The organism is Streptomyces sp. NPDC001770, from assembly GCF_053596135.1.
In genome coordinates, this window is record NZ_JBSFFN010000003.1 from 288,358 (window position 1) to 330,043 (window position 41,686).

Consider the following 41,686-nt stretch of genomic DNA (forward strand, 5'->3'; position numbering starts at 1 on the left):
GCTCACGAGGCCGGTTGCCTCTCCCACGATCAGTGCTGCCGCACCGACGACGGCCATCTTCGATGCGTAGAAGAGGCCACGGCGCGGCACCGCCGCCAGGGATACCCGCAGGGCTCCACCGGCGAACTCGGAGGAGAGCGCGACCGCACCGAAGCCAATGGCAGCAATCTGACCGAAGTTCAGCGCGTAGAAGGCGTTGAACAGCGGTTGGGCATCGAGATCATTCGCCTCGCTCTGTCCGACGGTGGCGGTGAAGAGCACGGAGATGGCCACCGTGACCGCGAACACCGCCGTCAGAGAGCCGTGGACGGCGCGTACGGATCTGGTCTTGATCCATTCCGAGTGAAGAACCGCGACCGCTGTCTGCGGCATGATCATGCCTCCTTGCTTGAGTCGGGGGGTACAGCGGCGAACGCGGCGGCGCCCGAGGTGAGATCGAGGTAGGCCTCTTCCAGAGTGGCGCGCTCTTCCACGAGCTCCAGGAGGGGGATGTGCTGGGCCGCCGCCAGCGCCCCGGCTTCACTGGCACGGGCCCCCTCGATCCAGAACGCCCCGTCACCGGCATCCCTGGCGTCGTATCCCCTGCGGACCAGGAGGTCGCGGAGTCGTCCTCCCTCGGCCTCGCGCAGCCGTACCCTGGGGCGGCTGCGCGACGCGAGGAAACCGTCCGTCGGCATGTCGGCGAGGAGCCTGCCACCGCCGAGAATGATGAGATGGTCGGCGAAGGCGGCGGTCTCGCTCATCAAGTGGCTGGACACCAGGACCGTGCGGCCTTCCCGGGCAAGCCGTCTCATCAGTTCGCGTATCCAGATGATCCCCTCGGGGTCGAGCCCGTTGGACGGCTCGTCCAGCAGCACCACGGCGGGGTCCCCGAGCAGTGCGGCGGCTATGCCCAGCCGTTGGCGCATACCGAGTGAGAACGTCCTGATCCGTCGCGCGGCGACCGTGGCGAGGCCCGCTTCCTCCAGGACGGCGTCGGCTCTTCGCCGCGGGATGCCGTTGCTCACCGCGAGGGCGAGCACATGGTCGCGTGCGGTGCGCGATCCGTGCGCGGCTCCGGTTTCGAGCAGTGAACCGACCACGCGCAGCGGGTTGTCGAGCGTGGCGTAGGCCCTTCCGCCCACGGTCGCCGTGCCACCTGACGGGCGGTCGAGGCCGAGGATCAGCCGCATCGTGGTGGACTTCCCGGCGCCGTTGGGTCCGAGGAAGCCGGTGACGCGGCCGGCCTCCGCACTGAAGGTGAGCCGGTCCACCGCGCGGGTGGCTCCGTACTCCTTCGTGAGCTGATGTACATCGATGCTGGTCATGCACTCAGCCTGGCTGGGGCGACGCGACGGCGTCCTCCCCCGACCGTGGGAATCCTCTCCCCCGTACGGGGGAGGTACGGTCGGACGGGCGCTGCCACCATGGCCCACATGCGCCGTTTCCTTGCCCCGCTGGCCGAGCCGGTGACCTACAGCCGTTGGATCCACCTCGTCGTCCCCATGGCTGTCATAAGCGTGTGGCTGTTCGTCGAGCCGGGCGTCCCGTGGCAGCTCGCCCTGCTCGCGGTGCCCGTGGGGCTCCTCCCGGTGATGCGTGTGGGCGAAGGGGCCCAGGCGCAGCTCCTGCTCACCCCCGGCGAGCGTGGTCGGACCGACGCGACCATTTCCCTCGCGCCCGCCACGACCTGGGGTGAGAAATGGCGGACCGTGCTCTGGCTCGAACTACGCCTCCTGTTCTCCATCGTGGTGGGCTCGGCCACGGTCTGGCTGCCCTTCACGGCGATCGACCTGGTCCGTGCCGCGGCTGGCGGCGACATCGGCAACGGCATATTCCAACTGGTCGAACCCCACCCCTGGTACGCGGTGCTCGCGCCTCTTCCTCTTCTCCTTCTGCTGGCCCTCGTGGTTCTCTGCGGACGCCTCACCACGGCAGCTGCCCGCCGTCTGCTGGGACCGTCGAGGACCGAACGCATGGCAGCACTGGAGGAACTCACGGAGCAGCTCCTGGAGCGCAACCGCATCGCACGCGAACTCCACGACTCCATCGGCCACGCACTCACGGTTTCCGTGGTGCAGGCGGGTGCCGCACGCACGGCTGACGACCCGGAGTTCACCCGGCGCGCGCTCGTGGCGATCGAGGAAACGGGGCGCGCGGCGCTCGACGATCTGGAACGGGTGCTCCGGGTGCTGCGCGAGCCCGGAGCCTCTGCCGACCGACGGCCGACGCTGCTCGCTGTCGAGCAACTGCTCGCCTCCGCACGAGGATCCGGGGTGGCCGTGGACGCAGAGGTGGTCGGGCGTATCGACCGCCTGCCCGACTCCCTGTCCAGGGAGGGGTACCGCATTCTTCAGGAGTCGCTCACCAACGCGTTGCGTCACGCCGGCCGGGTCCCCGTCCGTGTGCGTATCGGCGTCGAGAAGGACTGCCTGGAACTCGATGTGCGGAATCCTCTGGCGGGGCCCGTCCGCCGCTCGGCCGCGGGCCATGGACTGCAAGGGATGCGAGAACGGGCGAAGCTGCTGGGCGGAGTTGCGAAAGCCGGACCGCGCGAAGGCGAGTGGAGGGTCCACGTCGCCCTCCCACTCAGGCACATAGGGTGATCCCATGGCGGTGAAGGTCCTCCTCGTCGACGACGAGCCACTCGTACGCACGGGCCTGCGGGCGGTGCTGGAATCACAGCCGGACATCGTGGTGGCCGGGGAGGCGGCGGACGGTGCGTCCGTGCTTCCTCTGGTGCGGCAGCTGCGTCCGGACGTGGTCGCCATGGACGTTCGGATGCCCTTGATGGACGGCATAGAGGCGACCCGGCTGCTGCTCCGCTCCCTGCCAGAACCTCCGAAGATCCTGGTGGTCACCACGTTCGAGAATGACGAGTACGTGTACGAGGCGCTGCGCGCCGGTGCGGACGGCTTCCTCCTCAAGCGTGCCCGGCCGATGGAGATCGTGAATGCCGTCCGGCTGGTGGCGGAAGGAGAGTCGCTGCTGTTTCCCGCGGCCGTGCGCCGGCTGGCCTCCGAGTACGGGACCAACAAGGCCCGCGCGGTGGTGGAGCGGGCGTCCCTCACCGATCGGGAGGAAGGAGTGCTCCGGTTGATGTGCCGGGGTCTGTCGAACGCGGAGATCGCGGTCAAGCTGATGGTGGGCACCGAAACGGTCAAAACCCATGTCAGTGCGTTGCTGACCAAGCTCGGGGCCAGGGACCGGACTCAGGCCGTGATCACGGCGTACGAGTCGGGCTTCGTGGTACCCGGTTGAGGAAGGAAGCACGGGTCCGCTCGCGGGGCGGCGCCCCGGTGCGTGGGGCCGCCCCGCGTCCCGCTCGCCGGGCGTCACGGGGCACCGCCCGTGGTCGAGGCGAGCGACGAGATCCGGCCGCGTGGGGGCCGTCCACGCGGGACACCGGGTGACCGGGGGTTATCAGAAACGGCTCGGCCCCCGGTGGCGTTCGCGGAGCCTCATCCCACCGAGTAGCATCCGGCAGACACAGGGGGCGTGAGGAGGACACACGTGGGGCGGCTGACCGGTGGAGACCCGTCGTTGTTGCGGCGGATCAATTCCGCGGTGGTACTGCACGCCCTGCGTGGAGCCGAGCTCCCGACGCTCTCGGACCTGACCCGGATAACCGGCCTTTCCCGGCCAACGGTCGAAGGCGTGGTCGAGGGGCTGTTCGAAGCGGGCCTTGTCGTGGAGGCGCTGCCCGACGACGGGGAAGCACGGCGCCAGGGCCGCCCCGCGCGGCGGTTCCGCTTTCGCGCCGAGGCGGGTCATCTGCTGGGCATCGAGATCGGTCCGCACCGGGTCTCCGCCCTGATGTCGGGGCTCGACGGAAGGATCATCGGGGCGGGGCAGCGGCAGGTCTCCGAGACTGCCGCCGCGGACGACCGGCTCGATCAGGTCAGAGCCATGATCGCCGACCTGCTCCGCCGTACGGGCGTGGCCAGGAGCAGCCTGCGGGCCGTGGGGGTGGGCAGCCCGGGGATCGTGGAGGCCGACGGTACGGTCCGGCTGGGCACGGCGCTTCCCGGCTGGACCGGGCTCCCCCTCGGGGAGCGGCTCCGGCGCTCGTTCCGCTGCCCGGTCCTGGTGGAGAACGATGCCAATACGGCCGCCGTGGCGGAGCACTGGAAGGGCGCTGCGACGGAGTCGGACGACGTCGTCTTCGTCCTGGCCGGGTTGAGCCCCGGAGCGGGTTCGCTGATAGGGGGACGGCTGCATCGGGGTTACGGCGGAGCCGCCGGCGAGATCGGCGCGCTCCATCTGCTCGGCAGGGAAGTCACGCCGGAGCATCTGCTGTCCACGACCGACACCCCGCTCGACCCGCTGGACGAGCCTGCGGTGGCGGCGGTGTTCACGAAGGCACGGCAGGGTGACGGCCGCGCCCAGGAGGCGGTCGAACGGTTCATCCAGCGACTGGTGCACGACGTCGCGGCGCTCGTGCTGGCGCTCGACCCGGAGATCGTGGTGGTCGGCGGCTGGGCCGCCGGGCTCGACGGGGTGCTGGACCCGTTGCGTAGCGAGCTCGCGCGCTACTGCCTGCGGCCGCCCCGCGTCACCCTGTCCCTCCTCGGGGAGGCCGCCGTCGCGACCGGGGCCCTGCGGCTGGCGCTCGACCACGTGGAGGAGCAACTGTTCGCGGTGGAGGGAACGGTGACGGCCCGCCGCTGACAGCGGCGGGCCGTAGGGTCCGCAGATCGCCCCGGTGCTGCGGGGCGAGGGTGGTCAGGAAGCCTCTCGCTCCTGGTGGTGGCTGATCTCCAGGGCTCCGGAGTCCCCGAAGGTGAGCCGGCAGGTGTCGGCACGGTAGGTGGCGACGGAGACCGCGGCGGTGCCGCCCGCGGCGAAGTAGCGTGTGGTGACCACCAGGACGGGGGCGCCGGGCAGCCGGTCGAGTTCCTTGGAGTCGTCCGCGCTGGCCGAGCCGAGTTCGACCGACCGGTCCTGTCCCTCGAGGCCGAGGCGGTGCAGTTCCCGCAGCACACCACGGGCGCGGGCCGGGCCCGTGGCCGCCTCGATCGCGGACAGGTCGGGGACCGACGCGGACGGTACGTACAGCAGTTCCGCCGCCACCGGCTGACCGTGGGTGACCCTGATCCGGCGGATCACGTGCACCGCCTCGTCGGCCGCAACGTCCAGCGCCTCGGCGACGGATGCGGGGGCGGAGCCCCGGGTGCACTCGACGGGCTGCCAGGCCTCGTCGGCCACCGCGCCCGTCCACTCCTGCTGGGCCGTGGAGACCGCGACGCCCACCCTGGGCGGGGCGACGGTGGTGCCCACACCCCGCCGCCGCTGAAGTCTGCCTTCGAGTTCGAGCTGCTCCAGAGCCTGCCGGAGCGTGGCTCGTGCGACTCCGAACCGGGCGGCGAGATCCCGCTCGTTCGGCAGGATTTCACCCACCGCGAAGTCCGAGTCGAGTGCCTCACTGAGCACGGTCCTCAGGTGCCAGTACTTCGGCTCCTGCACCGTTTCCAGCTGCGTGGTCCCCACCCTGTCCTCCGCAATCGCCCAGCGGCCTTTTCCGCGACAACATTTATTAAAGGTTCTTTTCTTAACGTAAGGACCATAGGGCGGCGCACCGACTTGGTCAAGACCAATCCTTGCCCCGGAGTGCTGTGAATCGGGTGTGCGGCACAGAGCGTTCACAGGACGTTCGTGGGACGAGGGAAGGCGAACGTGCGGAGGACGGCGCCGGGCCATCTCGGGGTTGCGTACTGCTCCGCCACTGGCGGCGGGCCGCCCCCGCCTCCCGACCGGGAGACGCACCCCCCTTGAACTGGAAGCTACTGAGCGGTAGTTGTTGGTCCTGAAGGGTGTTCGCCCACTCCTTCATCCACTTCAGGGAGCAGCCATGACCGGCACGGCATCGTTCAGTTTCGACACCTCCGCGGGCTCGCGGACCCTCTCACTGGCGTACGAACGGACCGGTGCGGGACAGCCGCTGCTGTTGCTCCACGGCATAGGCCATCACCGGCAGGCGTGGGATCCGGTGGTGCGGATCCTGTCGGGCGAGCGCGATGTGATCAGCGTGGACCTGCCGGGTTTCGGTGAGTCGGCGGCACTTCCGGAGGATCTCGCGTACGACGTGCGGACGGTGGCCGGAGCGTTGACGGCCTTCTGCTCCGAACTCGGCATTCCACGCCCCCACGTGGCGGGCAACTCGCTCGGTGGTCTGCTCGCGCTGGAACTCGGACGCACCGGCCGTGCCCGATCCGTCACGGCCCTCTCCCCCGCCGGTTTCTGGAGCGCGCCGGAGCGCCGGTACGCTTTCGGAACGCTCCGGGCGATGCGCCGGGGAGCACGGGCGCTGCCGGTTCCGCTGATCGAACGCCTCTCGCGGAGCGCGGCCGGGCGTGCCGCTCTCACCAGCACCATCTGCGCCCGGCCGGGGCGCCGTTCACCGGAGGCGGTCGTCGCGGAGACACTCGCGCTCCGGAGCGCGACCGGATTCGAAGGGACGCTGGCCGCCGGCCGGAACGCCTCCTTCACCTCCGACGTGCCGGGCATCCCCGTCACCGTCGCCTGGGGCAGCCGTGATGTGCTGCTGCCCCGTCGGCAGGGCGTCCGGGCCAAGCACGCCATACCTGGTGCCCGGCTGGTGCGGCTGCCCGGATGCGGTCATGTGCCGATGAACGACGACCCCGCACTCGTGTCCCGGGTCATCCTCGACACAAGCCGCTGAGGGGGCCGGCCGGGGGAAGACGGTCGCGCCACGGCACCGCTGTTCACCTCGGGTTGGGGTGGATGCCTCTGCCGCGCGTTAGGCATGGTCCTGCGCGCGCCGGTGCTGACCGGACGCCACGTCGCACACCCCGCACCCTTTTCGGAGGCGCATCGATGACGAACCGTCCGCACATCCTCTCCCCCGGCCGCCGTACCGTACTGCGCGGTTCGCTCCTCGCGTCGGCCGCCGTCGGGCTGCCGTCGCTCACCGGTGTGCCCGCCTTCGCCCGGTCGGGCCGCCCGTCCGCCGAGTGGGGTGTCCAGGTCGGTGACGTCACGGCTTCCACCGCACTGGTCTGGGTGCGCTCGGACCGCGCGGCGCGGATGCTCGTCGAGACGTCAGCGACGGAGTCGTTCCACGGGTCCCGCCTCTGGCACGGTCCGCTGATCGGCGCCGGGACGGACTTCACCGGGACGACTGCGCTGCACGGGCTGCCGGCCGGCGAGCAGATCCACTACCGGGTGACTCTCGCCGACCCGGACGATCCGCGCCGCGCGAGCCGCCCGGTGTACGGGACCTTCCGTACCGCTCCGGCGAAGCGGCGGGACGGTGCGCGGTTCCTCTGGTCCGGCGACATCGCCGGGCAGGGGTGGGGCATCAACCCCGACATCGGGGGCTGGACCGTCTACGAGGAGATGCGGAATCTCAACCCCGACTTCTTCCTCTGCAGCGGCGACAACATCTACGCGGACGGGGTCATCGAGCCCAGCGTGCCCCTGCGCGACGGCCGGATCTGGCGCAACGTCACGACCGAGGAGAAGGCGAAGGTGGCCGAGACCCTCGACGAGTACCGGGGCAACTTCCGCTACAACCTGCTGGACGCGAACGTACGCACGTTCAACTCCCAGGTGCCGTCGATCGTCCAGTGGGACGACCACGAGGTGCGCAACAACTGGTACCCCGGGCAGATTCTCGACGATGTGCGCTACACGGAGAAGAACGTGGACGTGCTGGCGGCGCGCTCGGTGCGGGCCTTCCGCGAGTACCTCCCCGTCTCCACCCTGCGCGCCGCGCCGGGTGGAGGCCGCATGCAGCGGGTGGTCCGCCACGGCCCCCTGCTCGACGTGTTCGTGCTCGACATGCGCTCGTTCCGCAACGCCAACTCGCCCGACCGGCAGGCCGACGACACCACGGGCATCCTCGGCGCCGAGCAGCTCCAGTGGCTCAAGGGCGAGCTCTCCCGCTCCCGCGCCGTGTGGAAGGTGATCGCGGCCGACATGCCGCTCGGGCTGGTCGTGCCCGACGGTGCCACGGACTTCGAAGCGGTGTCCCAGGGCGACCCGGGCGCTCCGCTCGGGCGGGAACTCCAGATCGCCGAGCTGCTGCGGTACATCAAGCACCAGCGGATCACGGGGACCGTCTGGCTGACGACGGACGTGCACCACACCTCCGCGCAGCACTACGTCCCCGAGCGCGCCGCCTTCAAGGACTTCGCGCCCTTCTGGGAGTTCGTCTCCGGCCCGCTGGCCGCGGGCGCCTTCCCGGCGAGCGCGCTGGACGGCACGTTCGGCCCGGACCGGGTGTTCGTCAAGGCCCCCGTCCAGTCCAACCAGTCCCCCATGGAGATGCCTCCCCTCTACGGAGAGGTCGACATCGACGGAGGGAGCGCGGAGATGACGGTGCGTCTGAGGCAGCAGGGCGGCAAGGTCCTCTTCACCAAGGTGCTGCAGCCCGGCCTCACGGGCCAGTGAGCGCACACGGTCCGTTGCGGGCGTGATGGGCCCGGGAGCGGACACGGCGCCGTGTCCGCTCCCGGGCCCGATAACAAGAGCGGCGAGTCCGGGCGGCTCCTGGGGAGGACTGAGGACCCGTCGGATGCACTGATCGCACGTCGGGGACGCCCGGGACGGTGACCGCGGTGGCCGGGCAGCGCGACATCTCCCCGACGGCGGCTCGTCGCGGCAGCCGGAAGTTCTCTCCTCCCCGGGTTCGACCGGCGGCGGTCTGCCGGGCGGCGTATTCGCGGGTGCGGGCGGTGGAGGTCGGCTTCGCCTGCCCGCCGGAACCCGGGGGCCAGCAGCAATGTCAGTGGTGGCATCTACCGTTTTCCCATGACCCGTTCCGTACAGGCCCTGTCCTACCGACGTCCGTCTGCGCTGCGTTCTTCACCGGCCGGCGCTCTGCTCGGGCTGGAGACCGCCGGTGGTCTCACCCCGCGCGGCGCCGAGCCGCATCCGCGGTTCTTCTCCGGGTTCCTGGCATCGCCGGGGATTGCGGCGCGCGGTCTGCTGGCTGTCGCCGACGTGGCCTCGGCCCGCTACTACCAGCGGCAGTCGGGATCATCCCTCGATCCCGTCGTCACCGGCAACGGCGACCGGCTGCGGTTCGAGTCGTTCTCCGGCTGCTGTGGTGTGTACGCACGACTCGACGTGCTGGAGGAAGGGCTCGGCGGCATACGGACAGGCCGGGGCACCACCAACGTGGACGTCAATCATCCGCTGCGGGAATCGCTCTCCCGGATGACTTCGCAGGATCCGCTGCATCTGTGCGTGGGTTCCGAGGAGTTGGCGGTCACTACGTCCGAGGGCCGCGTCGTGGAGAAGAGGGTGCCGTTACCCGACCGGTGGCTGCGCGGCTTCGCCGAGGCCCAAGTGGCCTCGTCCGGATTCGATCTGAGGGCTGAGCTCCCCGCCGCGCGGGCGGTCCGGTTCTTGCGGTCGCTGCCACGGTCCGGGACTGCGTCACGCGGTGCGCGATGGCTGGTCCCGACCCCGGACGGCGGCCTGCGGCCCACCTCGCGTCCGGTGGCGGGAGCCGTCTGCCTGGCGGGGCCCGAGCGACTGGTCACCCTTCAGCGATTGTTGCGCGACGCGACGGCGCTGCGGGTGTACGCACCCGTGTGCGACGGAGAGGCTGCGGCAAGCGCCTGGGAGGTAGTCCTGCCGGGGATGAGGCTCACCCTGACTCTCTCCCCGGACTCCGCGCGTGGCTTCTCTGGCGAGGGCGGTGTGCTGGAGGCGCTCGCGACCGAGGACGCCGCGGAGGACGCCGAGTCGGTCTCGGTGCTGCTCGCGTGGGAGCCCCGGATCGACGTGGCGGACCTGGCCGATCGGTCGGGCCTCACCACGGATCGGGTGCGGGCGGCGCTGACACGTCTGGGCACGGCGGGCCGGGTGGGGTACGACCTCGCCGACGCGGCCCACTTCCACCGCGAGTTGCCGTACGACGCGGATCGCGCGGAGCGGCACAACCCCCGACTGGTGGCGGCCCGGAAGCTGGTCGGTGCCGGTGCGGTGGTCCTGGACGAGGGTGCGGCCACCGTTCTTTCGGAGACGCGGCGCCACCGAGTGGGCCAGGACGGCGGGAGATTGAGCTGCACCTGCCAGTGGTGGGCCGACTACCGGGGCCGGCGCGGGCCGTGCAAGCATGCGCTCGCCGTACTCCTGGTCCGCGGAGGCACGACCGTCGCCGGAGGTGCGCGATGAGTGAACTGATCGCCGCGGTGCGGGAAGCCCGCACGCAGGAGGTGCCCGCTCTGGTCCGCCGGCTCGACAAGGCCGGGCGCAGGGCAGCCCTGGCAGAGCTCAAAAACCTGCGCCAGGAGGCGAAGGACTGGGACTGGCGCAAGCGGGAGAAGATCCGCAAGGCGCTGCTGGTCGCGGGTGCGGGGTGCCAGCCCGGTGCGGCCGGCTGCGCCTCCTGGCTCAACGCCCGTTCCCTGAGCGGCTGGCACCGGCATCCCTATCCCCTGCTGCTGGAAGCGCTCGCCGACCGTGATCCGGCGTGGCTCGCCGATCTCGCCACCCGGCTCGCCGGACGGCCCGCCCTCTCGGACGCCGAGTACTCCTTCGTCCGCGAGCTGGCCGAGCGCTCCGGCTGCCCGATGCCGGCGACCGACGGGCTCGTCCTCGGCTGGGCCGAGCGGATCGGGGCGGGCCGATGGAGCACGTCCGGGGCGTCCCTGCACCAGGTCCTCGCGGAGGACCCCCACACCGGGGTGCTCGCACCGCGCCTCTTCGGTCTCACCGAGTTGCCCTCCCACATCACCTGGCACCACCACGACGACCCCGCTTCGCTCCGGGACTGGCCGGGAGCCCTGGCCGCGCTGGCAGAGGAAGGGATACTGGACCGCCCGGTGTGGGTGGACCGGTGCGTGAAACGGCTCCTGCGCGGTGGAAAGACCGGCGACCAGCGCTTCTTCCTCTCACTCCTGCGGCTGCTGGCCCTCACCGATCAGGAGGAGGACCATCGGACCTCCGAGTGGATCGCCCTGGCGGCGGACGGCCTCCCGATCGTGGCCGGCCACGCCCAGGGGGTACTCGCTCGGCTCCAGGCCCGGGGCACGCTGACCCTGCGGGAGCTCTCGGAGGTCTCCGGTTCCGTTCTCCTGCGCAGCGAGAAGAGGCTGGTCCGCGCACAACTCGTGCTGCTGGGGAAGGCGTTGCGCCATGACCGTGCGGCGGCCGGCCGGCTGCTTCCCGTGGTGGCGGAGGCGTTCGGCCACGAGGACCTCGACATCCAGGAGAGGGCGCTCAAGCTGACAGCCCGTTTCCTCCCTGCCGAGGACGGTTCGCTCCGTGAGGTGCTCGCGGGAGCCGCGGATCTCCTCGCGGCCGTGCACCACGCCGCCGCCGTCGAGGTGTTCGGCAGCCTCTTCGAACCGGTAGTGCCGTCCCGGTCGTACGAGGAGCAACTGCCGCCCGCACCCGTGGCACGCCCGCTCGATGCCGCTCCGACGACGGTGGCGGAGCTGGTCGTCGATGTCGCGGCCGTGGTGAAGGCCGCGTCCTGGGAGACCCCCGCGTTCGAGCGGGCCCTGGACGGGCTGGTCCGCCTCGCACGGACCGACCGGGAGCTACTGAGCCGGGCGTTGCGGGAAGCTCTGGTGGGATCATGGTTCCTCCCGGGGGACGACTCCGAGCAGAGATTCTGGCCGGCCGTCCGAAGCCCCCAGGGCCTTGCTGTCGTCGTCGCCTCCCTGCTGGGCGTCGTCCCGGACCCGCCGGCGGCCGGGGGAGCTGCCCCGCACGCGTCGGCATCGGCATCGGCATCGGCATCGGCATCGGCATCGGGACAGTGTGTGCATGCCGCTCTGGACGACGTGCTCGCCGCCCGCCTGTGGGAAGCGGTCGCCTACGTGCGGACCGGGGCAGTCCCCTTCCTTCTGGCCACCCCCACCTGGCACTCGGGCGCGCTGGACGCGGTCACCCTGGTCGAACGACTGCGGGAGTACCACCGCATGGGTGTGGAACCCGGCCCGGCGGACTTCGCGCAGGCACTGCTCCGGGTGCGCAGAACCGGTGAGCGCGCCGCTGCCGACGAGGCGGCGTCGCTCGGTACGCCTCAGGGCGACCGGCTTGCCGCCTGGATACGCGCAGACGATCCCGTGGCGGCCGTGGTCCCCCACGGCGCGGGCGGCGGAGTGCCGGAGGTCCGCAACTGGTGGGGCCGCGCGATGAAGGACAGCCGTCGCATCGGCCTGGCCACCCTCGGGAATCCGAGGATCTCGCAGGAGTTCCCCGCCGCGTTCCGGCCACTCGGAGAGGCGCGCGGGGCGGTCCGGCACCCGTGCTACCACTGGACGGGCCAACGCCCCGCGCACTTCCTGGCGACCCTGCCGCAGGACGGCGAGGCCCTCGCCGCCTGGCTGCTCCCCGACTTGTGCCCCGAGGAGGGCCGGCGGGGCGCCGCCTGGATCCTGCCGGAGCTGGCCGAGACGGAGGGGCCTGCCGCTGATGCCGTCCACCTCGCCCTCGCCCACGGGCTGGGCTCGCCGTACCCGCAGGACCGGCTCGCGGCGGTCGACGCGCTGCTCGTCCTGGCGGCGCGCGGCCGCCTGGACGCGGGGATGCTCGGCAGGGAGCTGACCCTGTTGATCGACCGCGATCTGGTGAAGGTCAGCAGGCTGGCGGACGCGGCCCGCAGCGCCGTCGCGGCGGGTGCGCACCGGACGGTCCTGCGTCTGCTGACGCCGGTGCTGCCGCAACTGCTCGCGTACGAGCGGGCGCCGCACGGGCTGCACGAGATACTCGCGGTGGCCGCGGAATGCGCGGAGACGGCGGGCACCGAGGGCGCGGCACCTCCACCGGGCCTCTTCGGTCTGGCGCAGCGGGGCGGTACCTCGCAGCGCGTGATGCAGGCGGCTCGTCTGCTGGCCACGTACGGGGGCGGGGTGCAGCCCCCGGGTGCGGGCGGTGGGCGGTGAGGAGCCCCCCGGGCTCGGACGGAGGGCGGGGGGGGCGGCCTCGAACCGACCGAACTCGGTCAGGACCCGGACCGGACCCGGACCGGACCCGGACCGAACTCGGTCAGGACCCGGTCAGGACCCGAACCGGACCCGGGCCGGACCCGGCCGGGAAAGAGGCCGAGCCGGACCGGACCGACGTACCTCCGGGCTCCCCATGCCCGACAATTCCGACCAACAGATGCCTGAAAAGTGACGAAAGGCGACTAGATCCACACTTAACCCATCGGTCACAATGCGTTCGTGATCAGGCAACACCACTCGGTCACAGTGAAGTCATGACTGATGTGACATCTGCCAAGACTGCCCGCCGCCCCCACCACTGGCGGCGGGACCTGATCGAGCTCGCCGCCCTGTTCACCGCTGTGGCGGTGGCCGACGTCGTAGCGAACCTCATCGGGCACCAGCCCGACGGCCCGTATCTGCTCGCCGCCTCGGCGGTGGCGCTGACCGCCACCGCCACCTTCCACACCTGGTGGGCACGGAGGCACAGCCACGCCCCACCGCCCGAGGGCGGGAACTCCGTATCCGGTGGAACAGCCGTCGGATACGGTGCCGAGCTCGGCCTGAACCTGTCCTTCGAGGCGTCGCCCGCCCTCGACGAGACGGTGTTGTGGCGGATGCGGACGACGGTCCAGGACGCGCCCGGAAGCCTGGCGGCGCTGTGCATCGCGCTCGCCCGTCTCCGTATCGACATCCTGACCCTCCAGACGCACCCGCTGGCGGACGGCACCGTCGACGAGTTCCTGCTGCGTGCGCCCTCGTCGTTGAGCGCCTCCGAGCTGTCCCGGGAGGTCTCCGCAGCCGGCGGGGCGTCCACCTGGATCGAGCGGGCCGACGCCCACGATCTGGTGGACACCCCGACGCGGGTTCTGGGGCTGGCCACGCGTACCGCGCTGGACGCGGCGGAACTCCCGCTCGCCCTCCGCCAGCTGCTGGGCCGCTGCACCATCCACTCGGTGCCGGCGGTCTCCGTGACCGGCCGCATCACCGGCGGTGACGGCACTCCCGTGGAAGGGGTGCTGGAAGAGACGGTCATGCGCCTGCGCGACCCTTCGGGCGGCGTGATCACGGTGGAGCGCCCGTACCTGCCCTTCACACCCACCGAGTTCGCCCGGGCCCGCGCTCTCGTCGAGCTCGACGCACGCCTCGGCCCCCGCGTCCCACGCGGTGAGGACATCCTCACGCTCGCCGAGGGTCCAGAGATCACCGTGCGCCGCGCGGACCAGAGCGACCTCGCGGCAGCACGCGAGATGCACGACCGCTGCTCGCAGCGCACCCTGGGGCTCCGTTACCACGGCCCGGTCGCGGACGCGGACCGCTACCTCGACCACCTGCTCAGCCCGCGCTTCGGCCGTACCCTCTCCGTACAGACCGACTCGGGGCGGATCGTCGCACTCGGCCACCTCCTCTGGGACGGTGACGAGACCGAGGTCGCCCTCGTCGTCGAGGACGACTGGCAGCGGCGCGGAGTCGGCTCCGAGTTGCTGCGCCGGCTGGTCGGTCTGGCCGCCGAGGCTGGTTGCGACTCCGTCTACGCCGTCACCCAGGCCGACAACACCGGCATGGTCGCGGCGATGCGCGGGCTCGGTCTGCCCCTCGATTACCAGATCGAGGAAGGCACTCTGGTGATCACGGCGCGGCTGACCCCCCGCCGCGCGACCACGCTCACCTCCCCGTCCATGGCGGCGGACGGCATCCTCCCGGTGGAGCCCCCTGAGTACCGCTGAACACGGCTGAATACCGCTGAACACCTTTGAGATCCCTATGATTCCTGAGGCCCCCGAGCACTCCTGAGGCCTCCGAGCACCCCTGAGCGTCGGTCCGCAGGCCGACCACCGTACCGATCCGGCCAATCGCACAGTCGATTCCCGGACGCTCCCTGCGGTGCGGGAGAAGGCCCGCACCGCAGGGAGCCCGTGCGTTCCGAGGTGGCTCCGCACGCGGTGCCCAGGGCCGCGCTTCCGGTCCCTCGCGGAACCAGGGTGACGGGAAGTCGGTTCGCGTACGAGGATGTCCGCATGTCAGATACTTCGAGCAGCGCGCTGCCCCGTCAGGTAGCCGACGCCTACGTCGACGCAATCATCGATCTCGACCCGATCCTCGGTACGTACCTGGGCGTCCCGGCAAGCCACCGCAGCCTGCCCGACTTCTCGCCCGAAGGCCGGCAGGCCATCGCCGACCTCGCCCGTGCCACGCTGGTGAAGCTGGACGCGGCGGAGCTCCTTCCGGGCGCCGACAGCGACGCCGAGCGACGCTGCGGCAGGCTGTTGCGTGAACGCCTCACCGCCGAGATCGCGGTCCACGAAGCGGACGAGCATCTGCGGGCCGTCTCCAACCTGCACTCCCCGGCCCACAGTGTCCGGGAAATCTTCACGGTGACGCCGACCGAGACGGACGAGGACTGGGCCGTGGTCGCCGACCGGCTGCGCGCCGTTCCGGGGGCGCTCGCGGGATACCGTGCCTCGCTCGCCCTCGGCCTCGAACAGAAGCTGCACGGCGGCCCCCGTCCCACCGCCACGTTCGTCGAGCAGCTGACGGCCTGGGTGGGAGGCGAAGGTGAGGGAGCGGGGTTCTTCGCGGACTTCGTCGCCCCCGGCCCCGACGCTCTCCGCGAGGAGCTGGACAGTGCCGCCCGCGTCGCCACCGAGGCGCTGGTGGCCCTGCGCACCTGGATCAGCGAGGTGTACGCCCCCGCGATCGAGGGCTCGCCCGACACCGTGGGGCGCGAGCGGTACGCCCGCTGGTCGCGTTATTTCAACGGTACCGATCTGGACCTGGACGAGGCGTACGCATACGGCTGGTCCGAATACCACCGGCTGCTCGCCGAGATGAAGACCGAGGCGGCGAAGATCCTCCCCGGGGCGGGTCCTTGGGAGGCGCTCGCCCACCTCGACGTCCACGGCAAGCACATCGAGGGCGTGGACGAGGTCCAGAAGTGGCTCCAGGGCCTGATGGACGAGGCCATCGAGGCGCTCGACGGCACGCACTTCGAACTCGCCGAGCGGGTACGGAAGGTGGAGTCGCGGATCGCCCCGCCCGGAGGCGCCGCCGCCCCCTACTACACCGGCCCTTCCGAGGACTTCTCCCGCCCGGGCCGCACCTGGCTGCCGACGATGGGCGAAACCCGCTTCCCCGTCTACGACCTGGTGTCCACCTGGTATCACGAGGGCGTGCCCGGCCACCACCTCCAGATCGCCCAGTGGACCCATGTCGCCTCCTCGCTCTCCCGCTACCAGGCGTCGGTCGGCCAGGTCAGCGCGAATGCCGAGGGCTGGGCGCTGTACGCGGAGCGGCTCATGGACGAGCTCGGCTTCCTGCCGGACGCCGAACGGCGGCTCGGTTACCTGGACGCGCAGATGATGCGCGCCTGCCGGGTCATCGTGGACATCGGCATGCACCTCGAGTTGGAGATTCCGGCGGAATCGCCGTTCCACCCGGGTGAGCGGTGGACCCCGGAACTGGCGCAGGAGTTCTTCGGCGCCCACAGTGGCCGCCCGGCGGACTTCGTGGAGAGCGAGCTGACCCGCTACCTCTCGATGCCGGGTCAGGCGATCGGCTACAAGCTCGGCGAGCGTGCCTGGCTGCTGGGCCGGGAGAACGCCCGCGCGGCCCACGGAGAAGCCTTCGACCTCAAGGCCTGGCACATGGCGGCCCTGTCGCAGGGGTCGCTGGGCCTGGACGACCTGGTCGAGGAGCTCTCCAAGCTCTGATGCCGGACGGTCCCGTCGGCGCGGCGGTCGTCGGCCGGGCGGGACCTCGACCGGTGCACCAGTGTCGGCCGGCGGCGGCAACGCCGTCCGGCCGACCGCCAGCCGCCAGCCGCCAGCCACCAGCCACCAGCCACCAGCCACCAGCCACCAGCCACCAGCCACCAAGATCTTCCATACCCCGAAGGTGCCGAACCACCGCACCTGACGGTTCCTCGTACCGCCCGGACCACGCACCGCGACCGAAGGCGCCACCGATGCCAGGCTTCCTCCTCTGCGCCGACCCGCTGCGCCCCAGCCGTCCCGACCCGGCGTTCGCCGGAGAGGCGGCATCGGTACGGGACTTGGGTACCGCCACCGCGCTCCTCGACCACGACGCCCTGCTCGCGAGCGACGCGACGGGAGCCGTCGCCCGGGTGCCGCGCGGATCGGGCCCGTACTGGTACCGGGGCTGGATGATTCCCGCGCGGCGGTACGCCGAGCTGGAGCGGGCTCTCGCGGATCGAGGGGCCTCGCTGCTCACGGACGCGGCGGCGTACCGGACCGCCCATGAACTTCCGGGCTGGTACGCCGTGTTCGACGGGCTGACACCGCGCAGTGTCTGGTACCCGGTCTCCGCCACGGCTCCCGTACCGGAGGACGGCGCGTTCTGGTCCGCCCTCGCGCGACCGCTCGGCCGAGGCCCCGGGATCGTCAAGGACTTCGTGAAGTCCCGGAAGCACGAATGGCACGAGGCTTGCTTCGTACCCGAGTTGGAGGACCCCGAGGCGCTCTCCGCGGTCGTCGGACGGATGGTCGCTCTCCAGGGCGACTTCCTCGCGGGCGGAGTGGTGGTACGCGCCTACGAACGGTTCGTCCCGGGCGGCGAGGCGCGGGTGTGGTGGGTCGACGGAGTGCCCGTCATGGTGACCGCCCATCCGGACACCCCGGGCGACCGGCCCGTCCCCGAGCTGGGTCCCGTCGGCGAGGCCGTGCGCCGCCTCGGCTGCCGGCTGGTGACCACCGACCTGGCGCTGCGCGAGGACGGTACGTGGCGGGTGGTCGAGGTCGGCGACGGGCAGGTGAGCGGCCTCCCTTCCGGCATCGGCGCGAGGCCCTTGCTGGAGGCGCTCCTCACCGCGTGAGCCGGACCGGGGTCCCGTACGCCACCCGGCACGGGGTCCTCAACAGCCGCAGTCCTCGTCCGCCACCGGCGCCGTGAGCGGGTCGGGGGCGCGCCGCTCGGCTCCGCGCGCGGTCTCGAAGGGGAAGCCCTCGCGTACCCAGTACTCGAATCCGCCCCGCATCTCCTTGACCTGGTAGCCGAGTCGGGCGAGCGCGAGGGCCGCCCTCGTCGCTCCGTCGCAGCCCGGTCCCCAGCAGTAGGTGACGACGGGGACGGCCGCATCGAGGAGTCGGGCGGCCTGCTCCGGTATCAGCGCGGTGGGCAGGTGCACGGCGCCCGGGATGTGCCCCTGGTCCCAGGAGGCCGTGGAGCGGCTGTCCAGGACGGTGACGCCCGGGCCCGCGTCGAGGTTCAGGGCCGCGGCGACGTCGGAGACATCGGCGTGGAAGGCCAGCGAAGCGGCGAAGTAGGCTGCGGCGTCGGCCGGAGGGGCGGGCGGCACGCGCAGAACCGGGTGGTCGGAAGTGGCCACGGCGGGCCGTGCGGTGCGGGGTGAGGTCGTGTTCATGGGCTCAAACCTAGGCGGGCCACGCGCCCGCCAGAAGGCATGATCCATGCCGCTCTCCTTGATCTGCCGGGGATTCCCCTGTTGTCTGGGCGCATGACCGACTATTCACCGGACGCCACTGACTGGCGCATTCTCGATGCCCTGCAGCGCGACGGCCGGGCCAGCTTCGCCGAACTCGCCCGGGCCGTGGCCATGTCGCCGAGCGCGGTGACCGAACGGGTGCGACGGCTGGAGGAGCTCGGTGTGATCAGCGGGTACAGCGCGGTGGTGGAGCCGGAGCGCCTCGGCCTGCCGATCCTCGCCTTCGTACGGCTGCGCTATCCGACCGGCAACTACAAGCCGTTCCACGATCTCCTCGCCACCACTCCGGAGATCGTCGAGGCGCACCACACCACGGGGGACGACTGCTTCGTACTGAAGGTGACCGCGCGTTCGATGCGTCACCTGGAGGAAGTGACGGGACGCATCAGCGGCCTGGGCTCGGTGACCACGAGCGTGGTGTACTCCTCCCCGCTCCCCCGGCGCCCGATCGAGCGCTGAGGCCCTTCCCGGGGCGCGCCCGCCCCGCGAGACCTCGTTTTCCCGGGGCGTGGCCTGCCCGGCGCCTCCCCGTTTCCCGGGGCGTGGCCTGCCCGGCGCCTCCCCCGTTTCCCGGAGCGGGCCCACCCGGTGCCCCACCGCCACCTCGCCTCCCTCGCGGAGGGCGGAGGACCGTGCCGCTCACCCCCGTGTGCCGCCGTCCATTGCCCGCTCACCGGACCGGACCCCCGTCCTCGGCAGGCGGCCGGCCACGACATCGGCGAGCACGGCGAAGTACTCCGTGGGCCGGGCCTCGAAGCCGGTCCACGCGGAGAGGGCGACCGGGCCGCTGTCCGGCCCCCGCAGCAGGTCGACGGACGTCTGGGCGAACCGGGGAGCGAGGCCGTCCCGTTCGGCGTCCCGCAGAACTCCGATCAGTGCCCCCACCGCGTCCAGGGCGTTCTCGCGGAGATCGGGACCCGCCCGCGGTATCCGCCCCGGTCCTGCCGCGGGATTCGCTTCGGCCAGCAGTCCGTCCAGACGCTGACAGCTCCAGGGCCGTCTCCGCCGTGTCCGCGGCCGCGGGCCCGGCCTCCACCAGCACGCTCAGGGCGGCGACCAGTGCCGTGGTCCGGGCGTCCTGACGGGCCGGATCGATCCGCGCCACCACGTCCTGCTCCACCTCGTCGGCGATCCGCTGTCCGGCGGCGACGGCGCTCTCCGCGGCGCGACGCCCCATCCCGGTCGTCTGCGCCAGGACCCACGCTCCGGGAGCCAGCAGGTCGCGCACCGTGCGGATGCCGCTCTCCTCCAGAGCGGCGAGGCACAGCGGTTCCCGGGCCGTCTCCCGCAGCCGGGTGACTGGGATCCGGGCGAGTTGCCGGTCGACCAGTTCGTGCCGCAGCGGCGCCCATGCTTGCCGGATTGCTTCGACGGCCCGTGCGTAGTCCTCGGCCACCGCCGCGGCGGACTCCCGCAGTTTCCTCGCACGGCGGACAACCCGTGGATTCACTCCGCGCATGCGGGAGAGCGCGCGGAGGTTGCCTCCCACGACGCCGAGGATCAGCAGCACCAAGCCGCCCTCGATGAGCGCGTCCGAGAGACCGAGGCGGTCGGTGTCGGCCTGATCGTCGTCCGGTGTCTGCAGGTCTCCCTTGCGCGGCCCTTCGGCGTACACGAATCCGGTGTCCCAGCCGAAACCGGAGACCGGGTCGTACTCGGGGGCCTTCACCTACGGACCGGATCACCCCCCGGACCGGTCACATCGTACGACCGCCTAGTCCGGCGTTCGCAGGGGCACCGCGCCAGGGCCGCTGGTGACGGCTGGGCGGCGGAGCGGCCACGGTTGCCGCGGGTCAGCCGAGCCGGTGCCGGACCGTCGATCCCTGCCGGCCCTTCACGACTTCCAGCTGGGCGGGGATCCGGCGCCGCAGGTCGGCCACGTGGCTGACGATGCCGACGCTGCGGTCCCGCTCGCGCAGCGCGTCCAGGACGTCCAGCACCTCGTCGAGGGTCTGCTCGTCCAGGCTGCCGAAGCCCTCGTCGATGAAGAGGGTGTCCAGCCGCGTTCCGCCCGCCTCGTCGGTCACCACGTCGGCGAGGCCGAGTGCGAGGGCGAGGGAGGCGAAGAAGGTCTCGCCGCCGGAGAGGGTGGCGGTGTCACGTTCCCGGCCCGTCCAGGCATCGACGACGTGCAGCCCCAGGCCGGCCCGGCGGCTTCCGGTGCGGGCGTCGGAATGGACCAGGGTGTAGCGGCCGGCGGACATCCGCTGGAGCCTGACGGTGGCGGCGGCGGCCACCTGCTCCAGGCGGGCGGCGAGTACGTAGGACTCCAGCCGCATCTTGCGTTCGTTGTCGGCGGAGGTACCGGCGGTGAGCGCGGCGAGGCGGGCGACCCGTTCGTACTCCGCGCGGAGCGGGCCCAGTACGCGTACCTCCCGGGCGGCCTCGTGGGAGAGGCGGTCCAGTTCGGTGCGGCGCTCCTGGGCGGCGGAGTGCGCCGCCGAACCGTCGCGGAGGAGGGCCTCGGCGCGGTCGTACGCCTCACGCGCCCGGTCCGGCGACGCGGCGGGGTGTGCTGCGGCCTCGCGGGCGTCCTCCTCCGCCAGCCGGTCGGCGACGGTGGCGGCCTCGGCCTGCCAGACGTCGATCCGGTGCTGCAACTGCCGCTGCGCGGAGCGGTCGAGCAGGGTCGCGACGGCCGCCTGCGGGGTGTCGAACCCGGCGCGGAAGGCCGCGTCGGCCAGGCGCCCGTCGGCCTCCTTGCGCCGTTCGGCCGCGCTCTCCTCGGTCCGTACGGCGTCGGCGGCCTCGGCGAGCAGGTCGGCGCGCCGGGCGAGCCGGTCGGCGTGGTCCGCGATGGTGCCGGGCACTTCGCGCACACCGGCGAGTTCGGCGTCGAGAGCCGCCTGCTCCCGGTCCAGGTCCTCGCGCCGGGAGACCCTCACGGCGGCCCGCCGTTCGGCGTGGCGGCGCTGGTCCAGCCGGTCCTGGTGTTCCCGCTCGGCGGCGGCGAGGATCTCGCGCGCCCGGTGCGTACCGGCGGCGAGCCGGTGGGCATCGCCGTGCTCGCGGGTCAGTACGTCGACGTGGGCGCTCAACTCGGCGACGGAGGGGGCACCGGGCCCGGCTGCCAGGGCCGCGTCCGCCGCGCCCCCGGCCGCCTCGGTGCGCGCGGTGGCGTGGCGTTCCGAGAGGAGTCCGAGCGCCCGGTCGGCCCGGACCCGGGCCTGTTCTGCGGCCCGGTGGGCGGTGAGGGCGGCTTCCTCGGTGGCGCGGTCCACGTGTCCGTCGCCCGCTCGCGCGGGGGCCGGGTGCTCGGCCGAGCCGCAGACCGCGCACGGCTCGCCGGCCGCGAGTCCGGCGGCCAACTCGGCGGCGATGTCGCGCAGTCGGCGTTCCCGCAGGCCGAGCCAGCGTTCGTGGGCGGCGACCGCGCCCTCCCGGGCGGCGGTCAGCTGCTCCCGGGCGCCGTCGATTTCACGGGCGAGAGCGTCACGGCGCCGGGCCGCGTCCAATCGGCCCCGGGCGGCAGCGAGTCGGCCGGCGAGCCGTTCGGTCCGGGTCGCGGCCTCCTGCGCCGCCTCGGCCTCGGCGACCAGGGCCGTCCGGGTGTCCTCCCAGCCGGCCAGCCAGGCGTCCGCTTCGAGGATGGCCTCGTCGTCCTGTACCGACTCGCCGTCGAGCGCGACACGTTCGGCGTCGATGGCGGCGCTGCGCGTTTCGGCGCGACGGGCGGCGCCGAGGCCGCCCAGCTCCTGGCGGTAGCGGCGTTCCAGCTCGGCGAGCTGTCCGGCTCCGGCGTCGGCGAGTTCGGCGGGCAGCCGCGTACGGAACCGGTCGCGGACGGCACCCGCCGCGGCGGCCTCGCGCTCGGCAGCGTCCCGCAGTTCGAGGGCGGGGACGATCAACTCCGCCTTACGGGCCCGTGCCAGGCGTTCCTCGCAGCGGTCGCGCTCGGCGCGGCCTTCCTCCAGACCGGACGCGCGCCGTTCGGTCTCGGCGAAACGCTTTTGGAGACGGGCGAGTTCGCGCTCCTCGTCCAGCGCGCCGCGGGCCGCCGTCCGGCGCTCCTCCGCGGCTGCCACCGCGATGCGGGCGATCTCCAGCCGCTCCCGCGCACCGGTGCGCGCGTTCGCCGCCCACCCCAGCACGCCTTCGGCGAGGCCGGGTTCGCCGGGCTGGGCGGTCGGCAGGGGCGTCTCGGCCATGGGGCCGGCCGCCTGTGCCAGCCGCTGGGCGGTGGCGAGGACGCGTTCGTCCCCGGCCCTGACGCGGGACTCGGCGGTACGGCGGAGTTCGGCGAGGCGCTCCTCGACGGCGGCGAAGCGCCGGGTGTCGAAGAGCCTGCCGAGGAGCTTGCCCCGGGCCTCGGCGTCGGCCCGCAGGAACCGCGCGAAGTCGCCCTGCGGGAGCAGCACCACCTGGCAGAACTGGTCCCGGCTCATGCCGAGGAGCTGGGTGATCTCCTCGCCGATCTCCTGGTGCGACTTGCTGAGGGCCTGCCAGCCCTTCTCGGGGTCGTACGCGCGCAGCCGGCTCTGGGCCTTCTCGGTGGTGTAGCCGTCGCCCTTCTTCTTGGGGCGGGCCTGGGCCGGGGAGCGGGTGATCTCCAGGCGCCGCCCGCCCGCGGTCAGCTCCAGCAGGACTTCGGTGGGGGTGGCGGGGTCCGCGTGGTCGCTGCGGAGCGAGGTGCCGGGGCTCTGGCGTGCGCCGGGGACGGCTCCGTACAGGGCGTAGCAGACCGCGTCGAGCACCGAGGTCTTGCCCGCGCCTGTGGGGCCGTGCAGCAGGAAGAGGCCGGCCGAGGAGAGCGCGCCGAAGTCGACCTCGGTGGTGGTGCCGAAGGGGCCGAAGGCGGTGAGGACGAGCCGGTGGAGCCTCATCGGGACACCTCGCGGACCCCGTCGTCCACGCGCACGTCGTCGAAGGCGGCGCGCAGCACGGTGCGTTCCGTCTCGTCCGGGCCGCTGCCGCCGCGCACGTGCGCCACGAAGTCCTCCGCGATCTGGTGGTCGTCGCGCCCCTTGAGGCGCTGCGCGTACGAGGCGAGCGGGTCCTCGGGGTCGCGTTCGGGGTCGAAGACGAGGCTGAGGGTGTGCGGGAAGCGTTCGGCGAGGCGCGCCATGGGATCGGCGGGGCGGGCGGGGTCGGTGAGGGTGGCCTCGACCCAGGAGTCCCGGTGCCGCTCCAGAGCGGGGTCCTCCAGGAGCGCGTCGAGACGGCCGCGGAGCCGGGCGAGCGGCCGGGGTACGGGGCAGTCGACGCGTTCACCGGTGACCGTTCCGTCCGCGTCCAGGTCGATCAGCCACATGGTCTTGCGGTGGTCCGCCTCGGAGAAGGAGTACGCGAGCGGGGAGCCGGAGTACCGGACCCGCTCGCTGACCCGCTGGCTGCCGTGCAGGTGGCCGAGGGCCACGTAGTCGACGCCGTCGAAGACGCCCGCGGGGACGGCGGCGACTCCGCCGACGGTGATGTCGCGCTCGCTGTCGCTGGGCTCGCCGCCCGCGACGAAGGCGTGGGCGAGCACGACGGACCGGGTACCCGGCGCGCGTGCGGCGAGGTCGGCACGGACCTGGTCCATCGCGGCGGAGAGGACGGACTCGTGCACCGCCTTCCCGGCCCCGAGGGAGTCCTTCACGAGGGCCGGTTCGAGGTAGGGGAGTCCGTAGCAGGCGACGTCGCCGTGGGCGTCGGCGAGCAGGACGGGGGTGCCGCATCCGGCGGGGTCGGTACGCAGGTGGATGCCGGCCCGGTCGATGAGTCCGGCGCCGACCCCGAGCCGGCGGGCCGAGTCGTGGTTGCCGGAGATCATGACGGTGGGCACCCCGAGGGCGGCGAGCCGGTGCAGGGCGGTGTCGAAGAGCTCGACGGCGGCGAGCGGCGGCACGGCGCGGTCGTAGACGTCTCCGGCGACGAGGACGGCGTCCACCTCGCGGTCGCGGACGGTGGCGACGAGGTGGTCGAGGTACGCGGCCTGGGCGTCGAGCAGGGCGACGCGGTGGAAGGACCGGCCCAGGTGCCAGTCCGAGGTGTGCAGCAGTCTCAAGGCGTCGCTCCGCCCGCTGTGATCCGCATGTTCCTGGTCCTCCGCCCCGTGGCCGGCAACGGCCTCGCGCCCTGTCCGGGCCGTCCCGGTCTCCTGCTGCGTGCGCCGGCGCGCGGCTCGGGATCGGCGGACCCGGGCGCGGCCGTGCGGACTCCACGCTAATGCCGCCGGGCCCCGGTTCCCGCATCGCCGGGGGTGGCGAACCTCACCGGGACCTCGGCCGGGCCGGGATTGCCGGATGCGCGCGGTCACACGTCCCCGTACGCCTCGCCGCCGAGTTCGAGCGTCGCCGAGCCCGCCGTCGCGTCGGCCAGCCAGGCACGGAACCCGGCCACGTCCGCGTCGGGCAGGCCGATCTCCAGGGTGACCGCCTCCGCGTAACGCACCTCGCGTACGGCGGTTCCGGTGGCTCTCATGTCGTTCTCCAGCTTGCCCGCCCGCTGGTGGTCGACCGTGACGGTGGCCAGCCGGTAGCGCTGCCGGGTGAGGGTGCCGAGCTCGTCCAGCGCCTCGCCGACCACTCCCCCGTACGCCCGGATCAGGCCACCGGCGCCGAGCTTCACGCCGCCGTAGTACCGGGTCACCACGGCCACGGCGTACCGGACCTCGCGGCGCATCAGCATCTGCAGCATCGGCACTCCGGCGGTCCCGCCGGGTTCGCCGTCGTCGCTGGCCTTCTGGACGGAGGCGTCGGCGCCGACCACGTAGGCGTAGCAGTTGTGGGTGGCGGTGGGGTGCTCCTTGCGGACGCGTGCGACGAAGTCCTGCGCCTCCTGTTCGGTGGCGGCGGGGGCGAGCGCGCAGAGGAAACGCGACCGGTTGATCTCGGTCTCGTGCACGCCCGCTCGGGCAACTGTCCGGTACTGCTCCTGCATGCCTCCACCCTAGGTGGTGGCCGACAGGTCCATTCCGGGGTCCCGAGGCCCGCCGGAGCAACCGCCGCAGACCGACGCGCGCGGGGAATGGCGGGGCCGCGGCCCGGGTTGTCGGTGGCATGTACGCAGACGACGACACGATCCGGCGGATTCTCCTGAACACCGGCGACACCTGGGCCGTGGTCGGCCTCTCCACCAACACCTCGCGCGCGGCCTACGGCGTCGCCGGGGTCCTCCAGCGCTTCGGCAAGCGGGTCGTTCCGGTCCACCCGAAGGCCGAGACGGTGCACGGCGAGCAGGGGTACGCCTCGCTCGCGGACATCCCGTTCCCGGTGGACGTGGTGGACGTCTTCGTCAACGGCGAGCAGGCCGGTGCCGTCGCGGACCAGGCCGTGGCGATCGGGGCGAAGGCCGTCTGGTTCCAGCTGGGGGTGATCGACGAGGCCGCGTACGCACGGACGCGCGAGGCCGGTCTCGACATGGTCATGGACCGTTGCCCCGCGATCGAGATTCCGTCCCTGAGCTGACCCGAATCACCCGGGTCCGGTCAGTCCGCGACCGAACCGGGCGTTGACGGTCGCGCCCTTCCCGCGGGCCCGGGTGGCGGCGGAGAATGACCGGCTGTGGAGACGGTGTCGTACCCGGAGCGGCTGGCCGCCGAGCTGATCGTCCTGGGCGTGCGTCCCGGCGCGACGCTGATCGTGCACGCCTCGCTGCGCGCGCTGCGCCCACCGGACCGCGGCGCGGCGGCCGTGCTCGCGGGGGTGCGGGGGGCGCTGGGACCGGCGGGGACGCTGGTCGTCCCGGCGTTCACGCAGGAGAACTCCGACACCTCGCGCGCCCATCTGGCCCGGGTCGCCGGGCTCACGGAATCGGAACGCGCCCGGGTCCGCGCGGGCATGCCGCCCTTCGACGCGGCCACCACGCCCGCCCCGGCGATGGGCGGGGTCGCCGAGGCGGTCCGGCGGGCCCCCGGCGCGCGGCGCAGCGGCCACCCGCAGACCTCCTTCGCCGCGCTCGGTCCGGCCGCCGCGTGGCTGACCCGGGGCCACCGGGCCGACTGCCACCTGGGCGAGGACTCGCCGCTGGCCCGCCTGTACGACGCGGGCGCGCAGGCCTTGTTGCTCGGCACCGGTTTCGACACGTTCAGCGCCTTCCACCTCGCCGAGTACCGCGTCCCGGAGCCGCCCGTCCGCCGCTACCGCTGTGTGGTGGGCGGCCCCGGCGGAAGGCGGTGGTGGGAGTACGAGGACGTGGCGCTGGACGACTCGGACTTCGTCGCGCTGGGCGCGGAGTTCGCGCGCTCGGCGGGCCCGGGGACCGTCCGCACCGGCCGGGTGGGCGAAGCCGCCTGCACCCTGGTGCCGGTGCGGGAGGCGGTGGACTTCGCGGTGGTCCGGTTCACGGACGGGCCGTACGCGGGCGCCCGCCGCACCCGCACCGGGGGAGCCCCTCCGTCCGGCAGCGCCCATGCCGGGGACCCGGGCGCCGGGGATACCGGCACCCGGCCCGTCAGACGCCCAGCCCCTCCACCACCACTGCGCCCGGGAGGGCGGCGAGGGACTTTCCGGGAACGATGAGCTTGCCGCGGCGGCTGCCACTCCCGATGAGGACCCACTCCTCGTCCACCACCGCCGGGTCGATCAGCAGCGGCCAGGCGGCCGGGAGGCCGATGGGCGTGATCCCGCCGTACTCCATGCCGCTCTCGCCGACGGCGACGTCCATCGGGGCGAAGGAGGCCTTGCGCGCGCCGAGGTGCTTGCGCACCGCGCCGTTGACGTCGACACGGGTCCGGGAGAGTACGACGCAGGCGGCCAGGGTGACGTCGGTGCCGCGCTTGCCCGCGACAACCACGCAGTTGGCGGACTCGTCGAGCAGATCCGCGCCGTAGTGCTCGACGAAGACGGCGGTGTCGGCGAGGTCCGGGTCCGTGTCCACGTGCAGGATCTGCTCGGGGGTGAAGCCGCCCCACCCTCGGGTCACCGCCGCGGCGACCGGGCCGGTGAGCAGGTCGGTTCGGTCGGCCGCGGGAGCGGCTGCGTCGTCGTCGAAGGTGCCGATGGGTGCGCGCATGGATCAACGCTAACAGCAGCGCGCGAGCCGGATGTTGCCGGTTTCAGCGGACCGGGGGGATCGAGACGGCCATGGTCAGCTCGACCGGCTCCGTGCCTTCGTTGCGGTAGGCGTGGGCGACGTGGGCCTGGAAGGTCGCCGAGGTGCCGGCGGGGACGGTGTGGGCGTCTCCGCCGACGACCAGGGTCAGTTCACCGGACGTGACGTGGAGGAGTTCGACGGTTCCCTCCGGGTGCGGGTCGGAGGCGCTGCCGTCACCCGGCTCCAGGTGCCAGGACCAGAGTTCGAACGGGCCTCCCGCCTCGGCACCGACGAGCAGGGTGGTCGAACTGCCCGCCTCGGTCGACCAGAGGCGTACCGCCTGCTCGGGGGCGACCAGGCGGACCTGCGGGCCCTGTTCGTAGTCGAGGAGGGTGGTGATGCTGACGCCGAGAGCGTCGGCGAGCTTCACCGTGGTGCCGATGCTCGGGTTGGTCCGGGCCTGCTCGATCTGGATGATCATGCCTCGGCTGACACCGGCGCGGGCCGCGAGAGCGTCCAGGGTGAAGCCCCGCTCCCCCCGCCAGTGCTTGAGGTTCCGTGCCAGCGACTGGGTCAACTGATCGAGATCAGACACATTCAGTCCAATATCCTTGATGGCGAAGTGCAAAATAATGAACTACGGTGTGGTGCACCTCGGCCCCAACCGTTCGCCGCACTGTACTGCGAGGCCTGTCTTGTCAGCACTTTTCGCCCTGGCCACCAGCCTGCTGTGGGGGCTCGCCGACTTCGGCGGCGGGCTGCTGACCCGCAGAATCCCGGCGCTCACGGTGGTCGTCGTCTCCCAGGCGATCGCCGTGGTGGTGCTGGGCGTCACGGTGGTGGCGACCGGCGCGTGGAGCGAGGCCGGTGACCGGCTCTGGTTCGCGGTGGCGGCGGGCACGGTGGGTCCGGTGGCGATGCTCTGCTTCTACAAGGCGCTCGCGCTCGGCCCGATGAGCGTGGTCTCCCCGCTCGGATCGCTCGGCGTCGCGGTACCGGTCTCCCTCGGCCTGCTCGCCGGGGAGCGGCCGGGTCCGGCCCAGCTGGCCGGGGTCGTCATCGCCGTGGCGGGGGTCGTCCTGGCGGGCGGGCCGGAGCTGCGCGGGGCGCCGGTGCGCCGCCGGGCCGTGCTGCTGACACTGGTGGCCGCCTTCGGCTTCGGGGCCGTCATGTCCCTGGTCTCGGAGGCTTCGACCAGCACGACCGGCCTGTTCCTGGCCCTCTTCGTACAGCGCGTCACCAACGTCCTGGTCGGCGGCGCGGCCCTGTGGGTGTCAGTACGCCGTGGCGGCCGGGCCCTGCCGGAGAAGGGCGGCGGGGCGGCGATCCTCGGGGCGCTGCCCGCGCTGGCCTTCGTCGGGCTCGCGGACGTCGCGGCGAACGGTACGTACGCCACGGCCGCGCGCCACGGCTCGGTGACGGTGGCCGCGGTACTGGCCTCGCTCTATCCGGTGGTGACCGCCCTGGCCGCGCGCGGAGTCCTCAAGGAACGGCTCCGCGGCATCCAGGCCGCCGGCGCGGGTCTCGCCCTGATGGGCACGGTACTGCTGGCCTCGGGATGACTCCGGTCCGGCGCACGGGCCGGAGCCGGGGCGGGACAGGACGGATTCACGCCGGATGCGCGCCGCCCTCCGCGGCGGCGAAGTCCAGCAGTTGCGCGGGCGTGACGCCCTCGGGAATCGGCACGGGCGCGGGAGTGCGCAGCGGCGGCTGCCAGCCGCGTTCCGGGTCGTAGCTCCGCACCACCCTGGCCGGGGCACCCGCCACGACGGAGTGGTCCGGGACCTCTCCCCGTACGATCGCGCCCGCCGCCACCACGACGTTGCGGCCGAGCCGGGCGCCGGGCAGCACCACGGCTCCCGTACCGATCCAGCAGCCGGGGCCTATCACCACCGGCTCCATGCGGGGCCACTGCCTGCCGACCGGCTGGTCCGGGTCGTCGTAGCTGTGGTTCGTGGAGGTGATGTAGACGTACGGGCCGCAGTACGTGTCCCGGCCGATGGTCACCGTGGTGTCGGCGATGACGTGACTGCCCCGGCCGAGAACGACCCCGTCGCCCAGGGTCAGGATGGGGTCGGGGCCCAGCTCCAGACCGGGCATCATCCCGGCGGTGAGCGTCACCTGCTCGGCTATGACGCAGTGGTCCCCGAGGCGGATCCACGGCTCGCCGAAGACCGTGCCCTGCGGGAACGCCAGCCGCGTCCCGGGCCCGATCCGGCCGAAGCGCAGCGGGCCGGGGTGCTCGGCGGTCACCGCGCCGTGCTCCCCCACCCAGGCCCGGCCGCGGTGGACCGCGCGGGAGGCGGCACGGCGCCACCAGCGGGAGAGGAAGGAGAACGTGTGTTTGCTCTTCGGCACCCGCTCACGGTAGCCCTCCGGCCCACCGCCCCCGGCGCTCCGCTCTGTGATGTTCACCCCAATGTTCGGCGTCGATCTTCGGCGGGTGCGACGGCGTCACCTACGGTTCCCCCCGGACACCACCGTCGGACGAAGGAGCGGACCATGGCGGAGCAGCCGTTGATCACGGGAGTGGGCGGCAAGGAGCCGTCGGTCGACGCGGACGCCTTCGTGGCGCCGACCGCCGTCGTGATCGGCGAGGTCACCCTCGCACCGGGTTCGAGCGTCTGGTACCAGGCGGTGCTGCGGGCGGACTGCGGCCCCATCTCCCTGGGCGCGGACAGCAACATCCAGGACAACTGCAGCGTCCACACCGACCCGGGCTTCCCGCTCACGGTCGGGGCCCGGGTGTCCGTGGGGCACAACGCCGTGCTGCACGGCTGCGTGATCGAGGACGACGTGCTGATCGGCATGGGCGCGACCGTGCTCAACGGCGCCCGCATCGGAGCCGGATCACTGGTCGCCGCACAGGCCCTCGTCCCCCAGGGGATGCGGGTGCCGCCGGGTTCCCTCGTGGCGGGCGTACCGGCGCGGGTCAAGCGGCAGGTCACCGCGGAGGAGCTGGAGGGGATCACGTTCAACGCGGTCGGTTACGTGGAGCTGGCCAAGGCCCACCGCGAGGCCCACGCGGGCTGAGCCGGCGCCAGGGCGGGACGCCCGGCCCTCAGTCCGCCGCGGCGGCCGGGGCCGGGGTTTCGTCGGGCCGGGCGGCCGCCTTCTTGGCGCGGTTCTTCAGCACCAGCATCGACGTCAGACCGATGAGCACCGCGACCAGGAGCCCGAGCCAGGAGAAGCGCTTCAGCCACGCCTCGGCCACCACACCCACCGTGTAGATGACGGCGGTGGTGCCGCCCGCCCAGACGATCCCGCCGAGCACGTTGGCGATCAGGAATTTCCAGTAGGGCATGCGCAGCACGCCGGCGAGCGGTCCGGCGAAGATGCGCAGCAGGGCCACGAAGCGGCCGAAGAACACAGCCCACATGCCCCACTTCTCGAACGAGCGCTCCGCCATGCCCACTTGGGCGGCACCGAAGTGCTTGGGGAATCTCGCCTCCAGCCAGGCCAGCAGCGGGCGCCCGCCCTTCCTGCCGATCGCGTAGCCGATCGAGTCGCCCACGACCGCCCCCGCGGTGGCGCAGGCGCCCAGGACGTACGGGTTGATGTCGCCGTGCTGGGACGCGAGGAGAGCCGCGCTGACGAGGACGATCTCGCCGGGCAGCGGGATGCCCAGGCTCTCCAGACCGATGACGCCCGCCACCAGAAGGTAGATGCTGAGCGCGGGGATGGTTTCGAGCCACTCCTGGACGTGCAACGCCGTTCCTCCCGTGCGGGTGTTCCCCCCTGCCGGCCGCCCGTGCGGCGGCGAGGCACAGTGCACCAGCCTACCGGGCGCGGCCCCCTCCGGAACGGCCGCTCCCGGCGGCGGAGCTCCCGCGCGGGGCCGCGCGGACGGCGGCCGGATCAGCCGTGCGGACGGAGCGTCCAGATCACCGTCATCTCGCCGGTCACCGCTCCGTCGGCGCGGGTGATCTCGATCGCGACGGGGAACTCGGGCCGCTTGCCCGCGTCCAGCTCGGCCACCACCTCGACGGCGGGGCGGCCCAGGGTGGCGGTCGCGGTGACCTCACCCATGGCCAGCTTGCGGTAGCCGATCTCGGCCCGGACGGCGAGCGGCACGGCCCGGTCGAGCTGGTCGCCGAAGGCGGCCATCACGATCGCGCCGCTGGCGGACTCGGCGAGTGTGAACATCGCTCCGGCGTGCGGTCCGCCGAGGTGGTTGTGGTACGCGGCCTGGTCGGGCAGGCGCAGCACCGCGCGCTCCGCCCCCGTCTCCAGGAATTCCAGGTCGAGGGTGCGGACCATCGGCACCGTCGCGGCGAGCATGTCGCCGAGGTTCTTCTCTTCTGCAGCGCTCATGGGCTGGATGTTACTCACGGGTAGATGCACTTGGCCATCCCCTTGCGGGGGCGGCCATGGCCGCCGACTCCGCGTCCCTCTATGGTTACTGGCCATGTGGCCAGGACAGCAGCCGCCCGGGGGCGAGCAGAACCCGCAGGACCCGAATCAGAATCCGTACCAGCAGCCGGGGTACCAGCAGCCGAATCCGTATCAGCAGCCGGGCTACCCGCAGGGGCAGCAGGAGCAGCCGGGACAGCCGCAGGGGCAGCAGCCCGGCTACGGCTATCCACAGGGGCAGGCGCCCGGCTACGGCTATCCACAGGGCGGGCCGAACGCCGGTCCGCAGCAGCCGAACCCGTACCAGCAGCCGACTGTCCCCGCCTACGCCGTGCAGCCGCCGCCCGTCGGGCCGCAGCGGCCCGACGAGAAGCGGAAGACCGCGGTGGTCGCCGTGGTCGCGGCTGCCGCGGTGGTGGTGACGGCGGTCGTCACCGGCGTCGTGGTGATGAAGAAGGACGACAAACCCGGCGGCAAGGACGTCGCCGACGGCAAGGCTTCGTCCTCCGCCCCGGTGAAACCGTCGGCCGCGGCCTCCACGCCCGCCAATCCGCGGAGCGGCGACGACGACCCGAAGCCGACCGTGCCGGGGTGGAAGGTCGTCACCAACCCCAAGTGGGGGACGCGGTTCGAGGTGCCGGGCGACTGGGAGGTGTCGTCCGCCGGCATGAGCGCCGGATTCGAGGACGCCAAGGACCCGACGGGCACGCCCGCCGCCATCTTCACCGCCCCCGCGTATCTCAAGAGCAAGTGGTGCGTGGACGACTCCGACAAGGACGGGCGCGAGGAGGAGACCAGCCTCGCCGGCGTCGGGAGCAAGGGTGCGCAGGGCGCCAAATCGACCGACGAGGCGGCGACGAAAACCGCGGAACAGTGGGTCTGGGCCGGTTACGCGCAGACCGACCCGGTGGACAAGGTCAAGGTCGGCGCCCCGGAGCCGTACACCAGCACATCGGGTCTGACCGGGAGCGTCGCCAGGGCCACCGCGCTCGGCCTTGCGAACAAGCACAAGTGCGACACGGACGGGAAGTCGGTCGTCTTCAGCTTCAAGAACAGTGACGGCGCGTACGCGAGCTGGGTCTTCTTCGGCGCCACCGGCGTGGACGACGAGCTGCCCGACACCACCATCGACAAGATCCTGAGCACCGTCCGGCTGGTGGACGTCAGCTCCTGATCCCGGAGAGCACGGTCCCGGAGAGCACGGTCCCGGAGAGCACCACGCGCGCCTCCGCCGCCGGGCACCTTGGGTGCGCGGCGGCGGAGCACGGCACGAACCGGGTGAAAAGGTGCGCCGCCCCCGCCCGGGAACATATCCATTTGGCAACGCGGGGCCCCGGCGTGTTTAGTCCCTGGGTGACATCCCCCGCACCCTCCCCCGCGAAGCGGCGCCGCCCCGAGTGGGCCGGCCGCAATTACACCCTGCTGACCAGCGCCGCCATCATCACGGGCGTGGGCAGCAGCAGCGCCCTCATCGCCACCTCGTTCGCGGTGCTCCAGCAGGGCGGGGACGGCGGGGACATCGGACTCGTGGCCGCCGCCCGCACCCTGCCCCTGGTGGTCTTCATCCTGATCGGCGGGGCCGTCGCGGACCGGATGCCGCGCCACCGGGTGATGGTCGCGGCCAACGCGCTCAACTGCGTCTCCCAGGCCGCCTTCGCCCTGCTGGTGCTGACCGGCACCGCCGAGCTCTGGCAGATGATGGTGCTCACCGCGCTCTGCGGTACTGGACAGGCCTTCTTCAACCCGGCCGCCGAGGGCATGCTGATGTCCTCGGTCACTCCGGAGCAGTCCGCCCGTGCCTTCTCCTTCTTCCGTATGTCGACCCAGGGCGCGGGCATCGGCGGGGCCGCGCTAGGCGGGGTCATGGCCTCCGCGATGAACCCCGGGTGGGTGCTGGCCGTGGACGCGGCGGGCTTCGCGGTCGCCGGTGCGCTCCGAGCCTTCCTCGACGTGAGCCACATCCCCGCCCGCGAGCCGGGCGGCGGCCTCCTCTCCGACATGCGCGAGGGGTGGCGGGAGTTCATCGGCCGGCCCTGGCTCTGGGCGGTCGTGGCGCAGTTCTCGGTGGTGGTGGCGGTCGTCGGCGCCGCCGAGTCGGTCTACGGCCCGCTGGTCGCCCGCGACGAGTTCGGGGGCCCGGGTCCCTGGGGCACCGCCCTCGCCACCTTCGGTGTGGGCACGCTCGGCGGGGCGCTGCTGATGTCCCGGTGGAAGCCCCGGCGGCTGCTGCTCGCGGGCACGCTCGGCGTCTTCCCGCTGGCCCTCCCTTCGGCGGCGCTCGCGGTGCCGCTGCCGGTGGCCGGGCTCTGCGTCGTCATGTTCGTGAGCGGCGTCGCCATAGAGGTGTTCGGGGTCTCGTGGATGACGACGATGCACCAGGAGATCCCGGAGGAGAAGCTGTCGCGGGTCTCCGCCTACGACTGGTTCGGCTCCGTGGCGATGCTGCCGCTCGCCACGGCGGTGGCCGGTCCGGTCGAAGGGCTCGTCGGGCGCGGTACGGCGCTCTGGGGGTGCGCGGCGCTGGTGGTGGTCATGACCGCGCTGGTCCTGCTCGTACCAGACGTACGGAACATGACCCGGCGCGAGCACACCGGGCCCGTCGCGGCCGGCGGCTCCGGTTCCGGAACTGGATCCGAGGACTCCCTTCCGGCACCGGCCGCTGGTGCCGTCCCCCTGGGGGCCGGTGCCTCAGCGGTGTCCGGTACCTCAGCCGATACGGAAGGCGCCCTCGGGAGGCTCGGGTGAGGCGACCGCGTCGGCGTCGCCGACCGGTTCCGCCCGGCCGATCAGGCGGGTGAGCGCCGGTCCGTGTTCGACCCGGGCGGGGAACGCGTCGCCCGCGCAGCGGCGGGTGAGCGCGGCGGTGTCCAGCGGTGCGTGCGCGGCCAGCAGTACGACGTTCCCGAAGCGCCGTCCGCGCAGCACGGCGGGTTCGGCGACGACCGCGACCTCGGGGAAGACGGCGGCGAAGCCGGCGAGCTGGGAGCGGAGGAACCCGAAGGGCGCGCTGTCGGCCAGATTGGCGGCGTAGATCCCGTCCGTACGCAGCACCCGGGCGGCGGCCCGCGCGTACTCGACGGAGGTGAGGTGGGCCGGAACACGCGACCCGCCGAAGACGTCGGCGATCAGTACGTCGACCGAGCCCGGCGCGGTCCGCTCCAGCAGTTCCCGGGCGTCCTCGGCGTGCACGGTGATCCCGCTGTCCTCCGGCAGCGGCAGCAGCTCCGTCACCAGCTCCAGCAGCCCCCGGTCGGCCTCGGCGACCCGTTGCCGGGAGCCGGGCCGGGTGGCGGCGGTGTAGCGCGGCAGGGTCAGCGCCCCACCGCCCAGGTGCAGGACGTCGAGCGGTTCGCCGGGGGCGGCGGCCGTGTCCAGCACGTGCGCGAGCCGCTGGACATACTCGAACTCCAGGTACGCGGCGTCGTCCAGGTCCACGTGGGACTGTGGGGCCCCGTCGACCGTGAGCAGCCACGCGCGGTCCCGGTCCACGTCGGGCAGCAGGCGGGCGGTGCCCCGGTCGACATCGCGGATGACGGGTATCGGCTCGTTCACTCCCCCATTGTGAGGCGTCCGAGGGGGTGCGGCGTACGGCGAGGCGCGGAGGCACGGGGGAGTCCGGCGGGCCCGCCTCCCCGGGTGGGGAAGACGGGCCCCGGCCTTCGCGGGCGCGGCGGCCTTCGCGGGCGCGGCGGCCTTCGCGGGCGCGGCGGCCTTCGCGCCTTCAAGGCCGCAGCGGCTCAGAGCAGCGCGGTGACCGTGCCGGCGCCGACGGTACGGCCGCCCTCGCGGATCGCGAAGCCGAGCCCGGCCTCCAGCGGGACGTCCCGGCCGAGCTCGACGGTCATGGTGACCGTCTCCCCCGGGCGTGCGAACCCGGCCGTTCCCAGGTCGACGTCACCGACCACGTCCGCGGTGCGGATGTAGAACTGCGGCCGGTAGCCGGTGGCGACCGCGGTGGTACGGCCGCCCTCGCGGGCGGACAGCACGTAGACCTGGGCGGTGAAACGACGCGTCGGGGTGGTGCTGCCCGGCGCCGCCACGACATGGCCCCGCCGGACCCGGTCGCGTTCCACTCCGCGCAGCAGCAGGGCGACGTTGTCCCCGGCCTGCGCGGACTCCATCGGCCTGCCGAAGGTCTCCAGGCCGGTGACCACCGTCTCGGTGCCGGCGCCGAGCACGTGGACCCGGTCGCCGATGCGTACGGTGCCGCGCTCGACCGCACCGGTGACGACGGTGCCACGCCCGGTGATGGTGAGCACGTTCTCCACCGGGAGCAGGAAGGGCGCGTCCGTGTAGCGCACCGGTATCGGCACATACGTGTCCACCGCGTCGAGCAGTCCCTCGATCGCCGCCGTCCAGCGCGGGTCGCCCTCCAGCGCCCCAAGCCCGGAGACCTGGACGACGGGGACCGAGTCGCCCCCGTACCCGTGGGCGGAGAGCAGGTCGCGCACCTCCAGCTCGACCAGTTCGGCCAGTTCGGGGTCGGCAATGTCCGACTTGTTCAGGGCGACGACGATGTGGTCCACGCCGACCTGACGGGCCAGCAGTACGTGCTCGGTGGTCTGCGGCATGACGCCGTCCAGGGCGGATACGACGAGGATCGCCCCGTCGAGCTGAGCCGCTCCGGTCACCATGTTCTTGATGTAGTCGGCGTGGCCCGGCATGTCGACGTGGGCGTAGTGCCGGGTGTCGGTCTCGTACTCGACGTGCGCGAGGTTGATGGTGATGCCGCGCCGGCTCTCCTCGGGGGCGCGGTCGATCCGGTCGAACGCGACGTACGAGCTGGAGGCGCCCGGCCGCGCGCTGAGCACCTTGGTGATGGCGGCGGTGAGCGTTGTCTTTCCGTGGTCGACGTGGCCCATGGTTCCGATGTTGAGGTGGGGCTTGGTGCGGACGAATGCCGTCTTGGGCATGGCTCGTTCCTTGGTTTCGAAGCCGTGAGAGGGGACCCCTGAGCCCGTCCGACCCTCCCCTCGCGGGGTCCGCCGGACAATCGGAGGAGGGTCAGCTTCGGGCGCCGCCGAGCGGCGCCGGTGCGACGGAGGTGGCCGCCGCGAGCGGTGCCGCGGCGGTGAATGCGGTCGCGGGGGACGCTGCGGCGAGGAATGCCACGACGGTCTTCGCGGCAGCCTTCGGCGCGTCCGCGACTGCGGACGGCGCTGCGAGGAAGGCGTACCGGGACATGTCCTGGATGATGTCCGGTCGGCGCGGTGCGCGTCGACCGGTTTTCCGGGATGGGAAGGGGCGCGGCGTGGGCTCGGCCCCGGGCAAGGCCGGGCGGCGCACGCCGGAGCGTGCTTGCGCGTACCTGGCGCGGTGTGTGCGGGACGCCAAGACGGACGCGGACAGTCCCTTGCTGTCGGGCCGTCAGGTCGTCACGCGTCCATTACGGCGATCACATGCCTCTTTCCGTTACTCTCCCCAGATGTTCGAACCCGTCCCCGCGGCCCGTCCCCGCAACGGTCCGGCCCTGCGCTGTTCGAAGGCGCTGCTGTCCCCCTGGTCCCGGTTCTCCCTGCTCGTGGTGGTGCTGGCCGCCGCCGCGTCGAGCATGCTGCTGTTCGATCCACAGCGGATGCTCTCCTCCGGCTGGCCTTCCCAGCTGACGGGCGGCACCGCGGTCCTGCTGTTCGGGCTGGCGTACGGGGTCTGCACCGTGGCCTTCGCGCCGCGCCCCCTCCTCAACCTGGCGGCGGGAGCGCTCTTCGGCACGCAGGCGGGTCTGGCCGCGGCCCTCGCGGGCACGGTGCTCGGGGCCGGTATCTCCTTCCTGCTCGGCCGGGTGCTGGGGCAGGACGCGCTGCGCACCCTGGTGCGCGGGCGCTGGCTGAAAGCCGCGGACGGTCTGCTGAGCCGGCACGGTTTCCGTTCCATGCTGGCGCTCCGGCTCTTCCCGGGCGTGCCGTTCGCCGCCGCCAACTACTGCGCGGCCACCTCTCGCATGCGGTACGCGCCGTTCCTGCTGGCGACGGGGCTCGGTTCCATCCCCAACACGGCCGCTTACGTCGTCGCGGGCAGCGAGGCCGCTTCGCCGACGTCCCCCGCGTTCCTCGTCGCGACGGGCTTCATCGTGCTGTCGGCCGTCGGAGGCGCGCTGGTCGCCTGGCGCAAACGCCACCGGTTCGGCCAAGCCGCCTGAACCCGCGGCTCCGCCCGAGCGGCGGGAGCCGGGAAGGAGCGCGCCCGGACGTGGAGCGGGCTCCGGAGCGGGGGCAGGAGTCAAGGCGTTCACCCGCAGGCGATACCCTGCGCCCGACGACAAAAGATCTCCGAGGCTTTCGCCTTGTCCTTTTCTGCCCGTATTTGCACGCTGCCGACGTCCTCATGTCGTGCGGCCGTAGCCTGATCACCTCCGGGATGGCCTAAGCCCCATGAGCTGGTTCGAATCATTCGTCCTGGGCCTCGTTCAGGGACTGACCGAGTTCCTGCCGATCTCCTCCAGCGCCCATCTGCGGCTGACCGCCGCTTTCGCGGGCTGGCACGACCCTGGTGCGGCGTTCACCGCCATCACCCAGATCGGTACGGAAGCGGCGGTGATCATCTACTTCCGCAAGGACATCGTCCGCATCATCTCGTCCTGGTTCCAGTCGCTCTTCAAGCGCGAGATGCGCGGCAACCACGACGCCCAGATGGGCTGGCTGGTCATCGTCGGCTCGATCCCGATCGGTGTCCTCGGGGTGGCCTTCAAGGACCAGATCGAAGGTCCCTTCCGCGACCTCCGTCTGATCGCGACGACCCTGATCGTCATGGGCATCGTCCTCGGCATCGCGGACCGGCTCGCGGCCCGCGACGAGGCCGGCGGCAAGCACCGCGCCGCCAAGGAGCGCAAGTCGCTCCAGGACCTGGGCGTGCGGGACGGCCTGATCTACGGTCTCTGCCAGGCGATGGCGCTGATCCCGGGCGTATCCCGCTCGGGCGCCACCATCAGCGGTGGTCTGCTGATGGGCTACACCCGCGAGGCCGCGGCCCGCTACTCCTTCCTGCTCGCCATCCCCGCCGTCCTGGCATCCGGTGTCTTCGAGCTCAAGGACGCGGGCGAGGGCCACGTGTCGTGGGGCCCGACGATCTTCGCGACCCTGGTCGCCTTCGTGGTCGGTTACGTGGTCATCGCCTGGTTCATGAAGTTCATCTCGTCCAAGAGCTTCATGCCCTTCGTCTACTACCGCGTGGCCCTCGGCATCGTCCTCTTCATCCTGGTCACAGCGGGTGTGCTGAGCCCCCACGCGGGCGAGTCGGCAGGCTGAGACCCGGGCCGGAGCGCTCGGATGCCCCCAGGTTTTCCCTGGGGGCATTCTGTCGTTCCGGGAGCATTTCTCCGCGCCCGCCCGACGGGCTCGTCTCCCAGAATTCTCCCAGTCGTCCCCGGACCAGTCGTCCCCGGACCAGTCGCTCTCGGCCGGCCGTCCCGGACCGGAGCGGCGCGGAGCCACCGGCAGCCCCGCGCCGGATGCGACGGGGCGCATCCCGTCGCACGCTGGGCGCATGGCAACTCCACCGATCGTCATACACCGGCCGACGCCCTCCGGAGGGCGTCGCGTGACCGTCCACTACGAGGGTCGCGACGAGATACTGGGGCTCGCCCATTCGGACCAGGACGTGATCGTCTTCCTGGCCGAAGCCGGGCTGGACGACCCCGACCGGATACTCGACAACCCGATGTGGGTCGAGTGGCGCGGCGGCCGGGCCCACCGGTACGAAGCGGCGTGACGCCGCACCGCGACGGGCCGCCCCGCGGATCGGAGCCGTACGAGCACGTATTCGTCCCGGTGGCAGTCGTCCCGGTACTGGTCGTCCCGGTACTGGTCGCACGTGCCCTCGGGCCCTCATCGGGCCGTCCTCACCGACCCGCGCCCGCCGTACAGCCGGTACAGCCCGTGGTGGCACCGGTACCCCCCGTGGCGCGTCACGGCCGGGTGATCGTCCCGCACTCGGCGTCGTCCGCCTCCGGTTCCTCGATCGGGGCGTGGCGGTCATAGGGGTCCGACGCGGGGCCGTGGCGGGTTCGCCGGTGGATCTGCCGTCGGGGCCTGGAGTGATCATTCGTCAGGGGTGTGCGACCGACAAGGGTTCTCGTCAGGTGTGAGCAAGCTGCGATCGAACGGTGCGGGCCGCGCCCGTCACCCCCGCGCAGGGCGGAAGAGGCGGTGGCGGGCGACGAGTTCGACGGTGATCGCCACCGCGATCGACTGCACGGCCATCAGCGCGACCAGCACGAAGAGCTGGACCGCGCCGGCCATCAGCGGGCTCGCCCCGCCGAGCAGCATCCCGACGAACGCGCCCGGCAGCGTGACCAGCCCGACGGTCCGGGTCTGGTCGAGGCCGGGCAGCAGCGCGTCGGAGGCGGAGGGCCTCGCGATCTCCACCCTGGCGTCCCGGTCCGAGAACCCCAGCGCCATGGCCGCCTCCACCTCCCCCCGCCGCTGCTCCAGTTCGTCCAGCGCCCGGCGCCCGGCCTGGACGGTCACCGTGAGTGCCCCGCCGATGAGGATGCCGGTGACCGGGATCAACGCGACACCCTTCAGCGGTACGAGTCCGGTCAGCAGCAGCGAGCCGGCCACCGGCACCACACCCGCGGCGATCGGCACGCACGTCAGCCACCAGGTGTGGTTGCCGGTGATCCGGCGCCCGGCCGTGCGCACCGCGACCGAGAACATGACAGCCAGAAATGCCAGCAGCCCCACCACCTCGGTGACCGCCCACGTGATCACGAGGGACACCGCCGCGAGCTGTACCGCCGCACGCACACCCGCGATCAGGATCTCCCGGGCCCGGTGCGCCGGGTCGCCCGGAGACAGGTGGCACAGACCCGCCACGGCCGCCGCCCCCAGTGCCAGCACACCCAGCAGGATGCCGAGGGTGAGGTTGACCGGGAGGAGGGATGCCGCACTCAGTGTCACCGGCCCACCCTACGGGCCGACCCGTGCGGGGTTTCGGGGCGCCGCCCACGGGGTGCGGGCGGCGGCGTGCTGGTGACCGGGTGCGGGTTACGGGGTTGTCGCCCTGCCAGGGTTACGGGGTGTCGCCCTGCCAGTCCCACCGGTGGAGGTCGCCCCGGCGGGGGCCGTACTCCGCTCGGCCGCCCGGGCCGTACGCCCCTATCTCCGTGATCAGGGCCGCCCCCTCGGCCAGCGCCGTCTCGGACCATCCGGTCACGTCGAGGAGCAGCCCGTCCAGGGGGCCGCCGACCAGCTCACGGTAGGTGTGCCCGGGGCGCGGTCCGGGATCCGGGTCCTCATGGTCGGCGCCGTACACCCGACGCCGCATCAGCTCGTCCATACGGGCAGGATCGCACCCACCACTGACAACCGCAGTGCGCGGACCGCTCACCCCGCTTCGGGGCCGTGGTCCTTCTGCCACTGGGCCCAGGGAACCCGGGCGATCTCACGGATGCCGCCGAGCGTGCCCCACTCGTTCTTGCCGAGCCGGGTCAGCGGGCGCATCCGGGTGATCTCCGGGTGTCCGTCCACCAGAACCGCCTCGTCGACGACGGCGTGCACCACACGGCCGAAGACCACGGTGGAGTCCCCGAGGAGCACAGTGCTGTGCAGCTCGCACTCGAGCGCGACCGGCGATGCGGCGACCCGTGGCGGCGCGACCCGGAGACTGGGCTCGGTCGCGATGCCGACCGCCTCGAACTCGCTCGTACCGTGGGGGAAGTCGGTGCTGGTGGCGTTGATCTGCTCGAAGAGGTGCTCGGGCGCCAGGTTCACCACGAACGAACCCGTCTGTTCGATGTTGCGCAACGAGTCCTTCCGGCCGACCGAGGTGAACTGGACGACCGGGGGCGTGACACAGGCGATCGTGAAAAAGGAATGCGGGGCCAGGTTGGCGGTGCCGTCCGCGGCCACGGTGGAGACCCACGCGATCGGCCGGGGCACGACCACGGCGGTCATCAACTGGTAGAAGGCTCGGGACTGCATGGTCTGAGGATCGAAGTCGACGCGCATGATCATCAGTATCCCGTGCGGGCGGGGGATTCCGGCCTGGGGTCCCGGCCTCGCCACATCGCTCATTCCGCGGAGGGCGT

Annotated in this window: 39 protein-coding genes (1 of these 39 cut by a window edge); 20 read left to right on the top strand and 19 right to left on the bottom strand. The window is 72.4% G+C overall.

From position 1 onward, the window contains the following. Both ACWCSV_RS04960 and ACWCSV_RS04965 read right to left on the bottom strand, forming a co-directional pair. Nucleotides 1-372 carry the beginning of an ABC transporter permease gene (locus ACWCSV_RS04960; protein ID WP_451138574.1) on the bottom strand. It extends 372 nt beyond the left edge of the window, so only the first 372 of its 744 coding nucleotides appear in the window; the start codon lies at nt 370-372; the stop codon falls past the left edge of the window. Between the two features lie 2 nt (nt 373-374). Beyond that, nucleotides 375-1,307, bottom strand: coding sequence for an ABC transporter ATP-binding protein (locus ACWCSV_RS04965; protein WP_451138576.1), 933 nt, complete (start codon nt 1,305-1,307; stop codon nt 375-377). Nucleotides 1,308-1,415: 108 nt separating this feature from the next. Between ACWCSV_RS04965 and ACWCSV_RS04970 the strand changes: the two genes are divergently transcribed. The 3 genes from ACWCSV_RS04970 to ACWCSV_RS04980 all read left to right on the top strand — a co-directional run bounded on the left by ACWCSV_RS04970 (nt 1,416) and on the right by ACWCSV_RS04980 (nt 4,650). Beyond that, the gene (locus tag ACWCSV_RS04970; RefSeq protein WP_451138578.1) at nt 1,416-2,585 is read left to right on the top strand and encodes a sensor histidine kinase; all 1,170 of its coding nucleotides are present in this window, start codon (nt 1,416-1,418) and stop codon (nt 2,583-2,585) included. Nucleotides 2,586-2,589: 4 nt separating this feature from the next. Further along, nucleotides 2,590-3,240: a response regulator transcription factor gene (locus tag ACWCSV_RS04975; RefSeq protein WP_451138580.1), complete on the top strand. Its 651-nt coding sequence runs from the start codon at nt 2,590-2,592 to the stop codon at nt 3,238-3,240. Between the two features lie 252 nt (nt 3,241-3,492). Further along, nucleotides 3,493-4,650, top strand: coding sequence for an ROK family transcriptional regulator (locus ACWCSV_RS04980; protein WP_451138582.1), 1,158 nt, complete (start codon nt 3,493-3,495; stop codon nt 4,648-4,650). Nucleotides 4,651-4,704: 54 nt separating this feature from the next. On the opposite strand, the gene ACWCSV_RS04985 is transcribed toward ACWCSV_RS04980, so the two are convergent. Further along, nucleotides 4,705-5,469, bottom strand: a complete 765-nt coding sequence (locus ACWCSV_RS04985) for a GntR family transcriptional regulator (RefSeq protein ID WP_451138584.1) — start codon at nt 5,467-5,469, stop codon at nt 4,705-4,707. A 361-nt stretch (nt 5,470-5,830) separates the two neighbouring features. On the opposite strand from ACWCSV_RS04985, the gene ACWCSV_RS04990 reads away from it, so the two are divergent. The 7 genes from ACWCSV_RS04990 to ACWCSV_RS05020 all read left to right on the top strand — a co-directional run bounded on the left by ACWCSV_RS04990 (nt 5,831) and on the right by ACWCSV_RS05020 (nt 17,721). Further along, nucleotides 5,831-6,661 carry an alpha/beta fold hydrolase gene (locus ACWCSV_RS04990; RefSeq protein WP_451138586.1) on the top strand — a complete coding sequence of 277 codons (831 nt, stop codon included), beginning with the start codon at nt 5,831-5,833 and terminating at the stop codon, nt 6,659-6,661. Nucleotides 6,662-6,816: 155 nt separating this feature from the next. Beyond that, nucleotides 6,817-8,394 carry an alkaline phosphatase D family protein gene (locus ACWCSV_RS04995; protein ID WP_451138588.1) on the top strand — a complete coding sequence of 526 codons (1,578 nt, stop codon included), beginning with the start codon at nt 6,817-6,819 and terminating at the stop codon, nt 8,392-8,394. A 360-nt stretch (nt 8,395-8,754) separates the two neighbouring features. After that, nucleotides 8,755-10,128 carry an SWIM zinc finger family protein gene (locus tag ACWCSV_RS05000; RefSeq protein WP_451138590.1) on the top strand — a complete coding sequence of 458 codons (1,374 nt, stop codon included), beginning with the start codon at nt 8,755-8,757 and terminating at the stop codon, nt 10,126-10,128. After that, nucleotides 10,125-12,848 carry a DUF6493 family protein gene (locus tag ACWCSV_RS05005; RefSeq protein ID WP_451138592.1) on the top strand — a complete coding sequence of 908 codons (2,724 nt, stop codon included), beginning with the start codon at nt 10,125-10,127 and terminating at the stop codon, nt 12,846-12,848. The genes ACWCSV_RS05000 and ACWCSV_RS05005 overlap by 4 nt, the downstream gene beginning before the upstream one ends. Nucleotides 12,849-13,165: 317 nt before the next feature. Next, nucleotides 13,166-14,617 carry an N-acetyltransferase family protein gene (locus ACWCSV_RS05010; protein ID WP_451138594.1) on the top strand — a complete coding sequence of 484 codons (1,452 nt, stop codon included), beginning with the start codon at nt 13,166-13,168 and terminating at the stop codon, nt 14,615-14,617. Nucleotides 14,618-14,908: 291 nt separating this feature from the next. Then, the gene (locus ACWCSV_RS05015) at nt 14,909-16,600 is read left to right on the top strand and encodes a DUF885 domain-containing protein (protein WP_451138596.1); all 1,692 of its coding nucleotides are present in this window, start codon (nt 14,909-14,911) and stop codon (nt 16,598-16,600) included. 254 nt (nt 16,601-16,854) lie between these two features. After that, entirely contained in the window at nt 16,855-17,721 is an 867-nt protein-coding gene (locus ACWCSV_RS05020) for an ATP-grasp domain-containing protein (RefSeq protein WP_451138598.1), read from the top strand. Nucleotides 17,722-17,760: 39 nt separating this feature from the next. Here the strand turns inward: ACWCSV_RS05020 and ACWCSV_RS05025 are convergent, their stop codons facing one another. Then, a complete protein-coding gene (locus tag ACWCSV_RS05025) occupies nt 17,761-18,270 on the bottom strand; it encodes a rhodanese-like domain-containing protein (protein WP_451138600.1) in 510 nt (169 codons plus the stop codon). 93 nt (nt 18,271-18,363) lie between these two features. Here ACWCSV_RS05025 and ACWCSV_RS05030 point away from each other — a divergent pair, with 93 nt between their 5' ends. Continuing rightward, nucleotides 18,364-18,810, top strand: a complete 447-nt coding sequence (locus tag ACWCSV_RS05030; protein WP_390964752.1) for an Lrp/AsnC family transcriptional regulator — start codon at nt 18,364-18,366, stop codon at nt 18,808-18,810. Nucleotides 18,811-18,990: 180 nt separating this feature from the next. Here the strand turns inward: ACWCSV_RS05030 and ACWCSV_RS05035 are convergent, their stop codons facing one another. The 4 genes from ACWCSV_RS05035 to ACWCSV_RS05050 all read right to left on the bottom strand — a co-directional run bounded on the left by ACWCSV_RS05035 (nt 18,991) and on the right by ACWCSV_RS05050 (nt 25,212). Continuing rightward, nucleotides 18,991-19,236: a hypothetical protein gene (locus tag ACWCSV_RS05035; protein WP_451138602.1), complete on the bottom strand. Its 246-nt coding sequence runs from the start codon at nt 19,234-19,236 to the stop codon at nt 18,991-18,993. 908 nt (nt 19,237-20,144) lie between these two features. Next, on the bottom strand, nt 20,145-23,174 hold the full coding sequence (locus ACWCSV_RS05040; RefSeq protein ID WP_451138604.1) for an AAA family ATPase: 3,030 nt from the start codon (nt 23,172-23,174) through the stop codon (nt 20,145-20,147). Beyond that, on the bottom strand, nt 23,171-24,337 hold the full coding sequence (locus tag ACWCSV_RS05045; RefSeq protein ID WP_451138606.1) for an exonuclease SbcCD subunit D: 1,167 nt from the start codon (nt 24,335-24,337) through the stop codon (nt 23,171-23,173). The genes ACWCSV_RS05040 and ACWCSV_RS05045 overlap by 4 nt, the downstream gene beginning before the upstream one ends. Nucleotides 24,338-24,585: 248 nt before the next feature. Continuing rightward, entirely contained in the window at nt 24,586-25,212 is a 627-nt protein-coding gene (locus tag ACWCSV_RS05050; protein ID WP_327174460.1) for a YigZ family protein, read from the bottom strand. A gap of 119 nt (nt 25,213-25,331) precedes the next feature. On the opposite strand from ACWCSV_RS05050, the gene ACWCSV_RS05055 reads away from it, so the two are divergent. Together ACWCSV_RS05055 and ACWCSV_RS05060 are read left to right on the top strand one after the other, a co-directional pair. After that, nucleotides 25,332-25,739 carry a CoA-binding protein gene (locus ACWCSV_RS05055; RefSeq protein WP_451138609.1) on the top strand — a complete coding sequence of 136 codons (408 nt, stop codon included), beginning with the start codon at nt 25,332-25,334 and terminating at the stop codon, nt 25,737-25,739. Between the two features lie 96 nt (nt 25,740-25,835). Further along, entirely contained in the window at nt 25,836-26,792 is a 957-nt protein-coding gene (locus tag ACWCSV_RS05060; RefSeq protein WP_451138611.1) for an aminoglycoside N(3)-acetyltransferase, read from the top strand. On the opposite strand, the gene ACWCSV_RS05065 is transcribed toward ACWCSV_RS05060, so the two are convergent. After that, the gene (locus ACWCSV_RS05065) at nt 26,725-27,285 is read right to left on the bottom strand and encodes a YbaK/EbsC family protein (RefSeq protein WP_451138613.1); all 561 of its coding nucleotides are present in this window, start codon (nt 27,283-27,285) and stop codon (nt 26,725-26,727) included. The two genes, ACWCSV_RS05060 and ACWCSV_RS05065, sit on opposite strands and share 68 nt — an antisense overlap. A 43-nt stretch (nt 27,286-27,328) precedes the next feature. Next, complete coding sequence (locus ACWCSV_RS05070; RefSeq protein WP_451138615.1) at nt 27,329-27,901, bottom strand: helix-turn-helix domain-containing protein; 573 nt, start codon at nt 27,899-27,901, stop codon at nt 27,329-27,331. 100 nt (nt 27,902-28,001) lie between these two features. Between ACWCSV_RS05070 and ACWCSV_RS05075 the strand changes: the two genes are divergently transcribed. Then, on the top strand, nt 28,002-28,868 hold the full coding sequence (locus tag ACWCSV_RS05075; RefSeq protein ID WP_451138617.1) for an EamA family transporter: 867 nt from the start codon (nt 28,002-28,004) through the stop codon (nt 28,866-28,868). Nucleotides 28,869-28,914: 46 nt separating this feature from the next. Here ACWCSV_RS05075 and ACWCSV_RS05080 read toward each other — a convergent pair whose 3' ends face one another. After that, entirely contained in the window at nt 28,915-29,664 is a 750-nt protein-coding gene (locus ACWCSV_RS05080) for an acyltransferase (protein WP_451138619.1), read from the bottom strand. 144 nt (nt 29,665-29,808) lie between these two features. On the opposite strand from ACWCSV_RS05080, the gene ACWCSV_RS05085 reads away from it, so the two are divergent. Further along, on the top strand, nt 29,809-30,339 hold the full coding sequence (locus tag ACWCSV_RS05085) for a gamma carbonic anhydrase family protein (RefSeq protein ID WP_451138621.1): 531 nt from the start codon (nt 29,809-29,811) through the stop codon (nt 30,337-30,339). Between the two features lie 28 nt (nt 30,340-30,367). Here ACWCSV_RS05085 and ACWCSV_RS05090 read toward each other — a convergent pair whose 3' ends face one another. Beyond that, nucleotides 30,368-31,015: a DedA family protein gene (locus ACWCSV_RS05090; RefSeq protein ID WP_451138623.1), complete on the bottom strand. Its 648-nt coding sequence runs from the start codon at nt 31,013-31,015 to the stop codon at nt 30,368-30,370. A 149-nt stretch (nt 31,016-31,164) separates the two neighbouring features. Continuing rightward, the gene (locus tag ACWCSV_RS05095; protein ID WP_451138625.1) at nt 31,165-31,620 is read right to left on the bottom strand and encodes a DUF4442 domain-containing protein; all 456 of its coding nucleotides are present in this window, start codon (nt 31,618-31,620) and stop codon (nt 31,165-31,167) included. 94 nt (nt 31,621-31,714) lie between these two features. Between ACWCSV_RS05095 and ACWCSV_RS05100 the strand changes: the two genes are divergently transcribed. Continuing rightward, nucleotides 31,715-32,833 carry a hypothetical protein gene (locus ACWCSV_RS05100; RefSeq protein ID WP_451138627.1) on the top strand — a complete coding sequence of 373 codons (1,119 nt, stop codon included), beginning with the start codon at nt 31,715-31,717 and terminating at the stop codon, nt 32,831-32,833. A 179-nt stretch (nt 32,834-33,012) separates the two neighbouring features. Continuing rightward, the gene (locus ACWCSV_RS05105) at nt 33,013-34,404 is read left to right on the top strand and encodes an MFS transporter (RefSeq protein WP_451138629.1); all 1,392 of its coding nucleotides are present in this window, start codon (nt 33,013-33,015) and stop codon (nt 34,402-34,404) included. Here ACWCSV_RS05105 and ACWCSV_RS05110 read toward each other — a convergent pair. The 3 genes from ACWCSV_RS05110 to ACWCSV_RS05120 form a co-directional block, all read right to left on the bottom strand. Next, the gene (locus tag ACWCSV_RS05110; RefSeq protein ID WP_451138631.1) at nt 34,366-35,211 is read right to left on the bottom strand and encodes a spermidine synthase; all 846 of its coding nucleotides are present in this window, start codon (nt 35,209-35,211) and stop codon (nt 34,366-34,368) included. The two genes, ACWCSV_RS05105 and ACWCSV_RS05110, sit on opposite strands and share 39 nt — an antisense overlap. Before the next feature lie 185 nt (nt 35,212-35,396). Further along, a complete protein-coding gene (tuf, locus tag ACWCSV_RS05115) occupies nt 35,397-36,572 on the bottom strand; it encodes an elongation factor Tu (RefSeq protein ID WP_451138633.1) in 1,176 nt (391 codons plus the stop codon). 91 nt (nt 36,573-36,663) lie between these two features. After that, nucleotides 36,664-36,843 (bottom strand): hypothetical protein, encoded by a 180-nt coding sequence (locus tag ACWCSV_RS05120; protein ID WP_451138635.1) that lies wholly within the window; start codon nt 36,841-36,843, stop codon nt 36,664-36,666. 241 nt (nt 36,844-37,084) lie between these two features. On the opposite strand from ACWCSV_RS05120, the gene ACWCSV_RS05125 reads away from it, so the two are divergent. The 3 genes from ACWCSV_RS05125 (at nt 37,085) to ACWCSV_RS05135 (ending at nt 39,366) form a co-directional block, all read left to right on the top strand. Beyond that, complete coding sequence (locus tag ACWCSV_RS05125) at nt 37,085-37,798, top strand: TVP38/TMEM64 family protein (protein WP_451138637.1); 714 nt, start codon at nt 37,085-37,087, stop codon at nt 37,796-37,798. A gap of 232 nt (nt 37,799-38,030) precedes the next feature. Continuing rightward, the gene (locus ACWCSV_RS05130; RefSeq protein ID WP_451138639.1) at nt 38,031-38,903 is read left to right on the top strand and encodes an undecaprenyl-diphosphate phosphatase; all 873 of its coding nucleotides are present in this window, start codon (nt 38,031-38,033) and stop codon (nt 38,901-38,903) included. Between the two features lie 238 nt (nt 38,904-39,141). Next, nucleotides 39,142-39,366 (top strand): hypothetical protein, encoded by a 225-nt coding sequence (locus ACWCSV_RS05135; protein WP_327174476.1) that lies wholly within the window; start codon nt 39,142-39,144, stop codon nt 39,364-39,366. Between the two features lie 410 nt (nt 39,367-39,776). Here ACWCSV_RS05135 and ACWCSV_RS05140 read toward each other — a convergent pair whose 3' ends face one another. The 3 genes from ACWCSV_RS05140 to ACWCSV_RS05150 form a co-directional block, all read right to left on the bottom strand. Continuing rightward, complete coding sequence (locus ACWCSV_RS05140) at nt 39,777-40,556, bottom strand: ABC transporter permease (protein WP_451138641.1); 780 nt, start codon at nt 40,554-40,556, stop codon at nt 39,777-39,779. A gap of 112 nt (nt 40,557-40,668) precedes the next feature. Next, nucleotides 40,669-40,935, bottom strand: a complete 267-nt coding sequence (locus ACWCSV_RS05145; protein ID WP_266701666.1) for an MDR/zinc-dependent alcohol dehydrogenase-like family protein — start codon at nt 40,933-40,935, stop codon at nt 40,669-40,671. Nucleotides 40,936-40,982: 47 nt separating this feature from the next. After that, nucleotides 40,983-41,606: a flavin reductase family protein gene (locus ACWCSV_RS05150; RefSeq protein ID WP_451138665.1), complete on the bottom strand. Its 624-nt coding sequence runs from the start codon at nt 41,604-41,606 to the stop codon at nt 40,983-40,985. Nucleotides 41,607-41,686 lie beyond the last annotated feature (80 nt).

Excerpts from the sequence above, each read along its gene's own strand:
- ACWCSV_RS04965 (WP_451138576.1), bottom strand. The coding sequence starts at position 1,307 with ATGACCAGCATCGATGTACATCAGCTCACGAAGGAGTACGGAGCCACC.
- ACWCSV_RS04970 (WP_451138578.1), top strand. The coding sequence starts at position 1,416 with ATGCGCCGTTTCCTTGCCCCGCTGGCCGAGCCGGTGACCTACAGCCGT.
- ACWCSV_RS04975 (WP_451138580.1), top strand. The coding sequence starts at position 2,590 with ATGGCGGTGAAGGTCCTCCTCGTCGACGACGAGCCACTCGTACGCACG.
- ACWCSV_RS04990 (WP_451138586.1), top strand. The coding sequence starts at position 5,831 with ATGACCGGCACGGCATCGTTCAGTTTCGACACCTCCGCGGGCTCGCGG.
- ACWCSV_RS04995 (WP_451138588.1), top strand. The coding sequence starts at position 6,817 with ATGACGAACCGTCCGCACATCCTCTCCCCCGGCCGCCGTACCGTACTG.
- ACWCSV_RS05000 (WP_451138590.1), top strand. The coding sequence starts at position 8,755 with ATGACCCGTTCCGTACAGGCCCTGTCCTACCGACGTCCGTCTGCGCTG.
- ACWCSV_RS05005 (WP_451138592.1), top strand. The coding sequence starts at position 10,125 with ATGAGTGAACTGATCGCCGCGGTGCGGGAAGCCCGCACGCAGGAGGTG.
- ACWCSV_RS05010 (WP_451138594.1), top strand. The coding sequence starts at position 13,166 with ATGACTGATGTGACATCTGCCAAGACTGCCCGCCGCCCCCACCACTGG.
- ACWCSV_RS05015 (WP_451138596.1), top strand. The coding sequence starts at position 14,909 with ATGTCAGATACTTCGAGCAGCGCGCTGCCCCGTCAGGTAGCCGACGCC.
- ACWCSV_RS05020 (WP_451138598.1), top strand. The coding sequence starts at position 16,855 with ATGCCAGGCTTCCTCCTCTGCGCCGACCCGCTGCGCCCCAGCCGTCCC.
- ACWCSV_RS05025 (WP_451138600.1), bottom strand. The coding sequence starts at position 18,270 with ATGAACACGACCTCACCCCGCACCGCACGGCCCGCCGTGGCCACTTCC.
- ACWCSV_RS05030 (WP_390964752.1), top strand. The coding sequence starts at position 18,364 with ATGACCGACTATTCACCGGACGCCACTGACTGGCGCATTCTCGATGCC.
- ACWCSV_RS05040 (WP_451138604.1), bottom strand. The coding sequence starts at position 23,174 with ATGAGGCTCCACCGGCTCGTCCTCACCGCCTTCGGCCCCTTCGGCACC.
- ACWCSV_RS05050 (WP_327174460.1), bottom strand. The coding sequence starts at position 25,212 with ATGCAGGAGCAGTACCGGACAGTTGCCCGAGCGGGCGTGCACGAGACC.
- ACWCSV_RS05055 (WP_451138609.1), top strand. The coding sequence starts at position 25,332 with ATGTACGCAGACGACGACACGATCCGGCGGATTCTCCTGAACACCGGC.
- ACWCSV_RS05065 (WP_451138613.1), bottom strand. The coding sequence starts at position 27,285 with ATGCGCGCACCCATCGGCACCTTCGACGACGACGCAGCCGCTCCCGCG.
- ACWCSV_RS05085 (WP_451138621.1), top strand. The coding sequence starts at position 29,809 with ATGGCGGAGCAGCCGTTGATCACGGGAGTGGGCGGCAAGGAGCCGTCG.
- ACWCSV_RS05095 (WP_451138625.1), bottom strand. The coding sequence starts at position 31,620 with ATGAGCGCTGCAGAAGAGAAGAACCTCGGCGACATGCTCGCCGCGACG.
- ACWCSV_RS05100 (WP_451138627.1), top strand. The coding sequence starts at position 31,715 with ATGTGGCCAGGACAGCAGCCGCCCGGGGGCGAGCAGAACCCGCAGGAC.
- tuf (WP_451138633.1), bottom strand. The coding sequence starts at position 36,572 with ATGCCCAAGACGGCATTCGTCCGCACCAAGCCCCACCTCAACATCGGA.
- ACWCSV_RS05120 (WP_451138635.1), bottom strand. The coding sequence starts at position 36,843 with ATGTCCCGGTACGCCTTCCTCGCAGCGCCGTCCGCAGTCGCGGACGCG.
- ACWCSV_RS05125 (WP_451138637.1), top strand. The coding sequence starts at position 37,085 with ATGTTCGAACCCGTCCCCGCGGCCCGTCCCCGCAACGGTCCGGCCCTG.
- ACWCSV_RS05130 (WP_451138639.1), top strand. The coding sequence starts at position 38,031 with ATGAGCTGGTTCGAATCATTCGTCCTGGGCCTCGTTCAGGGACTGACC.
- ACWCSV_RS05135 (WP_327174476.1), top strand. The coding sequence starts at position 39,142 with ATGGCAACTCCACCGATCGTCATACACCGGCCGACGCCCTCCGGAGGG.
- ACWCSV_RS05145 (WP_266701666.1), bottom strand. The coding sequence starts at position 40,935 with ATGGACGAGCTGATGCGGCGTCGGGTGTACGGCGCCGACCATGAGGAC.
- ACWCSV_RS05150 (WP_451138665.1), bottom strand. The coding sequence starts at position 41,606 with ATGCGCGTCGACTTCGATCCTCAGACCATGCAGTCCCGAGCCTTCTAC.